The following is a 57,671-nucleotide window of genomic DNA, read 5'->3' as shown; positions in this document are numbered from 1 at the left end:
ATAGTCGTTGGTGTAAGAATGGGCGGAATGGGCGTGGCAATAGGGTCGAAGATCGGTGAAACTATTGCCGCTATGGCAATGGATAGTTAATTTTCCTGAAATACTTGCATCGGGGATTTCTTCTCCCTATATTTATTTTTTATTTCCACGATACGGCATTCGGTAGGTAACCTAAATCTTCTCACCCAAGACCAACGTATACTACTGAACATAATTTTTTGACGGTAATAGGTACCTTTTGTCTATTAAAAGGGTACTATTTGTTTCTATTTTAACGAGTAGATTTAGATATGTTGTTTAAATATATAGATTTGAAGCCGCTGGTTAAAAATGCCAACGTAAGTTAAAATATATTTGAGAAAGCGTATTTTTTACATTTATTCGTATATTGATCCGCCAAAATTTTTATAACCACGTTTTGAACGTTATGCAAACAAAATCCTTACACATTTTCGATTACCTGGTGTTCCTGGTATATTTTGTTATAGTGGCCGGATATGGTTACTATATCTATCACAAAAAGAAAAAGGCGACAACCGATTCGAAAGACTTTTTCCTGGCGGAAGGCTCTCTTACATGGTGGGCTATTGGTGCATCCCTGATTGCTTCCAATATCTCGGCAGAGCAATTTATCGGAATGTCGGGCAGTGGCTTCAACATTGGCCTGGCAATTTCTACCTACGAATGGATGGCAGCTGCTACATTGATAGTGGTAGCAGTATTTTTCCTGCCTATCTATTTAAAGAACAAGATCTATACAATGCCCCAGTTCCTGGAACGCAGGTATAATCAAACGGTAAGTACTATTATGGCGGTCTTCTGGTTGCTGCTGTATATAGTGGTGAACCTGACTTCCATCCTTTACCTGGGGGCTTTGGCTGTGTCAACTATTTCAGGTATCAACTTCTTCGTGTGTATGGGTGCGCTGGCGTTCTTCGCTATACTCATTACCCTGGGAGGTATGAAAGTGATCGGGTATACAGACGTTATCCAGGTGTTTTTCCTGATCCTGGGCGGTTTGGCTACTACTTACCTCGCATTGCAACTGGTATCTTCCCATTTCGGTACCAACGGCGTACTGAAAGGTTTCTCGCTGTTGACTCAACATGCAAGCGACCATTTCCACATGATCCTGTACAAGGAAAATCCTAAATACCTGGATCTTCCCGGCCTGAGCGTCTTGATTGGCGGTATGTGGATCGTGAACCTGAACTATTGGGGTTGTAACCAGTACATCACTCAACGGGCCCTGGGCGCCGATCTTAAAACTGCGCGCAACGGTTTGCTGTTCGCAGGCTTCCTGAAATTGCTGATGCCTATCATCGTGGTATTGCCGGGTATTGCCGCTTATGTGCTGTATACGCAGAACCATGGCGACTTCGGTACTGCAATGACCCAGGGTGGTTCACTGAACCCCGACAATGCTTACCCTGTTCTGTTAAACCTGCTGCCAGCCGGTCTGAAAGGCCTGGCCTTCGCAGCGTTAACTGCAGCAGTAGTAGCATCCCTGGCAGGTAAGGCCAACAGTATCTCTACCATCTTCACACTGGATATCTATAAAAAGATATATAATAAAGAAGCCGATGAGAAGAAGATAGTAAGCATCGGGCGCACTACCGTGGTAATTACAATGATCATCGCAATGGTGATCTCTAACTTCCTCGGCATCGATAAAAAAGGAGGCTTCCAGTTCATCCAGGAATATACAGGTTTCGTATCTCCGGGCGTTTTCGCCATGTTTGCACTGGGCTTCTTCTGGAAACGGACTACCTCCAATGCAGCGCTGTTTGCAATGATCGGCGGTTTGCTGATGTCGTTCATCCTGAAATTCTTACCTGGTTGGGTTAACCTGGAACCGCTGTACCAGATCGGTTTCAGCGCCCTGAACCCGGACAGCGGCTTGTATGAAATTCCGTTCATCGACAGGATGGGCTTTGTATTCATCATTTGCGTACTGGGTATGGTGATTATTTCGGTAGCTGACAAGAAAAGCATCAACAATCCTAAAGGACTGGCTATCGATGCAGGCATGTTCAAGCCAAATGTTGGATTTACCGTGGGGGCAACGCTGATCGTGGGTATACTGATCGCGCTGTACACCGTGTTCTGGTAACAGAACAATATTACGCTGGCCGCGGGGTATCCTGTTTCCTGTATATCCGCAACAACAGGATGCCCGGGGCCAATTCAGATTGCTAATTTTTCACGTTATATGTACTTTATAGGTTATGATATTGGCTCTTCTTCCGTAAAGGCGGCATTGCTAAATGCCGATACAGGGATAGGAGTGGCTAGCGCCACCAGCCCTGAAAAAGAAATGGCCATTGAAGTGCCGCACCCCGATTGGGCGGAGCAGCAACCAGAGAACTGGTGGAAGGAAGTAGTTAATGCAACAGCCATGCTACTCAGCAAATACCCCGTAGATCCTGCACAGATCAAAGGTATCGGGATTGCTTACCAGATGCACGGACTGGTATGTGTTGACAAGGATCAACAGGTACTCAGGCCCGCCATTATCTGGTGCGACAGTCGCGCTGTTGAAATTGGGAACAAAGCATTCAGGGAACTGGGAGAAGATTATTGTCTCAGCAACCTCCTGAATTCTCCCGGCAACTTTACAGCTTCCAAACTTCGCTGGATCAAGGAAAACGAACCGGCCGTCTACGAACGGATCCATAAAGTGATGCTGCCTGGCGATTATATTGCCATGAAACTCACAGGAGAAGCCTGTACAACGGTATCCGGGCTTTCTGAAGGCACGTTCTGGAACTTCAGTAAAAAGGAAGTTGATAAAGCTTTGCTGGCCAACTACGGGATAGATGAAAGCCTGTTGTCTGCCATTGTACCTACATTTGGCGTCCAGGGTTACCTGACCCCCGCCGCCGCTGCACTGCTTAAACTGGCGCCCGGTACTCCTGTTACCTACAGGGCCGGCGATCAGCCAAACAACGCTTTCTCACTTAATGTACTTAACCCTGGCGAAGCTGCTACCACAGCAGGAACTTCAGGGGTAGTTTACGCCGTACACGACAAAAATGACTTCGACCCTCAAAGCCGCGTGAATACTTTCGTGCATGTGAATAACGATGCCGGGCAAACGAGAAATGGGGTGCTGATGTGTTTGAACGGAACTGGTATTGCAAATAGCTGGTTGAAAAATATGGTAGGAGACATCACCTATCCTGAAATGAACGACCTGGCCGCAACCGCGCCGATAGGAGCTGGCGGGCTGCAGGTCTATCCTTTCGGAAATGGTGCGGAAAGGATCCTTGAAAATAAAACTTTAGGCGCCCAGGTGAAAAACCTGGACTTTAACAGGCATAACAGGGCTTCCATGATGAGAGCCGTTCAGGAAGGAATTGTATTCGGACTGAATTACGGCGTAGAGATCATGACCCGGATGAACTTAAAGATCCAGCGGGTAAGGGCCGGTAATGCAAACATGTTCCTCAGTCCTTTGTTCAGGCAGGCATTTGCCAATACGGCCAATGTAGTGATTGAACTTTACAATACGGACGGGGCGCAGGGCGCTGCAAGAGGCGCTGCTATCGGCGCCGGCTATGTGAAAGAAACCGAGGCATTTAAAGGCATGGAATGTCTTTCCGTCATAGAACCAGAAACTTCGATTCATCAACAATATCAGGAGGTTTATGAAAACTGGGTGACCGGTCTTCGTAACCAACTCCGGTAGCGGAAACAGATTATTAGCATTTTAAACCCACATTTTGTTATGAGTATTACATTAGGAAACAAAGAGTACTTCAAAGGGATTGACGAAATAAAATATGAGGGTCCCCAATCAGATAATCCACTGGCCTATAAGTGGTACGACGAAAATCGCATTATCGCAGGAAAATCAATGAAAGACCTTTTCAGGTTTGCGGTATCGTACTGGCATACATTCTGCGGAACCGGCGGAGATCCGTTCGGTCCGGGTACCAAACATTTCCCGTGGCTGACAGCAACCGATGCTATTCAGAGCGCAAAAGATAAAATGGATGCGGCTTTCGAATTCATCACCAAAATGAACCTCCCTTACTACTGCTTCCATGATGTGGACCTGGTAGATGAAGGCGCTAACGTAGCCGAATATGAAAGCCGTATGCAGCAGATCGTTGCTTACGCAAAAGAAAAACAGGCTGCAAGCGGCGTTAAACTGTTATGGGGCACCGCCAATGTTTTCAGCAACCCGCGTTACATGAACGGCGCTGCCACCAACCCTGACTTTGCCGCTGTTGCTTATGCCGGTACCCAGGTAAAAAATTCCCTGGATGCTACCATAGCTTTAGGCGGTGAAAACTATGTGTTCTGGGGCGGCCGTGAAGGTTATATGACCCTGCTGAACACAGATATGAAACGCGAACAGGAGCACCTGGCGCGCTTCCTCTCTATGGCCCGCGATTACGCCCGCAAACAAGGCTTTAAAGGTACTTTCTTCATTGAACCTAAACCTTGCGAGCCTACAAAACATCAATACGATTATGACTCTGCAACCGTGATCGGTTTCCTGCGTCATTACGGACTGGATAAAGATTTTAAACTGAACATCGAAGTAAACCATGCTACCCTGGCTGGTCATACCTTCCAGCACGAACTGCAGGTAGCTGCCGATGCAGGAATGCTGGGAAGCATCGACGCTAACCGCGGCGATGCCCAGAACGGATGGGATACCGACCAGTTCCCTACCAACCTGAACGACCTGGTAGAAAGCATGCTGGTGATCCTCGAAGCTGGCGGTTTAGCCGGCGGCGGCGTGAACTTCGACGCTAAAACCCGCCGTAACTCTACAGACCTGGAAGACATCTTCCTGGCGCATATCGGCGGTATCGATACTTTTGCAAGAGCAGCAGTGATTGCAGAAAAAGTATTGAATAACACACCTTATAAAAAATTCCGCAAAGAGCGTTACGCATCTTTCGACAGCGGCAAAGGCCAGGAATTTGAAGCTGGCAAACTGACGCTGGAAGATCTTCGCAATTTCGCTGCTGAAAACGGAGAACCTAAACAGATCAGCGGCAAACAGGAATGGCTGGAGAACCTGATCAACGCAAGTATATAATTTAACAGGATGACGAATGGAGATTACTTCATTCGTCATCTTTTTTATACTTTTCCATTTCAAAAAATAGGACAATGAAATTTAGCATCCATTCTTTCCAGGAGGCAGGATTTGATATCATCGCACTCCAGGATACGGAAACAGGCACACAGGTCGAGATCATTCCTGCATTCGGAGCATTACTGCATGCTTTTAAAGTACAACAGCCCGGAGGAGGCACATTAAACCTGATAGACAGTTATAAGGATCTGGCCGATCTGAAAGAGAATCTGCGTACCAGCTTCAAAAGCGTGAAACTCAGCCCCTATGCCTGTAGGATGAAAGATGCTACCTACGTATGGGAAGGAAAAACTTACCAGATCCAGAAAAACCTGCATCCCGGCAAAGCGATCCACGGTTTGCTGTACGATCTTCCATTTGTTGTTTCCCACCAGGAAACTACTAACAGCCACGCAGCTGTAACGTTAACGCATAAATACGATCCGGCCACTGATAGCGGCTACCCGTTTGCATTTGAATGCCTGACAACCATCAGTCTTTCTGCCGGCAACGAATTAAGATTGCATACGGTGATCCTGAACAAAAGCAATAGCGCCATCCCGGTTGTTGACGGCTGGCATCCGTATTTCACCACCGGAACCCCGGTAGATGAATGGATACTCACGTTTGCGTCAAAAGAAATGGTAGAATTCAACAACGAATTGCTGCCTACCGGTAAATTATTGCCGTTTACAGAATTTGTGAATGGTAAACAACTGAAAGGTGTAGAACTGGATAACTCCTTCATCCTGGATCAAAGTAAAAGCCAGCCGCTGGCGAACATCTACGATCCGAAGAAAAATATCAACATCGATTTTTACCCGGGAGAGCATTATCCGATCCTGCAGATATATATACCGCCTCACCGTACCAGCATGGCTGTGGAAAACCTTAGCGGGGCTCCCGACGCCTTCAATAACGGGATTGGCCTGGTTCAGCTGGCTGTGAATGAGAGCCGGGTATTCGACACCCGCATCAGGATCACAGTTGGCATGGCATAGTGTTTGGCCACCTTCCTTTAATTGTTCACCCATAAAAACTACTGTTATGGATAATTTATCAATTAAAGGAAAATGGAATGAGTTAAAAGGATCGCTGAAGGAGAAATATGCAGAACTGACAGATGATGACCTGTTATACGAAGAAGGACAAGAAGATAAGCTGATTGGTAAACTTCAACAGAAACTGGGTAAATCCAGGGAAGAAGTGATTGACCTGTTAAAATCAGCATAGTAAAGGCAAACCTGAAATTTTAATAAGCAAAGATCCTCTCATTCAACGGGAGGATTTTTTGTTTTCTTACAAAGGGATTTCCTTAATTTGCATGGGAGCAGGTTGATAAACAATGTCTTTACTGATATGTTTTAGAAAGGTAGAAGGGTTCAGCAGTTAAACAATTCTTTATGAAGGCTATTATTCGTTCCATTATTCTGGCTGTTATTGGCAGTTTGGCATTTGTTTCCCTGGCAGAGGCCCAGGTTACCGTAACGGGCGTGATCTCTGACAGTAACCGGCTGGTATTGCCCTATGCGGGTGTAGTTAACCTCACTACCGGCAAACGCGCATTTTCAGACCAGGGCGGTTTTTATAAAATAGCCGCAGGGCTTAACGACAAAATAGTTATCACGTTTGTAGGTTACCTGCCCGATACCATCGTGGCAACACAGTCTTCAGGTACGCAGACCATTAATGTAATACTGGAACCGGAAAGCCGCTTCCTGAGAGAAGTAGAAGTAACTACGCAATACACGCCTTATCAACTCGACTCAATTGCCCGCCGGGAACAATACGGTTACCTGCTGAACCTGCCGAACAAGCCGCTCGCCGGAGGCAATACGCCGGAAGGCGCGGGTGTAGTGTTTAGTCCCATCACCCGTTTTTCAAAGAAAGAACGCCAGAAAAGGCAGTTCAAGGAAAATTACGAGAAGATGGAAAGAGAGAAATATATCGACTCCCGTTTTACTCCGGTACTGGTTAGCCGGGTAACAGGATTGAAAGGGGATTCTTTGTTGATGTTTATGAAAGATAATTACCCGGATTATGGAACAATGCGGGCTATCGGGAATAACGATCTGCTGTATTGGATCACCGATAGATACAAGGCCTGGATAAAAAAATAGTTTACAGCGCACAGTAAACGAACAAAGCGAAGACGATGTTTTACAACACGTTCTTCGCTTTGTTGTTTTCGCCCGTATGGGAACAAAAAGGGCGGAGATGAAACTCCGCCCCTAATATATAACACTTAAAATTACGTCCGTATTTCCTGTGTTAATTGTATACTTTGATCATGTATACGAAATCTTCCAGTTTCTTGATCTGGTCAACCCTGTTTAAACCATCAAGGTGATTTTTGTGGAGTTGATCTTTTTTGATCTGTTTATCTTTCGGCATTTCTTCCAGTAAACGTTTCAGGTGCGCTGATTTTACTGCGAAGGCAATACCGTCTGATGTGGTTTGTTTGCCGGTAACGATACCAACAATATCGCCCCTGCTGTCTAACAGCGGAGCGCCGCTGTTGCCCGGGTTCACAGGGATGGATACCTGGTAGGCGGTTGTATCGCCGTTGAAGCCGGTTTTAGCGCTGATATATCCTTTTCCGTAAACGATCTCGTCGCGCGGATAACCCATGGTAAATACTTCTTCACCCAGTTTCAGCCCCTGGGATTTAAGGGAATAGGGAAGAGGTTGACTTTTGAAGGTCGAATCCGCGATCTTCAGCACTGCCAGGTCGCTGGAAATATCTTCAAAGATATTAACCGCTTTATAGGCTTCGCCTTTATTGTTTTGAACATAAACGGAATCGGCGCCGGCTACTACATGATAGTTGGTAACAATATACCCGTTCCCGCTTACAGCAAAGCCGGTTCCTCCGTAGGTACCCGGGTTTAAAGGAGCCCGTTTTTTATTATTAATGTCGTTAATGAGGGCGTTCTGGGAACGTTGAATGTTATTCAACACTCTCCTTACATCCTCGTATTGAGCAGTGGATTTGCGTTTGGCATCGTGTTGCATTACGGCGATGGTCGACAGCGAAGTGACCAGCGCAATGCAGGCTGCTGCGGCAAGGTTGGTAATAGTTCTGCGTCTGATCTTGAGGCGTTTGGCCTTTTGGTTTTCGGCTTCTGCCTGTTCAGTAAGTACAGGAATATTCAACTTTTCATGAATCCGGTTCATTTTAAGTTGAAGGGATTTACGTTGACCGTATGATTCCAATTGGTCCAATAGCAACCTGTGTTCAGCAACTTGTTGATCTATCAAGGGGTTGGTACGGCGCAGTTCATCGAAAGCAATGCTCTCTGCCTGGCTCATCTCCCCCGTCAGGTAACGCTCAATTTCATGCAATAAGATCATATCATCTTTCATGGCTGCCGTTGCTTATAGTGTTTTGTATCTGTCAAAAAATAACTTCTTCAGCCTCATCAGACATTTATATTTCTGGTTCTTCGCATTTTCGGCGTTTGTGTAACCGAATTTCTCCGCTATCTCCTGCATGGATCTTTTATGCAGATAATAATCTTCCAGGATAGTCTGACAGGGTTGCCCCATATTCTGAAGGGCGCTTTCCATAATCTGGAATTCCTGGTCTTTTGCCTGGTGTGTTTCAAGTTCATCAGCAACCGGGATGATCTCCTCCAGTTCGTTGGACAGGCTATACATATTATATGTACGCTGTACTTTTTTCAACCACAGGTGGCGGCAAACGGAATAAAGGAACGTTTTCAGCCTGCTGCTTAATGAAAAATCATCTTTTTGTACTTTTTCATACAGAATGATGATCGCTTCCTGGAAAATATCTTTGGCATCGTCTTCGGAGCCGTTGTGGTTGAGAATCATTCTTAATACCACAGGAAAATTCTCTGAGTATATGATTTCCAACGACTTATCATCTCCCTCCGCCAATCCTAGCAGTAATTCCCTATCTTTTGTTATGTCTTGATGCTGCTTCACTCTTAATACGGTTATTAGGCATTTGGTAACCCAAAGTACCGAAAAAAAAATTTTTAAAAGTATGGGTTACCTTTTCATTCTTCCGGGTATAAAGGGTAAATCATTCAAAAAACAACTAAAATAATTGTATCATGAAGAACGTAATTAAAATCGGTTTCTTTGCTGTAGCTTTCGGTCTGTTCGCAGTTGCTTGCGGCGGTGGTGCTAAAACTGAATCTACTGATTCTACTGCTACTGCTCCAGCTATCGATAGCGCTGCACAACAAGTTGCTCCTCCAGCTGATACTCTGGCTAAAGTAGATACTTCTGCTGCTGCTGCTCCAGCTGCTGACTCTGCTGCTCACCACTAATTCTAACGAGTAGAAATTATAGAGAACCGCTTCTACATGGTAGAGGCGGTTTTTTTATGCCCGGTACTTGAAAGATTGCTTATTTTTGAAATTTATTCAATAAATAAGCCTTATTATTTAAAGTTATGTATTTTTTCAAGGAACCCCTTGCATAATTAAAATCGTGCCGTACTTTTGTTCTATATCAAACAAGCATATGAATAAGCAAACGACTTTTGGTTTTTTTGGCTTTTATTATTTCTGGTACCAGGAATAGGAAGGTCGTTTGTATAAAGATAAAAGAACTACAAAAAGGCCTTCCGAAACCGGAAGGCCTTTTTTAATATCATTAATTAACAAAGTATGTTACAGCCAGCTACCAGTAATTACTTCTTTTACTACTTCTCTTACTTCTTTTATGCGAAGAAGCAGGGGACTCGTTTGCAATAATATACTTCGAAATAAAAGTAAAAAGCAGAAGGGTCCCGGATCGGGGCCCTTTTTGTTTCTAACAGTAAGTTGCTACAGCAACTATAAATGAACAAATTCAATCACATTTCTAATGAAAATTGCCATACAAGGGTTTGAAGGATGTTTTCACCAGGTTGCAGCCCAGGGGTTTTTCGGTAAAAATATCGAAATAGAATGCTGCGCTTCCTTCGCTGAACTGGTAAAAAAAGTAAAACAACAACCCACTGTGGATGCAGGTATCATGGCCATCGAGAACTCTATTGCCGGCAGCATCTTACCTAACTACAGCCTGATCAAAAATTCAGGACTGCATATCACCGGCGAGATCTACCTCCAGATCAACCAGCACCTGATGGTTTTACCGGGCCAGACGTTAGACGATATCAGGGAAGTTCACTCGCACCCTATGGCCTTGCTGCAATGCATGGACTTCCTCGAAAAACATCCCCATATCAAACTTGTCGAAACAGAAGACACCGCCCTCAGCGCCAAACATGTCAGGCAAAAAAAGCTTAAAAGCACCGCCGCCATCGCCGGCAAACTGGCCGCCGAAATATTTGAACTCGATATAATTGCGCCTAATATCCATACCAATAAAAATAATTATACCCGCTTCCTCGCTGTTTCTAAAACGCCGGCAGCCACCCCCGATGATGCCAACAAAGCATCTGTCTATTTCCAGACAACTCACGACCGGGGCAGCCTCGCCAAAGTGCTTACACAAATAGCCGATTCTGGTATCAATCTTTCCAAACTGCAATCTTTTCCTATCCCGGCCAAAGAATGGAACTATTATTTCCACGCCGACATGGAATTCGAAAACAACGCGGCTTTTCAAAAAGCGCTGGAAAGAATCACTCCTTTAACCGATCATCTGAAGGTTTTAGGGATCTATAAAAAAGGAAAAACTCACTAATAATAATTTGTATGCAGATACAGGTTGCAAAAAGGTTACAAGGAACGGAAGAATACTACTTCAGTAAAAAACTCCGGGAAATCGACGAAATGAATAAGAACGGTACCAAAGTGATCAACCTTGGTATCGGAAGCCCCGATCTACCTCCACACCCTTCCGTAGTAGCAGCATTGAACGAATATGCCGCACTACCCAACACGCATGCGTACCAGGGCTATAAAGGCATCCCGGCGCTGCGCAAAGCAATGGCCGATTGGTACCAACGCTTCTACCAGGTTACCTTAAATCCTGATACCGAAGTATTGCCGCTCATCGGGTCTAAAGAAGGCATCATGCATATTTGCATGACCTACCTGCAGGAAGGAGACGAAGCGCTGATCCCGAATCCCGGTTATCCAACCTATCGCTCTGCCGTAAACCTGAGCGGTGCAACCGTTGTAGATTACGACCTGACAGCCGAAAACAACTGGCTGCCCGATTTAGACGCCCTGGCAAAGAAAGACCTGTCAAACGTGAAACTGATGTGGGTGAACTACCCGCACATGCCTACCGGCGCTAAAACAAATAAAGATTTTGCTAAAAAGCTGATCGCTTTCGCAAAAGAACACCAGATCCTGATCTGTCATGATAATCCGTACAGCTTTATCCTGAACGAACATCCCGAAAGCCTGTTACAGGTGGAAGGAGCTAAAGATGTGGTGCTGGAGCTGAACTCGCTCAGCAAATCTTCCAATATGGCCGGATGGCGTATAGGCATGCTCGTAGGAGACGCCAACCGCGTCAATGAAGTATTACGCTTTAAAAGCAATATGGATTCTGGTATGTTCCAGCCTATGCAGATGGCCGCTGTTAAAGCACTGGAACTGGGCAAAGACTGGTACGACCAGCTGAATTCTATTTACAGCGCCCGCCGTTCCAAAGTATTTGAACTGCTCGACCTGCTGAACTGCCAGTACAGCACCGACCAGGTAGGCATGTTTGTTTGGGCCAAAATTCCTGCAACAGCCGAAAGCGGTTACGCCCTGGCGGATGAAGTATTGCAGAAAGCGCGCGTATTTATCACTCCCGGCGGCATTTTCGGTAGTAACGGTAACGGCTATATCAGGGTTAGCCTTTGCCAGGATGCTGCTGTTTTTTCAGATGCTATTGAGCGGATTAAAACCAGTGTAAAATGATTGCTGCAATAATAGGAACAGGTTTAATAGGAGGCTCGCTGGCTATTACATTAAAAGAGAAGCGCGTAGCCGACAAAGTATTGGGCGTTGATCAAAGCGCTGCCAACCTCCAAAGGGCGGTAGAGCTGAACATCGTGGACGAAGCCGTATCCCTGGATGACGCAATGGACCGCGCTGATCTGATCGTGCTGGCAATCCCCGTGGATGCTGTGCTCAAAACTTTGCCCGGGATCATGGACAAAGTAAAGCCTCACCAGGTGATCATGGATGTTGGATCTACCAAAGAAAAAATATTGGAACTCGTTGCCGGTCATCCCAACAGGGGACGCTTCGTTGCTGCCCACCCGATGGCCGGCACCGAGTATTCCGGCCCCGACGCTGCTGTAAGAAATCTCTTCACACATAAAACAATGGTGCTTTGCGATGTGAAGAACAGTGACGAAGATGCGCTGGAACTGGTGGAAAATATGGTAGATAGCCTGCAGATGCGCACCGTGTATATGAACGGAGAAGAACATGACCTGCATACAGCTTACGTATCGCATATCTCCCATATCACTTCTTTCGCGCTGGCTTTAACGGTGTTGAAGAAAGAAAAAGAGTCGGGCCGCATATTCGAACTGGCAAGCGGTGGTTTCGAATCTACCGTGCGCCTGGCAAAAAGCTCTCCCGATATGTGGGTGCCCATCTTCAAACATAACAGGAATAATGTACTGGATGTACTGGACGAACATATCAGCCAGCTTCAGCAAATGAAAACATTGCTGGAAGCAGAAGACTACGATACCTTCTACAAACTCATTCAGAAATCCAATAAAATCAGAAAGATCCTTAAATAATTCAAATTCTAATAATCTCCTTAACTTCAATATTATGGTACAGACAATGGAACAAATCTTATCAAAAACTAAATTCTCTGATCCGTCTTCCGATAAAAAGCCGTTGATCATTTCAGGCCCTTGCAGCGCTGAAACAGAAGAGCAGGTATTAGCCACTGCATTAGCATTGCAGAAAACAGGCAAAGTGGATGTACTCCGCGCAGGTATCTGGAAACCGCGTACCCGCCCGGGTTCTTTCGAAGGTATTGGCACTAAAGGTTTGCCATGGCTGCAGAAAGCGCGTGAACTGACTGGTTTACCCGTAGCAGTGGAAGTTGCAACAGCTAAACAGGTAGAAGATGCGCTACACTTTGGTGTCGACATCCTCTGGGTTGGTGCACGTACTACCGTGAATCCTTTCTCTGTGCAGGAAGTGGCAGACGCGCTGAAAGGCGTAGATACTACAGTTTTGATTAAGAATCCTATCAACCCGGACCTGGAACTCTGGATCGGTGCTGTTGAAAGAATTCAGAAAGCCGGTATTTCCAAAGTAGGTCTGATCCATCGCGGTTTCTCCAGCTACGGCAATACTCAATACCGTAACGCTCCAATGTGGCACCTGGCTATCGAACTGAAACGCCGTATGCCCGAACTGCCTATGATCTGCGATCCTAGCCATATCTCCGGTCGTCGTGATATCCTGCAGGAAGTTTCACAGGAAGCAATTGACCTGGATTACGATGGCCTGATGCTGGAAACGCACGTTGATCCTGATAACGCATGGAGCGACGCCAAACAGCAGATCACTCCTGAAAAATTAGGCGCCCTGCTGGATGGTATTGTTTGGAGAAGAGAACATACAGATAAAAAAGAAGTAAACACAGCGCTGGAAAAATTACGTGCTCAGATCAACCAGGTAGATGATGAGATCATGCTGCTGCTGGGCAATCGTATGAAGATCGCAGAAAAGATAGGTATGTACAAGAAAGAGAACAACATCACTATCCTGCAAACTAACCGCTGGAACGAGATCCTGGAACGTAACATCGCTAAAGGAGAGAAATTAGGTCTGACAAAAGAATTCATCCTGAAGTATTTCGATGCAGTGCACCTGGAATCAATCAACCGTCAGAACAAAGTGATGAACGAAGAAAAATAGTCATCATATTTCATTACCAGCAGCAACAGGTTACTGTACCGCCGGCTGCTGGTAATTCTATTGTTTATTTTTTTACGAATGGCTTAAAGCAAAAGCTGCATGCTAAAACAAGTACATCAGTTTCAACAACAGGCAACAACCTATTTTTTAGGAGAACAATTAGCAAATTTAGGCAATCATGTAGATCGCAACAGAGCGGTGTTGGTGATCGATGAGAATGTAGAAAGACATCATGGTCATGTGCTGCACGATTGGAAAAAGATCGTTGTAGCTTCTGGAGAAGAAGTGAAGAACATGACCACGGTAGAAAAGATAATAGATGGCCTGATAGGTTATGAAGCTGATCGTAAAACAACCCTGGTAGGAATAGGCGGAGGAATGCTCACAGATGTGGCCGGGTTTGCGGCCAGCATCTACATGCGGGGAATTCCTTTCGGATTTGTACCAACCACGTTGTTAGCGCAGGTAGATGCTTCTATTGGCGGAAAGAACGGAGTAAGCCATGGTAAACAAAAGAACTTGTTGGGAGTGATCCGCCAGCCGGCTTTCATTCTTTTCGATTATACGTTACCGTTATCTATGCCGTCGGAAGAATGGCATAATGGCTTTGCAGAGATCATCAAATATGCCTGTATTATGGATGCGGCATTATTCGATTACCTGGAAGCCAATATTTCTAAAGCGCTGGCAAAAGATGTTAGTGTGCTGCAATACCTGGTGGAAAAATCGGTAGCGGCAAAAACTAAAGTTGTGCTGGAAGATGAACTGGAAACAGGTATGCGGCGCTGGCTGAACTTCGGCCATACATTAGGGCATGCAGTGGAAAAACTGGAACATATCGCACATGGCAAAGCAGTAGCTATCGGCATGGTAGCGGCTACCAGGTTCTCCGAAAAACTGTTGAACCTCCCTAATGCCTCCACCCTTCGTTTGATCAAACTGATCAACGATTATCAACTTCCTGTTGCATTTACTTCAGATAAAGAAGCTGTTTTTGATATCTTCAAACTGGATAAGAAGCGCGAAAAGGATGTGATCCATTTCGTATTGCTGGAAGAGATAGGCAAGGCTACCACAATGCCTGTTCCTATCACTGAGCTTAAACAGTTGCTCCAGGACCTCTAAACATTCAATCATCAATTTAAAGGCAGACGAAATTTACATATGCAAGTTACTGTATCACCAGCCGTCATTAAAGGTACTGTTACGGCCAATCCTTCTAAAAGTGCAATGCAACGCGCTGTTGCTGCTGCCTTACTGGCACGTGGAACCAGCATTATCCGTAACCCGGGCCTGAGCAACGACTGTCTGGCTGCTTTGGAAGTCGCAGAAAACCTGGGCGCCAAGATCAAAAGAGAAGCCGATCATTTTGAAATCACCAGCAACGGTGTAAAGCCTTTTTATGATGAGATCAACTGCGGCGAATCTGGTTTAGGTATCCGTATGTTCACTCCAATCGCTGCATTATCCGATATTGCTATCACCATCGAAGGGCATGGCAGCCTGAAAACCAGGCCAATGAACTTCTTCGAGGAAGTGCTTCCTCAACTCGGTGTAAAATGCGTTACTAACGGCGGTAAATTACCGCTGCAGATCCAGGGTCCGTTAACACCTAAGAACATTACTATCGACGGGTCGCTCAGTTCCCAGTTCCTCACCGGTTTACTTATGGCTTACGGCGCGGTGGCAGACGATGCTACCATCACCGTAACCGATCTGAAAAGCAAACCTTACATTGCGCTCACCCTCCAGCTAATGGAACATTTTGGCGTACATGTAGAAGAAAAGAACTTTGAAACTTTTTACTTCAGAAAAAAACAGGCTTACAAAGCCGTGGAATATACGGTGGAAGGAGATTGGAGCGGTGCGGCATTTCTGCTGGTAGCTGCTGCGGTAGCAGGTAAAGCAGAAGTTCAGCATCTCAACACTGCTTCCGCGCAATCAGACAAAGCGATCATCGATGCGCTGAAGAAAGCCGGCGCCGGTATGCTGGAAGGAGTATTCACCGTTAACATTGAAAAAGGAGGACTGAATCCTTTTGAATTTGACGCTACCGACTGCCCTGATCTTTTCCCGCCACTGGTAGCATTGGCTGCCAACTGCAAAGGCATTACCACCATTAAAGGCGTAAGCCGCCTGGCTCATAAAGAAAGCGACAGAGGACTTACCTTGCAGGAAGAATTTGGCAAAATGGGCATCCGGATAGACCTCCAAGGCGATATTATGCTCGTACATGGCGGTACCGGTATAAAAGGCGCACAGGTACATTCGCATAACGATCACCGTATCGCAATGGCCTGCGCTGTGGCTGCCCTCACCGCCGACGGTCCTGTAACGATAGACAATGCCGAAGCTATCAATAAATCTTATCCCGAATTTTTCGATCACCTTGAACTGATAGGTGGAAAGGTTGCGGTGAACGTTTAGTATTTATCACTTTAAATCATTTTGTGCGTGAACAGTTTTGGTAGACTATTCAGGGTTACAGTTTTTGGAGAATCTCATGGCGCCAGTGTTGGCGTAAATATAGACGGCGTACCCGCAGGCGTACCGTTAAAACAGGAAGACTTCCTGGCCGACCTGGAACGCCGTAAAGGCGGCGCCAGGGGCACTACTCCCCGTAAAGAAGAAGACCTGCCCTTCCTGAAGTCCGGCGTCTTCAACGATCATACAACCGGTGCGCCGATCACTATTCTTTTTGAGAATAACAATACCCGGAGCACCGACTATGAGAAACTGCGGGAATTTCCAAGGCCCGGCCATGCCGACTTTGTAGCAACCGAAAAATTCGGCGGCTTTGAAGATTACAGAGGCGGCGGACATTTCAGCGGCCGTTTAACCCTGAACCTCGTTGCAGCCGGTGTTATAGCCAAAAAGATCCTGGGCGACGACATACAGGTAAAAGCTACTATTAAAGAAGTAGGCGGAAATCCTGATCCGGAAGCGGGCCTGGAAGCTGCAATTGCAGCCAAAGACTCCGTAGGCGGATTAGTGGAATGCACGGTAGATGGTCTTCCTATTGGTCTCGGCGAACCGTTCTTCGACTCGCTGGAATCGAACCTCGCACATGCCGTATTTGCCATTCCTGCCGTAAAAGGCATCGAGTTTGGCGCTGGTTTCGCTGCCGCAAAAATGAAAGGTCTTGAACACAACGATCCGATCATTGATAAAACCGGCAAAACAGCTACCAACCACGCCGGCGGAGTAGTAGGAGGTATTACCAACGGCAACCAGCTGGTATTCCGTATCGCGGTAAAACCTACATCAAGCACGCCTAAAGAACAACAAACACTGAATATCAAAAGCGGCGAAGTAGAAACCTTCAGCGTTAAAGGCCGCCACGATCTTTGTATCGCCCTGCGCGTACCAGTCGTATTGGAAGCCGTAACAGCCATGGTACTGGCGGACTTCATGCTGCTTGAACAACGCCGCCCGCGGGTGGTTTCACGCAAAGGCGCAGAGGAGGCAAAAGAGGCGTAAGGATTTTTTTTAAGAAGATAAGGAAGCAAAGTTTTTTTGTCCTGAAGCGAATATAAGAAAGCAAAGTTTTTTTATCCTGAAGTGAATATAAGAAAGCAAAGAGGCGATGACTATGTTATATAACACAATCATCGCCTCTTTGCTTTCTTAATTTTCTTAATAAACTTCTTCTCTTTGCTTCCTTATCTTCTTAAAAAAAATCCTTACGCCTCTTTTGCCTCCTCTGCGCCTTTGCGTGAAACTACTGCTCGATCGCCAGCAATTCCACATCGAAGATCAGCGTGCTGCCCGGGCCGATCTTTGGACCAGCGCCACGATCGCCGTATGCCAGGTCAGACGGGATGAACAGTCTCCATTTGGAGCCTACCGGCATCAACTGCAGGGCTTCCGTCCAGCCTTTGATCACGCCGCTCACAGGGAAGGAGATAGGTTGGCCCCTTTCTACAGAACTGTCAAATACAGTTCCATCGATGAGCGTACCATGGTAATGCGTTTTAACTTTATCGTTGATCGTTGGCTTAGGACCATTACCGGCTTGCAGGATCTGGTACTGCAATCCATCAGGTAAGGTTACTACGCCTTCTTTGGTTTTATTGGCTGCCAGGAATTTCAATCCTTCTTCTTTATTTTTCGCTGCTTTTTCAGCTTTCAGTTGCTGCAGGTAATTACTGATACTCATATCGCATTCTTCTTTTGACAATACTAAAGGTTGTTTTTTTAACACATCCTGTATCGCTTTAACCAACACAGCAGTGTTAACATGTTCCAGGTCCTGGGCTTTCAGGTTTTCAGCGATATTAACGCCGATACCATAGCTGACAGAATCTACCCGGTTTTTTAATGCAGGCGCTTTTGCCACAGGTTTGGCTACCGGCTTTTTGGCAGGCGCTTTAGTCTGACTGAAACCGTGGACGGATAAGCATCCCAGTACACCAATTAACAGGTATTTTTTGTACATAATAGTTTGTTAAGGGCTTTAAAGATGGATGCAAGTTAATTAATATTAGTGTTCCAAATCCAGGCTTGTTAATAATCTGAACATTCCCGCCTTCCATGTGTTTACCTGGGTATCAGGTCTATTAATTCATATGAAGAACCGCTTTCTGATTTTATTATTCATATTGATCGGATGGAAACTCAGCGCACAAGACACCACAGACCTGTGGCTGAAAGCAAAGCGCAATCCTAACCTGGGCAGGCATAAATACCTGGAACTGAAACTGCATACCGGCGTTCACCTCTACGAAGGCGATGAGCTAACTAACATACTGGATCATGGCTATAACGCGCTGGAATTAAGAATGGGATGGATGTCGACAGGGAAACAGGAATGGCAGCGGGTATTCAACTATCCAAGCTATGGACTGGGTTTCTACACAGGCGATATCGGCAACGCTACAATCCTTGGAAAGCCCAGCGGGGTATATGGATTTTTCTTTGTACCCGTGCATCGCCGTCCTAAAAACCATTACGAGATAGGGCTATCATTGGGATTAACGTACGACCTGAATCCCTATAATCCACAGACCAATCCGCTCAATGACGCGATCAGTTCCAAGTTCGATCTGTATTTTAATCTTTCGTTTGCAGGCGTACGGCGCCTGTCGCAGGCCCTGGACCTCTTATATGGCATAGACCTGACGCATTTTTCCAATGGCCGCACCCATATGCCCAACCTGGGGCTAAACATGGCGGGGCCGCATATAGGCATACGTTATCATTACAACACGATCAAATCCATCGTTAAGCAACAGATCGACAGCTCTTTTACTGTGCCCGTCCGGCCAACATTCATCACCACGCCTGTTGGTCCTGTTAAACATTCTCATGAACTGGATCTCTATGCTGCCATTGGGTTTGTGCAGTTATCGAAAGACGAGAATGTAGATGCTACCTATTGCACTGCTTCGCTGGTCCTGGACTATTTCTATCGTCTTAGCCATACAAGCAGTATAGGTATTGGGGTAGATGGATTTTATGATGGTTCTTTAGGTTACCTCTACGCGAAGAAATATGGCAATGTGAAAGCAACAGACAAAATGTTGATGGGTTTTCACCTGGCTTATATGCTGCACATTCAGAAGTTTGCTCTGGTCGCAGAGCCGGGCGTTAACCCGGTACGCCGCGATAATGAAAAGAGCCTCTTCTTTGCCCGCCTGGCTCTCAGGTATCATATAGCAAAATATGGGTTCGTACAAATTGGTTTAAAAACGGTCGACGGTTTCGTGGCAGATTGGGTAGAGTGGGGTGGCGGGGGAAGGTTGTTCGTAAAATAAATAAGGAGGCAAAGATGCTTGCCTCCTTGGAAAATATTTCTTTCTGTTTGCCTACCTGGCATCGCTGCGGGAAACAGGCAGCAGGATGTTAGAGGCGTTATAGATACGGATGTTGGCTTTGATGAAATCTTTTTCCGTGGCCTTGTAAATATCCAGGAATTGTTGCGGGTTCCTGTCTACCAGCGGGAACCAGGTACTTTGCACCTGTACCATGATACGGTGGCCTTTCCTGAATGTATGCGCTACATCCGGCATTGTGAATTTCACCTGGGTTGGTTGGTTAGGTACAAAGGCTTCCGGTTTTTCGAAGCTGTTACGGAATTTGCCTCTCATCACTTCTCCACGTACCAGCATCTGGTAACCGCCCATCGGGTAGGTAGAGGAAGGAACCCTGCGATGCTCGCTGGGCGCATCTTCTTCATACCTGAAATCGTTAGGGAATACATCGATCACTTTCACGATGAAGTCTGCATCGGTGGTGCTGGTGCTGGCAAGCAGGTCGGCCACTACAGGGCCTGCCAGGGTAATATCTTCTGTCAGTTCTTCACTTTCAAATACTGCAACATCGGGCCGGCGGGCAGCAAAACGCTGGTCATCTGTCATATAGTTGATAGTACGGTTGAAATGTACATCGCTGGTATATGGAACAGGTTTGGCAGGGTCGCTGGTATATTCGGCAAAACCGTTGGCGGTTGTTGGTTTGTTGAAGGAGAGTTTGCCATTTTCCTGCAGGTACACAGGAGTTGGCGTCATATCAGCAGGCGGCCATTTAGGCAATTCCTTCCATTTGTTCTCTCCGGTAAAGAAGATAGTGGCTTCAGCAATGGCAGGAGGATTTCCTTTGCCTTTCAGGTAATAGTTGAAGAAAGGGATTTCTATGTTGCTGGCGTAGTAAGCAGATGTATTGCTGCCGAAACGTACATTGCCCAGGTGCGTACCGTCGTTAGACGCCCATTGGCCATGATACCAGGGACCCATCACGATACGGTTATTGGTCGCGGGGCTTTTTTCTTCTATCGCTTTATAGGTATTCCAGGCGCCGAAGCAGTCTTCTGCGTCAAACACGCCGCCAACTATGAGCATGGCTGGTTTTACGTTATAAACGAAGTTGCGGACGTTCCGCGCCTGCCACCAGCTGTCGTAAGTCGGGTGGGCATACATTTCCTGCCAGAAGGGAACGCTGTCGCCTACGATCTTTGCAAAGTTGGATAACGGCCCTGTTTCCAGGTAGTATTTGTAGTTGTCGTGGGTATAATAGGAGATGCCTGCAGGACTTTCTGTAGTTGGTTTTGGATGCGGATGATCGAAAACAGTATAGAAAGAAAAAGCATCGCTGATAAAGAAAGCGCCGTTGTGATGGAAGTCGTCTCCCAGGAACCAGTCGGTAACTGGCGCCTGCGGACTTACTGCCTTTAAGGCCGGGTGATTGCTCAACGCCGCCATAGTGCTGTAAAAGCCGGGATAGGAGATGCCGAACACGCCTACGTTGCCGTTATTTCCGTCCAGGTTTTTGACCAGCCAGTCGATGGTATCGTAGGTATCGCTGGCTTCATCAATATCTTTTTTCCCTTTCTTGGGATTAAACGGACGGACGTTCACAAATTTTCCCTCACTCATATAAGTACCTCTTACATCCTGGGTAACCATGATATACCCTTCTTTCAGGTAGTTGATGTAATGGTTCTTGTACCATGCCCTGTAGTTATCTGCTCCGTATGGCGCGCAGGAGTAGGGCGTACGGGTCATGAGGATGGGATGTTTGGTTGATTTGTCTTTCGGCAGGTAAATAGAAGTGAATAGTTTAACGCCATCGCGCATTGTGATATACACTTCCTTCTTGGTGTAGTTTTCCCGCATCCAGAGTGAATCCTGGTTCACGGCCTTTGTTACCGCTGGCAATACCAACAGTATTGAGCAGGCGAGCAGCAGCCATTTTCTCATAAACAAATGATTTTAGATTTAGATTTGATGGGGACTAAAGTAAATAAAAAAAATACTTCAGCCCATTAAAGTGTGGGGAATGGTTATTTGCCAAGTTTTTCCCTCTCCTTTTTCGGTAAGCCGGCCACTACCAGGTCGTACGATGCTTTTATCCATTCCAGCAACAATTTGTTGGGGATGCCGGAATGTACATACACGGTATTCCAGTGTTTTTTATTCATGTGGTAACCCGGTTCAACTCCTTCGTACCGTTCCCTCAATTCTATGGCCGTTTCGGGATCGCATTTAAGGTTAATGGTTTCAAAATCTTCAATGCCGCTAAGGGCAAACATCTTCCCGCATACTTTATATACCAGTGTTTCTTCACCAAATGGAAATTCTTCTGTAACGCCGGGCAGGGAGAGGCAATATTCCTGGAATTGGGAAAGGGTCATGATCGCTGATTTGTTGTTCTGCAAAAATCAGCATTTGAATCAAAATAAAAAAGCGATGGAGCATAACTCCATCGCCTGCCGTTATAATGATTGATGATATTATAATTTATTTATGCTGATGATCACCCTGGAATACCTCGCGTAGGTGATCTCCACTTCCTGGCCTGCCCTGTACCCGTCCAAAGCTCCGCGCATCCAGTAATACAGGCGTTTTTTCTGATTTTGCGCAAGCATGATATTGGTTTGCGAATCGTTGTTTTCTATATACACCGCTTCCATAGGCGCCTGTAAAGTTGCTTTCTGTAAAGCTGTCAAGTCCTTCTTTATAGCCCAATATCGTATATCCGTTAACTTTATAAGCGAGAAAATTAACGCGATAACAAAAGACATTAACCATATCCAGAACCAGAGGTTTTTATAAGATAACATCGAATCATCCGCATCACCCATATTATTATGTGTATAAAGGTAAACCTGGGGAATCGTGGCAACAACCAATGTAACAGCAAATCCTATCAACCCGAATTTTATTAATTGTTGTTTATTCTTTTTCAGCGCATCCTGTAGCAGGAAATGCTCCTCAGTTGTAATAAAGGTGTAATCAGACATAGTTAGTGATGGTTTTTCAGATGGCTAATATATAGAAAAACAATCAATTAATTAAAATTATATATGTGAAAAATTTTACAATGATTTTGTTTTCAGCTTTTTTGAATGAATATGTCATTTTAATGTTAAGATATTATTATATTTAACATGTATTAACCTACAATTAATTTTATCAAGTGAAACAGGCGTGCTAATTTGCGCGGGAAATTAATCACTCCTTGTTTTAACCCCTTCATCAAAACAATGCTTGTGAAGAAAATCATTTTATTGGCCTGCGCCCTGCTCTCATCAGGCTTTATTGCCAGCGCACAGGATACCACCCAGCAAATAACGGAAGGAAGGAAAAATGACCCGCAACAGGAGAACAAACCCTACGTGATACTTATTTCCATTGATGGATTCAGGTATGATTATGCAGAGAAATACGGCGCCGTTAACCTGCTGCAATTATCAGGAAAAGGTGTCAGGGCTACCGCCATGCAGCCATCTTTCCCAACCCTCACTTTCCCTAATCATTACAGCATCGCAACCGGCTTGTATCCCTCGCATCACGGATTGGTGGATAACCAGTTCTTCGACAGGAAAAGGAATGCTGTCTATAAAGTAGGCAACAGGAAAGCAGTGGAAGACGGCACCTGGTATTATGGCACTCCTTTGTGGGTGCTCGCAGAAAAACAGAAAATGCTGAGCGCCAGCTTTTACTGGGTAGGTTCAGAAAGCGCAATTCAAAATATAAGACCCACTTATTATTATTACTACCAGGAAAAGATCGGCATAGATCAGCGCATTCAACAGGTAGTAAATTGGTTGTCGCTGCCGGCAGCGCAACGTCCACACTTTATTTCATTCTACTTCCCCGAAGTAGATCATATGGGGCATAGCTACGGACCCGATTCCGACAGCGTCAGGAGCGCAGTTCAGTTTGTAGACAGAAGCATAGGCAAAATGGTGCAGGAAGTAAATAAACTGAATTTGCCTGTGAACTTTATCGTAGTTGCAGATCATGGAATGATGCAGGCAGATACCGTTAATACGCTTCAGCTACCGGAATCGCCGTTGCTCAAGGATCTTGTTATTGCCCCGGGTAACGAAAAGATGATGCTGTATGGCAGGAACAAAGAAGAGATCCGGGCCGCATACGAATTTCTGAAGCAGCACGAAAACCATTTTACTGTATACCTGAAAGAGGAAACGCCTGCCAGATGGCATTACGGCCAGGAAGATACCCACAATCGCATTGGCGATATCATTGTGCTGGCGGAGGCTAATTATGCTTTCGGAACACAAGGCAAAAGAATGCACATTGGCCATCATGGTTACGATAATAACCTCACCAATATGAACGCTATCTTTATGGCCTGGGGACCCGCATTCAAAGAAGAAACCCGCATTCCTACTTTTGAAAACGTGAATGTATACCCGCTCGTTGCCAGGCTGCTGGGGCTTTCTATCACCGAGCCCATAGACGGGCAGCTGGAAGTTCTGGCGCCTGTTTTAAAATAATAACAAGGCCGGATCAGCAGTAATCCATGTTACTTTTGATCCGGCCTCCATTAGTTATTCTTCAGCTGTATTGCTGCGCTTCTTCTCTGCCTGGATAACCTTGCGATTGGCCAGGTCGTACCGCTGCCCGGCGCTCAGGTAGAAGAAAGGCCCTGACGAAGCCGTATAGTCTTCCTTGTTATCCGCCGTAATATGTTTGTTATCACTTCTCACGATAGTGTTATGATCATAGATTACGACATATGATTTTCCTACCACTTCCAGCGTATCACGGCGCACCACCACTGCGGTGGCTTCGTCTAATCCCAAACCTATCAGTTGCGGCGATTTCCTGATAAAATCCACCAGGTCAAATTCCCTGTTCCTTTTCAGTAAATGTTGATCAATGGCCGAATTTTTCAGGAAGCCTAATCCCTGGGTATGATCTCCTACAAGTATTTCAGGCCCTTTCGTATCTCCCCGCCAGAGAAATGAACCCTGTATGGAAGCTCCTGCAGAACTGCCGGCAATTACGCCGCCCCGCTCCAGCACTTCCTGGAAAGCCCGGTGGGTTAGGGTGTTCAGGTAAGAATCAGCGATCCTCCATTGCCGCCCGCCTACAAAGTACACGCCCGTAGCGGTTTTTAGCGGCGCGATGAATTTTTCGCTGTTGGCTTCTTTCAGGTCCGAGGTATGCAGTAACGTAACCTGCCGGATGCCTGTTTCCTTTTTTACGATCTCCACATCCTTCTGATCAAAAGCCGCAGAATCGCCCGATGCCGTTGTTACTACCACGATCCTGGCTTTCTCTTTGCCGCCGGCCAGTTCCGTGAATTTTTCCCACACTGCGGCGGTGCTGCCCACATTGCCGCCAATGATCAGTAACGAACCATTCTCAGGCCCATGGCGGGTAGTGCCTTTCTGTATCTTAACCGGGGGTTGTTGTGCTGCTGCCTGCATGCCTGTCAGCAGGAGCAGGACTAATAAATGTTTTTTCATGAGGTGTTGTTATGTTGATGAATTAATAGCCAGGGTTTTGATTTTCTCCGCCTAAGTTGTCCGGATCATTCAATACGGCGCTGGCAGGGATTGGGAATATCCAGTATCGCTGATCTGTCAACTGTTTGTTGTAAGGCCCGAACACCGCTGCTGCACGGCCTGTTCTTACAACATCCACAAACCGGTGTCCTTCAAATGCCAGCTCAAATCTTCTTTCGTTTTCTATAGCCAGCAGTATTTCGTTGGCGGAAGTAGCCGGCGTGAGCTCGAACAGCGGTACGCCGGCACGGCTGCGGATCGCATTCAGATCAGCTACTGCTCCGTTCAGATCAGGCGTCGTTTGTTTTACACGCGCTTCGGCGCGGATCAGGTATTGCTCTGCGATACGCAGGATGAAAATGGAACTGGTACCATCCTGCTTCCCGTATTCCACTACTTCCCAGGAACCGTCGGGCAACTGCTTGATCAGACTACTGCGGCTGCCGCCTTTATCAGGGTCCAGCAACAGCGCGGTGAAATCGCGGGCCGGCACGTAATCCCTGCGGCCTCCTTCGGCCGCCGACAGCCAATTGGTATAAAACGTATTCTTATCTGCCGTACTGAATGCCAGTTCAAAAATGGATTCGGTAGTATTCTTCCCGGTGAAGAAAGATGAAAAAGGTTTTACCAGTGCAAAGTTGTTGTTGCTAAGTAGTTTAGACGCATACTCCGCTGCTTTGTCCCACTGGTCCCTGTACAAATAATACCGGGCTTTCAGCGCGTATACGCTGAAGCGGTTGGCGATATTCCGGTTCACGGTTTCTGGCAGCAGTGTTTCCGCTTGCTCCAGGTCTGCCAGCACCTGTGCATAGGTCTGCTCTTTAGTGCTGCGTTTAATGCCGGTATATTTCAAAGGGTCAAGTACGATCTGTACGCCCCCATAGGTTTTTACAAGATCGAAATAGGCCAGCGCCCTGAGAAAGTATGCCTGGCCAAGGATCAGGTTTTTCTGGCCGGCCGAAAACAATGCATCTGCCAGGGTTGGTACTTTGGTAATAACAAAGTTTGCGCGGTTGATGGCGGTATAGATGGAGGTAAAGCCACCGCCTGTTCCGGCAGCGGTTTTAGTAGCCACTACTATATTCTGGTTGTTGTAGTTAACAACGTTATCGCCGGCCAGGTCCAGCGCTATGATCTGGGAACTGGCATATCCCTGCAGGCCATCGTATACGCCGATGAGTGCAGCCTGCGCTGATTTCCCGTCTATGATCGCTTCCTCGTCGGAGATGCTGGTCTGCGGATCGGTGTTCAGCGTTTTGGAGCAGGATGCTGTCAGTATCGCGAGTGCGGTTATAACTATTATATTAAATCGTTTCATGGTTCATGCTATTAAAGGGTAAGACGAATGCCCGCGGTGATAGTTCTTGGTTGCGGCGTGGTATTGAAATCCAGACCCTGTACAATGCCATTGGTATCGCCTGCGCTGTTGGCTTCGGGGTCAGGCCCGGTATAACCGGTGATGAGGAACAGGTTGCTGGCAGTTACATATACATTGGCCTGGCTGATGCGCCAGCGCGATAACAGGCGGCTTGGCAGCGTATATCCCAGGGTCACATCTTTCAGGCGGATGTAAGAGGCATCTTCCATATACCGGCTGGTAGCGCTGTTGTAGTTGTTGCTGCCATCGGGATTGGGAAGGGAAGTAGGGCGGGGCAATACTCCTTCGTCCCCGGGCTTTTTCCAGTAGTTGAGCGAACTTTTCTGGATAGAACGGGTAACGCCACGGGTACCGCCCGACTCAAGGAAATAGCGGGTATAGTTGTATAATTTATTGCCGTACTTGTAAAAGATATTCACATCCAGGCTAAAGCCTTTATAGCTGAAGGCGTTTCTCAGGCTGCCTTCCGCTTTTGGCCAGATATCGCCTACTATCTTTTTATCATCCTGTGTGATCTTGCCATCCGGTACGCCTTTAGGCCCGCTGATATCTTCGATCTTAACATTCCCTGTTTCTTTGTCTACGCCTAACTCATTCCAGAGATAAAGCGAATAAAGCGAATGTCCCTGCTCGATCCGGTACATGCCGTAACTGCCGTCTGTAATGGGCGCTACGAGTTTTTCTACCCTGTTCTTATTCCTGGAAACGGTGAAAATTGTTTTCCAGGTGAAGTGATCGTTGGCGATGTTAAGACTGTTGACCAGTAACTCCACGCCCCGGTTGCTCATGGCGCCAACGTTGCTGGTGATAGAACTGTAGCCGGATATAACCGGTATGGCGGCTGGCAGCAACAGGTCGCTGGTATATTTATCGTAGTAATCTGCTTCCAGCGTGATCCGTCCATCCAGCAGACTACCGCCAACGCCTATATTAAATTGCCTGGTTGTTTCCCATTTAAGATCAGGGTTGGCAGGTTGATTCGGCCCTGTTCCTGGTTGGTCCAGGTAATTGCGCCCGCCATTCCATAAACCGCGCGAGGCAAAGTCGCCGATGTATTGGTTGCCCGTTAAACCCACGCTGGCCTTTAGTTTCAGGTCGCTCACCAGGGCATTGGAAGGGTAGAAGGATTCGCGACTGATATTCCAGCCGGCTCCTACGGCGGGGAAATAACCCCAGCGGTGATCTCGGCCAAAGCGGGAAGAAGCGTCTGCACGGATATTCACATCCAGGCTGTATTTGTCTTTAAACAGGTAGTTGGCGCCTGTAAAGAAAGACACCAACCTGGAAGTGGTGCCGGAAGAAGATCCTGTTTGCACCGCCGCCGACGTGATACGTTTGAACTGGTTGCTCGGGAATCCTGTTCCGGTCAGGGATACGCTTTCCTGCCAGTCGAGCTGCAAGGTGTTTCCAAGCACCACAGACAGGTCATGATCTTTACCGAAAGTTTTGTTATAGTTGAATAACTGTTCTGCAAGAATGGTTTCCCTGGTTGTTGTTACGTCGTTGGCTTCGCCCGCCGGTTGACCATACACCAGGTTCGTGTTGTAATAGGCTTTTTCATGATAGTTGGAATAGTCGCTGCTGAAGGTGGATTTAAATGTAAGTCCGGGCAGCAGGTTCACAGATGCAAACACGCTGTTCAGGCTCCGCAATGCATATGCGTGGTTGTCGGAGTTGTTAAGTATAGCATATACGTTATCAAACACCCCAACTTTATAGTAACTGCCATCCGTATTATACAGGGGATAGAAAACAGGCGTATGCAACGCCGCCTGGAAAAGACCGGCAGGGCCATCGCCCACTCTCACAACGGTTCTCGGTACATAGGAAACGCTATTGCTTGTTCCTACTTTGATGCGGTCTGAAATGCCGTGATCCAGGTTTACCCTGAACGAATAACGGGTGAAGTCCTGCAGGCGCAGGGTAGATTGCGCTTTTTCATAGTCGCCTCCCAGGTAGAAATTCGTTTTGCTGTCTCCACCGGTCACGGCTACACTATATTTCTGGTTTTGAGCTGTTCTGAAGATCGGCGATAGCCTGTCGTAGGTTTGCTGTTCTTCGGGCGTACCATAGGCCGGAAAACCGGCAACCTCCTGGCTTTTAGGTCTGAAAGGCAGTTTATCTGCCGGAATGCCGTCATTGGCGGAGGCCACATTTACAAGCGCCGCATGTTCAGGTCCTGTAACCAGGTCCCATACTTTAGGCGTGGTAGCCCATCCCTGCTGCGCACTAACGTTAACGCGGGTACGTGAATTTTTATTCCCCCGCTTGGTCGTGATAAGGATCACTCCATTAGCGCCCCTGGCGCCGTAAATAGCAGTTGCGTTGGCATCTTTCAGTACAGTAATGCTGGCTATATCTTCCGGGTTGATCTCCGCCAGCGGGTTGGGTTGTTGTCCGCCCAATCCCCTTCCAAGATTTTGCATATCGCCGGTGTTCATGAATATTCCATCCACCACGTACAAAGGATTGTTACCGGCGGTAATGGAAGTAGCGCCCCGCAAACGTACCAGCACCGAGGTGCCCGGAACGCCCGAGTTGGCCGAGATCATCAGCCCCGGTACTTCGCCCTGGATCTTTTCCACAACGCTGGTAACAGGCGCTTTGGAAAATTCTTCCGCTTTGATGCTGGTAATAGCGCCATTACGGGCATTGGTGCGGGTACGGGTATATCCCACCACCGTCAGTTCACTTAGCTTGCTGTTGGCGGCTTCCAGTAGCACGGTTACAGGAGCCTCGCCGGGTATGGTTACCTCCCGTGCGTTATATCCAACATAGCTGATAATGGCGGTAACCGGGAATACCTGTCCTGTCAGGAATTTGAAGCCTCCCTTTTCATCTGTCAACACCTGGTGCGTGGTGTTTTTCAGGCGTACAGTGGCGCTTACCAGCGGCTCCCGGGTAGTGGCGTCTACTACCGTCCCGGATATCGAAATATTCTGGTGTTGTGCAGATGCATTGTAGACAGGTAAAATAAAAGAAAGAAAAATGATTAAGCGGCCGGTCCATGCCGCTGCTGACTTTCGGTTCATGCAATAAGATTTTGATCCCGGTATGGTACCGGATCACGTAAAGAAATTAATGGACATAACAATCCTGCGGCCCCGACGGGCCGGATTAATGGCTGATAGCTCCTGTGATTTGATACTGTTGGTCCTTGGTGGGAGGAGTGGTAGTAAAAGATAAAAGTTTATACAATCAGCAGAGCGTCATATGGCTGCAACAGTTCGCGTAAAGCATTCGCATACAAAAAATAATTAGGTGATTAATACTGAATTGGTCTGCGCTGTAATAGTCTACTGTATTTGTAGGGTAAAACTAGTAAATAGTTTTAGAAAATGAAAGAAAACTCTTTTAAAAAATAATTACGCCGGCTGTAAAGTATTGACACTGCTGGATTTGAGCGGGTGAACTGACAGTTATTTATCGTATAAGCGGTTGAGTTAGTAGGGTGGATGATAAGAATTTTGACCTGGTTTCAAAAATAAAACATCTGATGTTTAATAAAACATCATACCTTTGTGATGATTAATGATATTTTATGGAAAAAGCATCCAAACTATCAGACAGGGTCATCAGCGCCATTCAGAAAGATATTTCCCAGGGCAAATACAAGCCAGGGCAGAAGATCCCGGCGGAGCCGGAACTGATGGTACAGTATGCGGTAGGCCGGAGCACCATCCGCGAAGCCATTAAAACGCTGGCCATGTCGGGCGTTCTGAGGGTACAGCAGGGGGCGGGCACCTTTGTAAACGAAACAGTATCTGCCGAGTCGCTGGACCAGCGGCTGAGGCGCGCCGATTTTGAAGAGATCAACCAGGTCAGGCGCATGCTCGATTTCGAGATCGTAAAGCTGGCTGCTGCTAACCGCACAGCAGACGATATACAGCAAATGCAAACGCAGCTGGATCTCCGCAAACAGGCCATCCTGGCGCAGGCCTACCAGCCATGTATGGAGGCGGATATCGGGTTTCATATGGCGATTGCCCGGGCCTGCGGAAACCAGGTAATGGCAGATCTCTACCAGTCCTTTACCTCCGTTATCCGGAACTTTTTCGCAAAAAGAGATACGCAAAGTATCAGCCATTTCGCTATCAGTCATCATTTGCACGAGCAGCTGTTCAAGGCTATAAAAAGCGGCAACCAGCGCCTTGCCAGGCAGGTGATGGAAGATATCCTCGACAATAACTATTAATCTGTTTTATATGAGTATCCTGATTTTCAGCCTCATTTTACTGGTGGGCGCCTATGCAGCGGGTCTGCTGGGTTCTCTTACCGGGCTTGGAGGCGGTGTTGTGGTAATTCCCCTGTTAACCCTGGTATTTCATGTAGATATCCGTTACGCCATCGGCGCGGCGCTCCTGGCTTCGATCGCCAATTCATCGGGCGCCGCTACCGCCTATATCAAAGAAGGGATCACGAATGTCCGTTTAGGGATGTTCCTGGAAATAGCCACTACGGCCGGCGCCGTGGGAGGTGCGCTGATAGCGGTTTTTACGCCTGTGAACACCATCGCTATCCTGTTTGGCCTAGTGCTAATCTTTTCTGCGCTGATGACCATCCGCAAGAAAAACGAACATGCGGAGCAAACAGGCAGCAAATGGTCTTACGTGTTGAAGTTGAACAGTACTTATCCTACCGCTAACGGGGAAGTGGCTTATAAACTGAAGAATATAGGCGGAGGCTTTTCTATTATGTTGCTGGCCGGCGTGTTATCGGGCCTCCTGGGTATAGGTTCCGGCGCGCTGAAGGTATTGGCGATGGATGGCGCAATGCGTATACCCTTCAAGGTTAGTACCACTACCAGCAATTTCATGATCGGCGTAACTGCTGCAGCCAGCGCCGTGGTATACCTGCAACGCGGGTATATCGATCCGGGCATCGCTTTCCCGGTAGTACTCGGCGTTCTTGGCGGCGCCTTTACAGGCGCGCGTTTGCTTACTATTATGAATCCCCGTACACTGCGTATCATTTTTTGTATTGCCATCTCTTTTGTGGCCCTGGAAATGATCTACAACGGATTTAATCACCAGTTTTAATGCCATATGAAACAGTTGAAGAATTTGATGGAAGACAGGGATATAGCCCTTTTCATAGGTCGTTTCCTTCGGGTGGGAGTGCTTACGGCCAGCGCAATTGCCCTGCTTGGCGGCTTCTGGTACCTCGTACAGAGCGGAGCTGCCGATATGCCTGATTATAGCCGCTTCGCCGGCGAGGGACCGGGCTACACCACTTTCCGTGGTATCTTCAAAGGAGTGGCGGAAGGCAACGCAACAGAGATCATCCAGTTAGGGGTGCTGGTATTGCTGGCTACGCCCATATTCAGGGTGTTCTTTTCCTTACTGGCATTTGCCCTCGAAAAGGACTGGTTGTATGTAGTTATTACCACGATAGTGCTGGGAATTATCCTTTTCAGTATGTTCGGCGGCTTGAAGATATAGGCATAAAAGAACGGCTTCCTGGTTGGGAAGCCGTTCTTATATCTGGTTAAAGAAATTAAGCAACTGATTCTTCGTATGCACTTACCGGTTCGCAGGTGCAGATCAGGTTCCTGTCGCCGAAGGTATTGTTGATACGGCTTACAGAAGGCCAGAACTTGTTCGCTTTCACATATTCCAGCGGGAACGCAGCCTGCTGACGGGTATAGCTGAAATTCCATTCGTTGGCAGTGATCACCTGTTGCGTATGCGGCGCATTTTTCAGCAGGTTGTTCTGTTTATCAACATTGCCTTGTTCAATCTCGCGGATCTCTTCACGGATCGATAATAACGCATCGCAGAAACGATCCAGCTCTCCTTTATCTTCACTTTCTGTAGGTTCGATCATGATAGTACCGGCTACAGGGAAGCTCATGGTAGGAGCGTGGAAACCGTAGTCCATCAGGCGTTTGGCCACATCTTCCGCTTCAATGCCGGCAGATGCTTTGAACGGACGCAGGTCTACGATGAACTCGTGCGCACAGGTTCCGTTTACGCCGGTATAAAGGATATCGTATGCTTTTTCCAGTCTCGCCTTCATGTAGTTGGCGTTCAGGATTGCAAACTGGGAAGCCTGTTTAACGCCGTTTGCGCCAAGCATACGGATATAAGCGTAAGAGATAAGCAGGATGCTCGCAGAGCCAAACGGAGCTGCTGATACTGCATTCGCCGCTTTGCCGCCGCTTAAGCTAACGTGACCAGGTAAGAACGGAGTCAGGTGTTTTGCCACGCAGATAGGGCCCATGCCTGGTCCGCCACCGCCGTGAGGAATAGCAAATGTTTTGTGCAGGTTCAGGTGACAAACATCGGCGCCGATCAGGCCCGGTGCAGTCAAACCTACCTGTGCATTCATATTTGCACCATCCATGTATACTTGTCCGCCATGTTCATGTATAACATCGCAGATCTCTTTTACGCTTTCTTCATAAACGCCATAAGTAGAAGGGTAGGTGATCATGATACCTGCCAGGTCTTTGCTGTAGGCAGCTGCTTTTGCTTTCAGGTCTGCTACATCGATGTAGCCGTTTTCCAGCGCTTTTACTACTACTACCTTGAACCCGGCCATTACTGCCGATGCAGGGTTGGTACCGTGAGCGCTGATAGGGATCAGCATCACATTGCGGTGTCCTTCATTCCTGCTCTTATGATATTCGCGGATCACGAGCAACCCTGCATATTCGCCCTGTGCGCCGCTGTTAGGTTGCAGGCTGCAGGAGTCGAAACCGGTGATGGTGCTCAGGTATTCGCCTAATTCTTTGATCATTTGCAGGTAACCGCCGGCCTGGTTGGCAGGTGCAAACGGGTGCATTTTGCTCCAGTGCGCCCAGCTCAATGGGATCATTTCGGTAGCTGCATTCAGTTTCATAGTGCAGGAACCTAAAGAGATCATGGAAGTGTTCAGCGAAAGGTCTTTATTCTCCAGCGACTTCAGGTATCTCATCATCAGCGATTCGCTATGATGGCTGTTAAACACCGGGTGGGTCAGGTAAGGAGAAGTGCGTTGCAGGTCTGCCGGGATACCGGTAGTACCGGCTGATACTGTTGTTGCATCTGTAGTGCCTGCGTCGAACAGGTGCAGGATATCGTTGATATCTGTGATGGTAGTGGTTTCATCGATGGAGATACCAACATTGCCATTGGCGAAGTAGCGGAAGTTGATGCCTGCTGCTTCGGCTGCATCTTTAATATCAGCTTTTCCTTCGATCACGATAGTCTCGAAGTAGCTGTCTGCAACCAGTTTAATGCCTTTTGCCTGTAATTTGGTACCCAGGGTATGAGTTAATAAAGCTACGCGGGTAGCGATATTTTTCAGTCCTTTAGGTCCGTGGTATACTGCGTACATAGCTGCCATATTTGCCAGCAATGCTTGTGCAGTACAGATATTTGAAGTAGCTTTTTCGCGTTTGATGTGCTGTTCGCGCGTTTGCAGCGCCATACGAAGCGCTCTTCCGCCCTGTGCATCGATGCTTACACCGATGATACGGCCTGGGATAGCGCGTTTGAATTCGTCTTTTACTGCAAAGAAAGCAGCGTGAGGGCCTCCGAAGCCCAAAGGAACGCCGAAACGTTGTGCAGAACCGAAGGCTGCATCAGCGTTCATTTCGCCCGGGGTAACAAGGAGGGTAAGTGCCAGCAGGTCTGTAGCCATACCTACGTATGCGCCTACAGCATGTACTTTTTCGATGAATGCGCGGTAATCTGCAACTCCGCCTACGTTGTTGGGATATTGAACCAGTGCGCCGAAGTAGCTTTCATCGAAAGTGGCTGCCTGGTAGTTGCCCGTTACTATTTCAATATGTAAAGGTGTAGCGCGGGTCTGCAATACATCCAGCGTTTGCGGGTATACATGCTCGTCTACAAAGAATTTAGGTCTGCTTACATGATCATGGTCTTTGTTCAATGCGTTGAAGAACATGGTCATTGCTTCTGCGGCTGCTGTAGCTTCGTCCAGCAACGACGCATTGGCAATAGGTAAACCTGTCAGGTCGCTCACCATTGTCTGGTAGTTCAGCAGGCTCTCTAAACGGCCCTGTGAAATTTCCGCCTGGTAAGGAGTGTATTGGGTATACCATCCCGGGTTCTCGAACACATTACGAAGAATAACACTGGGTGTGATCGTGTCGAAGTAGCCCTGACCGATGTAATTCCTATACACCTTGTTTTTGAGCGATACTTCTTTCAGGTGGCGGAGATAATCACTTTCGCTCATCGCTGCCGGTATAGCCAGCGGTGATTGCATACGGATGCTGCCAGGAACTGTTTTACTAATTAGTTGGTCCAGGTCTGAGATACCGATAGTTTCCAACATCTGGCTGGTTTCGCCTTCATTCGGCCCGATGTGACGGTGCACGAATTCATTCTGTTGAATATCAAAAAGATTCATGATGTAAGCAGGTAGTTTGAAATAGATGCGCAAAGCTATGCAGATTTTAAGCAACGGCCAAACAATCAACCACAGCAAGCCTAAACGGTGATAAATAGCCACCTCTTTAACGATGTTTGTGTCATACTTTTGTCCAGCAACTAATTACCTATCTTTGGAGTCAAATGAGCACAATGCACGACGACTGGCAACAAAAAGCCCGCGATAAACAAAAAGAAAACAAACAGTTCCTTACAAAATTGCAATCCCGCCGTGGAAAAGGGGTAGAAAAGCTGTTGCCTCAACTGCATGAGGAAGCGTTCGAAAAGATCGACTGCCTGCAATGCGGCAATTGCTGCAAATCCATCAGTCCCCGCTTCAAAGCTCCGGATATCCGCCGGATCTCCAAATACCTGGGAATGAAAGAAGGAGATTTCATAAATACCTACCTCCGTATAGACAGCGACGAAGATTATGTGGTGAAATTCTCTCCCTGCCCCTTCCTGGGAGCCGACAACTATTGCAGCATCTACGATGTAAGACCCGGCGACTGCAGCAACTATCCATACACTGATAGCTACGACTTCTTCAAACGCCCAAAGATCACATACGAAAATAGCACCATCTGTCCTGCCGTCTTCTACATCCTGGAAAAACTCAAATCCCAGATGGGGTTGTAGTTTCACGCAAAGGCGCTAAGAAGGCAAAGGGACATAAGTTTTTTTTAAGGGGCGTAAGTTTTTATTTAAGAGGCGTAAGTAAGATAGTTTTAAGGAACATAAGTAAGTAAGGCAGTAAGATATTAAAAGAGGGAAGATTGATAAATAGCTGATTTATTGCTATTTATCAATCTTCCCTCTTAAATTTTGTTTATAAAATTCCTTACTTACACTCCTTAAAAAAACTTACGCCCCTTAAAAAAAACTTATGTCCCTTTGCCTTCTTAGCGCCTTTGCGTGAACCTTTGCGTGAACCTAAGGTTTGAGGTCGAGCTTCCGCATGGCCGGGGAGATGATGTATGTGGTGATCACCACTCCGAGGGTCACGCATCCGCCGAAGACGACAGAGGGTACCAGGCCCATGACCCGGGCCATGAAACCGCTTTCGAAGGCGCCCAGCTCGTTGGATGAGCCAACGAACATAGAGCTTACGCTGGCAACCCGGCCACGCATGTCGTCCGGTGTTTTGAGCTGCAGGATGGTCTGCCGGATAATAACGCTTACCCCATCCAGCGCCCCGCTCAGCAACAGTATGAACATGGATAATATGAAGCTGGTGGATAACCCGAATATGATAATGGTGATCCCGAACCCGAATACTGCCGCCAGCAGCTTGATGCCCGGCCTGTTCACCAGCGGTTTATGGGCCAGGATGAACATGGTGATCAATGCGCCCACAGCGGGTGCAGACCGGAGCAGGCCATAGCCTAAAGATCCGACATGCAATACATCCGTGGCGAACGCCGGCAGCATGGCTACCGCCCCGCCAAACAGAACGGCAAACATATCGAGGGCCATCGCTCCCAATACTACTTTCGTATTCCAGACGAAGCGCATTCCCTTGGTTAGCCCCTCGAAAAAGCTCTCGCCCTGCGACTTGTAATAAATTGGTTTCGGCTGGATCTTGATAAGGCTGTATAGAGGAGCCAGGAACACGGCCACAACACAGAGCATAGACCAGTGTACCCCGATCCAGTGGATCAGCAGGCCGCCCAGCGCAGGCCCCAACACCCCGCCGATCTGCCAGGCCGAGCTGCTCCAGGTAGAAGCGTTGGCATACAGTTCCCGAGGCACCAGCAACGATAAAAGACTAAAAGTAGAAGGACTGGTAAAAGCCCTGACAATGCCCCCGAGAAATACGAGGCAATAGATGAAATTTAATACCCAGGCTGTGGAAATGCCTTCAACGGCTTTATCCCAGGTCAGGATAAACAGGGCGGTACTGATAAAAAGATAAGCGATCACACATTTCAGCAACATTCCCCGCTTTTCCCGCTTATCGACAAGGTGTCCGGCAAACGGTGCTAACAAAACCGCCGGGATCACCTCTGCCAACCCGATCAATCCCAATGAAAAAGGGTCTTTGGATAACGCATAAACCTTCCATTCGATAATGGCAAACTGCATGGCCAGCGCAAAGACAAAAGCAAACCTGATAACCAGATAATAATTAAATTCAGCGTACCTTAACGAGGCGTAAGCATCATTTCTTTTCGATTCCGAAGTGTCCACCCTTGAAAATTTTGAAGTGAAGGTACAAAAGCATCAAAAAATAATCACCTGTTTCTTCATCTCACGAAATCGTTTTCGCCAACATTTATCAGCTTTTTTCCGTTATCTAACAAGCCCCCGCTCCGTTTGGCCCAATTTTTTGTTAAAAGGAATAATATTCTTAATCAACGGTAGTTTTTATTTTATATTTGATTTGATAACGTTTAAGTACAATTGAGATACATATGAGACTGAAAGTGATTATACCCGTCCTCCTGATCAGCATTTCAGCAGGGGTGCTGGCCTTCAGCAAACAGGGACACAAGGAAGACCCGCCTGCCCGTTACGAGGTGATCATGAACCTTGTTGGCCAGATGCTGAAAGAAGGACATTACCAACCCAAACCTATTGACGATAAGTTTTCCAAGGAAGTTTTCAATAAATATCTGCGTAGCCTCGATACAGAAAAGAAATTCTTTTTGAAATCAGACGTGGTGAAACTGGAACCCCTCTCTTCTCACATTGATGATGAACTGATGGGCGCTCCTGTAGATTGCTTCCGCAGTATAAACGCGTTGATAAAACAAAGAGTGGCCGAAGCTGCAGCCATCTACCCTGAAATCCTGGCTAAACCTTTCGATTTCTCTGTAAACGAAACTGTAACCCTGGACCCTGACAAGATCGATTTTCCCGCCGACGAAGCCGCCCGGAAAGAATCCTGGCGCAAGGTGCTGAAATACCGTACGCTCGAAAAACTGACAGACCTGCAGGAACAAAGAGAAAAAGACAAGGGTAAAGACAGCCTCAAATCCAAAACAGATGCTGAACTGGAAGTAGAAGCCCGTCAGAAAGTAAAACAACTGTACGATCGCTACTTCGAAAGACTAAAAAACAGGCAAAACGATAACGACCGTTTCAACCTGTATGTGAACGCTATTACTACCACAATGGATCCGCATACCGACTATTTCCCGCCAGATGAGAAAAGGGCTTTTGAAGAGCAGATGGCAGGTAAATTCTATGGTATCGGCGCCCAACTGAAAGAAGAAGGCGATAAGATCAAAGTGGTAAGCATCGTAACAGGCAGTCCTAGCTGGAAACAGGGGCAACTGAAAGCCAATGATGTGATCCAGAAAGTAGGACAGGGAAACAGCGAACCCGTAGATATCACCGGCTACCCGGTTGAAGACGCCGTGAAACTGATCCGCGGTAAAAAAGGAACGCCGGTTACCCTCACCGTAAAAAGCGTAGACGGAACAACCAAGGCGATCACCATCGTCAGAGACGAAATCGTTACCGAGGAAACTTTTGCGAAATCTGCTATCATCAACGGGCAGCATAAGATCGGGTATATCTACCTGCCTGAGTTCTACGCCGACTTCAACGACCGCAACGGCGCCCGCAGTGCCGACGACGTAGCCAAAGAAGTCGCTAAACTGAAAGCCGAAAAAGTAGATGGTATCATCCTCGATTTACGTTTCAACGGAGGCGGATCACTGCAGGACGTAGTACAAATGGCCGGCCTGTTCATCCCTGAAGGCCCTGTGGTACAGGTGCGTTCAAGAGGAGGAGAAGCCGTAGTGCTCAGAGACAGGGACAAAAATGTACAATACGACGGGCCGCTGGCTATCATGGTGAACGAATACAGCGCTTCTGCTTCTGAGATCATGGCCGCTGCCATGCAGGACTACAAACGCGCCGTGATCATAGGCAGTCCTCAAACCTTTGGTAAAGGTACCGTTCAGCGTCTTTTCAGCCTCGACGACTTCTACCCGGTTAAAGACGGCAGCAGCCTTGGTGCCCTGAAACTCACCCAACAGAAATTCTATCGCGCCAACGGCGGTTCTACCCAACTGAAAGGCGTGACTTCCGATATCGTATTGCCAGATCCTTACTATGAGGTTAGCGAACGTAAAGATTCTGATGCGCTGGTATGGGACGAAATTCCGAGAGCTGCGTTTACGCCCTGGTACAATCCTGTAAATACAGAAGTACTGAAAAAGAACAGCGAAAAAAGAATGGCTGCCAGCCCTGCTTTCAAGCTGCTGAACGAAAATCTCAGCACCCTGAAAAAGCTGGAAAAACAGGATAGCTATTCTCTCAATATCCAGACCTACAAAACCGAGCAAAAAACAAATACTGCTGCTTTGAAGAAATATGACGCAGTAAATGATAAAGTGAAAGAGCTCAGCATAGTGAACATCAAATCGGATATCGACAAACTCGGTAACGACACTACCAAACTCGCCAGGAACAAAGATTGGCTGAAAGCCAGGACCAAAGATATCTACCTGGACGAAGCGGTAAACGTGATGAACGACCTGATCGCCCAGTCACTGCCTAAAATGCAACGTAAAAATCAATAAGATCAAATAAAAACAGGAAGGCCGGCCAGGAACGCTCCTGGCCGGCCTTCCTGTTTTTATTATTTATATGATACGGGCCCGGCAGGCCACAGCTATCAATTCAGCCACATTCTTGGTATTGGTTTTCTTCAGCATGTTTTTACGGTGATTATTGACCGTATTCTCAGCGATATTCAGTTTCCAGGCAATCTGCTTGCTACTCAAGCCTTCCGCCATATATCCCAGCACCCTCAGTTCCTGCGACGACAGCTGGGAGTCTTCCTCGTAAGGGTAGTAATAATTCTCCTCGAGCAGTTGCCTTCCATTTTCCGTTCTTCTTTCAATAGTCTGGTAAATGATCCTGTCTTTCTTCAAAGGGGAAATATCTGTTACCATGCCGAGGCTGTAAATAGGCTGGCCGGTAACAGGGGAAGTCAGGTAACAGCCGCGCTGTAAAATAGGCACCATGTTGCCATTCTTATGCTTTATCCTGAAATTATAGGAGAAGATAAATTCATGGTGAATAGCCTGGGGCTGCGATTGGAGGAACCGGAGGTTCACAGGGAAGATTTTCTCGTTATATATCCTGAAATCGTCTGGCTGGTAAATGCTTTTCAGCATAGGGATACCGCCTTCAAGGAACTCCCGGGGATCGCGGTTGGTGATCTCCAGCGTCGAATTTGTCATGAGCAGGTACTGCGACTTGGTATAATCGATCAGGAAATAAAGCGGTGCAGTGTTAAGCATAGTATTACCTAACTGTTCAAACTTATCTAGTAGTTGAGATACTCCCTGTTGATCGATTTCTTCAGGAAGGAAACAGACCTGCTGTAAATGCTTTTCAAAGGTTTGGGCGACTTTCATAATCTGATCCAGGGAAACAATAAGTCAGGGAAAAGAAAGGCTGTGCCCAAAATTAATTTTTTTTTGTTACTGCAACAATAGCTAGAAATGGCTATTATTTGGGTAAAAACAATTAACGCATCAGTGTCAACGCCATTAACAATACCAGCACAACGGTTATTCCAAGCAGGGTAAAGTTGGCGTTGCGCAGGCTGTACTGCCGGCGGATCCAGAAGAGGACCCCTTCCAGGAATATCACAAACAACCAGATCAGCACCTCGGCTATCATCAGCAAAGCGGGGCCCATAGCCAGGTCGCCATGTGGCCTGCCCGATTCCCGCACTTTGGGTATAGCATAAAAATTAAAGAAGCAGAATGTAAGCGTTGGTATCAATACCAGGGCCGCGATGCGAACCAGGTAATGTCGTTTCAGGTTCATGGGGTACTGGATTTATCCAAAACTACTTCCAGGGCTTTCTTCACCATAGGATCGTCCTGGTTGATGGTTTCATAGAAACCTTCTGTTCTGAATAACTGGCGGGCCAGCATCGCTTTCAGGCGAACGCGGATCTCGTTTTCATCCTTGGCGCTCAGGCGATCCAGTCCGGGTATGCTGTCTTTCTTCGCGAAACTGAGGAATTCGTTCATTAATTCGCCGGTTGGCTGGAACCCTTTTACAAACGCCGCAGCGTCTTTATACGCCTTGAATGTTTCGCGGTGATTGGTATAATACTGGTATGCAAAATTGCCGAACGTATTACGTGTATATATAGCCGTTAGTGTGGGCGTAAACCTGGCCGTATCAAATGGAATAAAGAAGTCGGGTGTGATACCGCCGCCTCCGTATACCCGGCGGCCGCCGGCTGTTTTGTAAGGAACGGTGTCGTTGATCTTTATACTGTCTTTATTTACCAGCTCTCCATGGTTTAAACGTTCCATGATATCGTCGTTGTAATCATCATGGCCCTTGCCATAAGGCTTCTGTATGCTTCTGCCGGACGGGATGTAATAACGGGCAACGGTTAAACGCAGGGCGCCCCCATTGTCGAGATCATATTGCTCCTGTACTAGGCCTTTACCGAAGGTACGGCGACCGATGATCGCACCCCGGTCCCAGTCCTGGATTGCGCCGGCCAGAATTTCACTGGCGGATGCAGAACCTTCGTCTGTAAGGATTGCCAGTGCGCCTTTCTCGAATAACCCCGGGCGTTTGGTTTTATAATCGGCCCTCGGGAAATCTTTTCCTTTCGTGTAAACGATCAGTTTATTTTCATCCAGCAATTCGTCGGCTACCCTTACGGCTGCATCCAGGTATCCGCCCGGGTTCTGGCGCAGGTCAATGATCAGTTCTTTCATGCCTTGCTGCGTCAGCTGGCGCATGGCTTTCATAAACTCATCATATGTAGTGGCAGAAAAACGGCTGATCTTAATATAACCAACAGTAGGAGCAGCCATGTAAGCTGCATCTACGCTGTATAAAGGAATCACTCCGCGCTTGATAGGAATAGTGATGGTCTTTTGCTGGCGAAGCACCTGGGTGTTTACTATAGAACCGGCAGGGCCCCGTAATAATCTCCTGATCTTTTCGGCAGTAATGCTGTTGCCGGCTACCAGGGTATCGTTCACTTTCAGGATCTTATCGCCTGTCTGGACGCCTGCTGTTTCTGAAGGCCCTCCGCTTAATACGCTTACTACATTCACCGTATCGTTGGTAATATTAAACTCTACGCCTATTCCTTCAAAATTGCCATCCATATCTTCAGTGACCCGTTGTAATTCTTCCGGGGTGATATAAATGGAGTGAGGATCCAGTTTGGAAAGCAATCCTTCTATCGCTTCCTGTTGTAATTTATCGGTATTGAGAGTATCTACATATTTTGTTTTAATGAGATCCATTACTTCCTGGAGCGGACCTCGGGAGGGTTTTGTGAAAAATACGGTGGTGCCGTTGTTGCCTGATCCGGGCATTTTATGGCCAAGGAACATTCCGAGGGCCAGCACTACCGCAAAAAGAAGTGGAAGAAAAACATTCAGTTTCCTGTTTGACATATTCAGATTATTATCCCGCTAAATTTATATGACCAATCTGTTAAGCATGTTGTGTGAGTGGTCGGCCACAGACATGTACTTTCACTCTTAAATGAAGAGGTTTGCTTTTGTGGACCCCTTTTCTTTAAATTGTGGCAAAAATAGCATAATTCATTCTTTAATTATACAATTAACCGGGTATGAGCGCTGGAATAAAGCTGGTAGCGGATAGTGGGTCTACCAAAACGGAATGGGGAGTGTTGGGAGGAGGAGAACCTCTCGTCCTTCATACACAGGGAGTTAGCCCTTATTTCCAATCTGCGGAGCAGATCAGGGCAATTTTGGAAACGGAACTGGCGCCTCAGCTACCTGCAGGAGCGGAAGTAACCGAGGTATATTTTTACGGAACAGGCCTTTCGCAACCGAAGAACCTGGAACTGGTAACCACAGCTATCAATACAGTATGGCCTGCTGCCAGGGCGGAAGTGCATCACGACCTGATGGGCGCTGCCCGCGCGCTATGCGGGAAACAGCCGGGAGTTGCCTGCATACTGGGAACAGGTTCTAATTCCTGTTATTACGATGGAACCGAGATTGTCAGGAACAACCCTGGTCTTGGTTATATTTTGGGAGATGAAGGAAGCGGAGCTTACCTGGGAAGGAAAGTACTGCAATATTATCTCTACAACAGCTTCGATTCCGACCTGCATGCACGGTTCGAATATAAGTACCATACCAACAAAGACGAAATCCTGGAAAACGTTTACCGCAAGCCGTTGGCCAACCGCTACCTGGCGCAGTATGCTGCTTTTCTTTCAGAGAACAGGGGACATTTTATGGTGGAAAATATCCTGGAAGACGGATTGAATGATTTCTTCTTTAACCATATTTACAAATACAGGGAAAGCTGGACCAGCAGTCTGCATTTCACCGGGGGCATCGCCTATTCGTTCCGGGACATCATCCAGGAACTATGTGAACTGTATGAACTGTCGTTAGGCCAGATCTTGCGCAGCCCAATAACCGGGTTGCTGGAATACCATCGTTAATCATTTTTAAGAGATAAATATGTCATTTGTAAAAGTAACGGAACAGCCATCGCATTACCGCCATCTGGAAAAGATGAGCGTTCATGAGCTGTTGGTGAACATGAATAAAGAAGATCAGACTGTTCCGTTGGCAGTAGAGAAAGCCATTCCACAGATCGAAAAACTGGTGAACGCCGTATCCGACAAGATGCTGGCAGGCGGCCGCCTTTTTTATATGGGCGCCGGAACAAGCGGGCGTTTAGGAGTGGTGGATGCTTCCGAATGTCCGCCTACTTTTGGCGTGCCCCAGGGCCTGGTGATAGGGCTGATAGCCGGCGGTGATACTGCCATCCGCCAGGCGGTTGAATTTGCGGAAGACAGTCGCACCCAGGGATGGGAAGACCTGAAGGCACATAATATTACGGATAAGGACGTAGTGATAGGTATTGCAGCCAGTGGAACTACGCCTTATGTGATTGCCGCGCTGAACGAGTGCCGCAAACACGGTATTGTTACCGGCAGCATCAGTTGCAACCCGGATACGCCCTTGTCAGCAGCTGCCGATTTCCCGGTAGAGGTAGTGGTAGGGCCTGAGTTTGTAACAGGAAGCACCCGCCTGAAAAGCGGTACCGCGCAAAAACTGGTATTGAATATGATCAGTACCTCCGTGATGATCCAGTTGGGGAGGGTAGAAGACAATAAAATGGTGAATATGCAGCTGAGCAATGAGAAGCTGGTAGACAGGGGAGTGAAGATGTTGATGGAGCAGTTGTCGCTGACGGATTATGAAGCTGCCCAGGCTTTGCTGTTAAAAGCCGGAAGCGTAAAAAAAGCGGTAGCTGATTTTGCGAAAAAGTGATTTAAACAGACCTTTGTACAGGTATGCACGATATAGAACCATATTACAATTGGCGGCATTTATACACAGCCGAGGAAGATGAATACTCGCCTTTTTACGGGCGGGAGTATAGCGAGTTTGAATATTCGAATGCGGTGTATAATTATTATATACATCCGCAGTGGGACGAATTCGGTTCGCGCAACCTGTATATGAAGATCCTGTTCACTGACTACCAGTTTAACTTCGTCATTATAGAACTGCTTGGAGAATGGAACGATACCATTGATAATGATATCGAAACCATGAAGCGGAATATTATAGACGTACTGATCGCCCAGGGCATCCGCAAATTCATTTTAATTGCTGAGAATGTGATGAATTTTCATTCATCGGATGATTGTTATTATGAAGAGTGGTGGGAAGATATCAGGGATGAAGGCGGCTGGATAGTGGCGCTGGATATGCCTGTACAAACCCGGGACGAGTTCAGGCGGGCGAAGTTGGATCACTATGTACACCTGTTGGAAGACGATAAATGGCGAACATATCAACCTTCACATTTGTATAATATGGTGGATAATATTATGCTAAAACGTCTCGAATAAATTAAATTTTCAGTAAAAAATGAAAGATATTATGTGATTGATAGTTGATTGTCAATCAATAATGTGGACGTTTTTAGTTTAATGTGTTATAAAACCTGATAAATATCATTTGGTTTTTATTTTTCCTGCTTTAAATTTGCCCGACATTTCAAATCATCTTTATTACACTGGAAGCTTAGAATTTTACTTATGAAGTGGTCACAGTTCTTTAATACCTCTATCGGTAAGAAGTTATTGGTAGGTGCTACCGGCTTGTTTCTTTGCAGTTTCGTTTTAGTGCACCTGGCAGGTAACTTACAATTGTTGCAGGACGATAAGGGGAAGGCCTTTAACGAATATGCAGCATTCATGGGCCATAACGGCCTGATTCAATTTATTGCCTGGGGGCTGAAAATTGTGATCCTGTTACACGCATTCATTGCGATACAGCTCACTTTTAGCAACAGGGCAGCCCGTCCGGTGAAATACACGGTTCATGCGGGCAACCAAACTTCTTCCTGGTTCAGCCGCCAGATGGCTATCATGGGAAGCATCCTTTTTATCTTCATCGTTATTCACCTCGCACAGTTCTGGGCCAAATTCCATTACAGTGAGATGCCGATGCAAACTTATGAAGGAGTTGCGCATCCGCTGAAAGATCTCTACACCGTTACTTACGACGCTTTCCAAAACTTATGGGTTGTAATTATTTATGTGATCTCCATGATCGCGTTATCATTTCACCTGATCCATGGTTTTAAAAGTGCTTTTCAGACTTTCGGTTTGAACCACAAGAAGTACAATGGCCTGATCAATTTCATTGGTCTGTGGATCTTTGGTATAGCCATTCCTGTTGGTTTCGCTATTATCCCGATTGTAATTTATTTCAAAACATCTCTGTAAAGTAAGAATATATGTTGGATGCAAAAATTCCTCACGGCCCGATAGAATCAAAATGGGAAGAATATAAAGGGCATTGCAAACTGGTGAACCCTGCCAATAAACGTAACCTGGAAGTTATCATTATCGGTACAGGTCTGGCTGGTGCTTCCGCCGCTGCATCTCTTGGTGAACTGGGATATAAAGTAAAAGCATTCTGCTTTCAGGATAGCCCCCGCCGTGCACACAGTATTGCTGCTCAGGGTGGTATCAATGCTGCTAAAAACTATCAAAATGACGGCGACTCCGTTTACCGTCTGTTCTACGATACTGTTAAAGGTGGTGACTACCGCGCCCGCGAAGCCAACGTTTACCGCCTGGCTTCCGTAAGCGGAAACATCATCGACCAATGCGTGGCGCAAGGTGTTCCCTTTGCCCGCGAATATGGCGGATTACTGAGCAACCGTTCTTTTGGCGGTACTCAGGTTCAACGTACTTTTTACGCTGCCGGCCAAACAGGCCAACAGCTCCTCCTGGGCGCTTACTCTGCTCTCGAACGTCAGGTAGCCCTGGGTACTGTAACTATGTATAGTCGTCACGAAATGCTCGACATCGTAAAGATCGATGGAAAAGCTCGTGGTATCATCGCCCGCAACCTCATCACCGGCGAACTGGAACGCCACTTCGGGCATGCTGTTCTCATCTGTAGCGGTGGATACGGCAACGTATTCTACCTCTCTACCAACGCAATGGGGTCTAACGTCACTGCCGCCTGGAAAGCGACCCAAAACGGCGCTTTCTTCGCTAACCCTTGCTTCACCCAGATTCACCCTACCTGTATCCCGGTTTCCGGCGATCACCAGTCTAAACTGACCCTCATGTCGGAATCCCTCCGTAACGACGGTCGTATCTGGGTGCCAAAGAAAAAAGGCGATAACCGCAAAGCCAGCGATATCCCTGAAGATGAAAGAGATTATTACCTGGAAAGAAGATACCCTGCCTTCGGTAACCTCGTACCCCGCGACGTGGCTTCCCGCGCTGCCAAAGAAAGATGCGACGCCGGTTATGGCGTAGGTACTTCCAAACAGGCAGTATACCTGGATTTTGCCGCGGCATTCGAGCGTTACGGACATATCGAAGCCGGTAAACGCCAGATGCACAACGCTTCCAAAGAAGAGATCATCAAAATGGGTAAGGAAGTAGTGGTAGAAAAATATGGTAACCTCTTCGATATGTATGCGAAGATCACAGGAGAAGACCCATATGAAACGCCAATGCGTATCTATCCTGCTGTACACTATACCATGGGCGGTCTGTGGGTTGACTATGAACTGCAAACCACCGTACCTGGCCTGTACTCCCTGGGTGAAGCCAACTTCTCTGACCACGGCGCCAACAGGTTAGGTGCTTCTGCACTGATGCAGGGACTGGCCGACGGTTACTTCGTAATCCCTTACACTTTAGGTAACTACCTGGCAGATGAGATCCGCGTTAAAGCAATTCCTACTGATCACCCGGCGTTCGTAGCCGCTGAACAGAAAGTGAAAGATACGCTGAACAGGTTGATCAACATCAAAGGAACCAAATCAGTAGATCATTTCCATAAGAAACTGGGTAAGATCATGTGGGATAAATGCGGTATGGCGCGTAACGAACAAGGTCTGAAAGAAGCAATCGAAGAGATTAAAGCCCTGAGAGCCGAATTCTATAAAGATGTTCGTATCCCTGGCGGCCTGAATGAAATGAACCCTGAACTGGAAAAAGCCGGCCGCGTTGCAGACTTCCTGGAACTGGGCGAATTGATGTGTATCGACGCCCTGAACCGTCGCGAATCCTGCGGTGGTCACTTCAGAGAAGAATCTCAGACAGAAGATGGAGAAGCAAAACGTGATGATGAGAACTTTAGCTATGTAGCAGCATGGGAATACAAAGGCCCGAGCGACTATGTACTGCATAAAGAACCGCTGGTATTCGAAGAGGTGAAACCTTCTCAACGTAGCTATAAATAAGGTAATTGATGAGTTGCTGACAACTCACCAGGTTTATAATAATCAAATAATTGTCCAGGAACTATGGAACATTATAACATGAACCTCACATTAAAAGTGTGGAGGCAAAAAAACAAAAACGATCAGGGTGGATTTGAAACAATTCAGGCTAAGAACATTTCTTCTGAAATGTCTTTCCTTGAAATGTTCGATGTGGTAAACGAAGGACTGATCAGCGAAGGAAAAGATCCGATTGCATTCGACCACGATTGCCGCGAAGGTATCTGTGGTATGTGCTCTATGCATATCAACGGCCGTGCGCACGGTCCTTGGGCTGGTACTACCACATGCCAGCTGCACATGCGCGCATTTAAAGACGGCGATACCATCACCGTTGAGCCATGGAGAGCCGGCGCTTTCCCTGTGGTGAAAGACCTGGTGGTAGACCGTTCTGCTTTTGATCGCATCATCGAAGCAGGTGGTTATATATCCGTTAACACTGGTAACGCACAGGATGCGAACAACATCCCGGTAGAAAAACATAAAGCAGATATGGCTTTCGCTGCTGCTGCCTGCATCGGTTGCGGCGCCTGCGTTGCTGCCTGCAAAAACTCTTCAGCGATGCTGTTCGTTTCTGCCAAAGTTTCCCAGCTGGCCCTCTTACCTCAGGGCGAACCTGAAAAAGAAACCCGTGTATTGAACATGGTAGCGCAAATGGATAAAGAAGGTTTTGGTAGCTGTACCAACACCGGCGCCTGCGAAGCTGAATGCCCTAAAGAGATCTCTCTTACCAACATTGCCCGCCTGAACAGGCAGTTCATTGCGGCTGGCTTCGGCTCTGAAAAATAGTCTCACGCGGAGATTTCACGCAAAGAAGCAAAGAAGCAAAGTTCGCAAAGGATTTTTTTAAGATAATTAAGAAAGCAAAGGAGTTGAAGAGTGTATTATAGCACTATCTTCAACTCCTTTGCTTTCTTATTATCCTTAATAATTTCTTATGCTTCTCTGCTTCTTTGCTTCTTTGCGTGAAACCTCCGCGTGAAATCTCCGTGCGCCCACTTTGCGGGGAGCGGATTTTTTTGTATTATGTGTGGCTATGTCACCCTTAAAACACAAATAAAATGTCTGAATCTCGCAGGAAATTCATTAAAAACATAGGCAGCACCGCCGCTTTACTGGGCATAGGCCAGCTTTCCGCGTTAGCATCTGAAAAAGAAAAATACACCATACTTCAACCCGAAAAAAAGATATCCGCTAATGACAAGATCAGGATAGCAGGAATTGGAATGGGGATCATGGGATTTGGCGATGTGGAAACAGCGCTGAAAGTACCGGGAGTGGAACTGGTAGGGGTAGCCGACCTGTACGATGGCCACTTGACAAGATGTAAAGAAGTATTTGGCTCACATATTCAAACAACCCGCGATTACAGGGAACTCCTGAAACGAAAAGATATAGACGCTGTGATCATTGCAACTCCCGATCACTGGCACGATACCATCGCTATCGACGCCATGGAGGCAGGGAAAGCAGTATACTGCGAAAAACCTATGGTACAGCAGATAGCCGAAGGGCATAAGGTGATAGAAGCCCAGAAACGTACGAAAGCTGTATTCCAGGTGGGCAGCCAGCGGGTAAGCAGCGTGGCGCTTGCAGAAGCGCGCAAACGCTACCAGGCGGGGGCAATCGGCCAGCTGAACGTCGTAGAGGCCCGGATGGACCGCCATAGCGCCCTCGGCGCCTGGCAATACTCCATCCCGCCAGATGCTTCCCCTGCCACTGTCGATTTTGACACCTTCCTGAAAGATACCGCCAAAGTACCTTTCGACCCTAAACGCTTCTTCCGCTGGAGAAATTACCAGGCATACGGTACCGGCATCCCCGGCGACCTGTTCGTTCATCTCATCACCGGTCTGCATTACATCACCGGCTCCCTGGGCCCTGAATCCATTTACGCCAGCGGCAACCTCGTACAATGGAAAGATGGCAGAGACGTACCGGATGTGGTAGTGGCCATCTTCAACTACCCTGAAACCAAAGAACACCAGGCTTTCCAGATGACCTTAAGGGTAAACTTCGCCGATGGCAGCGGCGGAGGAGAATACACCCGCCTCATAGGCAACGAAGGAGTTATAGAAATGGGCTGGAACGATTTTAAAGTGATCAAACATAAACTCCCTGAAGCGCCGGGCTACGGAGGATGGGATACTTTCCGCACTTTCCCTGCCGCACAGCAGACGCAGTTTGTAAAGAACTACGATGCAAAATATCCTGCCAATACCCGCAACGGCGAACAATACACGAACAATTTTGCTGCTCCTAAAGGATACGACGACAGGCTCGATCATTTTACAAATTTCTTCGAGTCTATGCGCACCGGCAAACCTGTAATAGAAGATGCCGTATTTGGCCTCAGGGCTGCCGGTCCGGCGCTCCTGGCCAACGAAAGCTACTTCAGTAAAAAGATCATGCACTGGGACCCGGTAAAGATGCAAGTCATCTAACTTTAGTATACTTATTTAAAACTATCTCATATGCCTAAGAACTTCCAGGGTAATTTTTTGTTGCTTATGGGAACGATTGCGTTATTATCATGTAACGAAAAGAAGAAAGGAATGAACTCAGCGCAAGATATTCAGCCGCCTGTGGCTGAAAAGATCCCCAAAGAACTGACAATCCACGGCGATAAGCGGATTGACAACTATTACTGGCTGAACGATCCCGAAAATCCAAAGGTGATCGATTATCTCAAAGCTGAAAACGCCTACCTCGACACCATTATGGCGCCGGAGAAGAAACTGCGTTCAAAGCTGTTCGAAGAGATGAAAGCACGTATCAAGGAAACAGATCAGTCTGTTCCCTACCTCAAAAACGGTTACTACTATTACTCCCGTTACGAAGCAGGAAAAGAATATCCTATTTTCTGCCGTAAAAAGGGAAGCCTGGAAGCCGCCGAACAGGTGATCCTGAATGTCAACGAACTGGCTGCAGGACACGCCTACTGCCACGTTGCCGGCATTAACGTAAGTCCCGACGCCAAACTGCTGGCTTACGCCATCGATACGGTTAGCCGTCGCCGTTATACCATCAAGGTTAAGAACCTGGAAACGAACGAACTGCTTCCGGACAACATCCCGGATGCTACGCCGGCCAGCGCCTGGGCTGCCGATAATAAAACATTGTTCTACACGAAGAAGGATACAGTTACCTTAAGGTCTTGTAAAGTACTGCGTCATCAATTAGGCGACAGCAACGATAAAGAGATCTATAACGAAACAGATGAAACGTATGACGTAAGCGTCCGTAAAACAAAGTCAGGACAATATATCGTCATCGAAAGTGAAAGCACGCTTTCGTCTGAAAGCCGCATCGTGGATGCCAATAAACCCACCGAAGCCTTCAGGATATTCCAGCCAAGAACGAAGGATATGCTCTATTCCATCGAACACCGCGATGATAAGTTCTATATCGTAACCAACTGGGATGCGCTCAATTTTCGCCTGATGCAAACGCCTCTTGCACAAACAAGCCGGCAGAACTGGAAAGAACTGATACCTAATCGCAGTGACGTGTTGCTGCAGGGAATGGAGATCTTCAAAGATTTCATGGTACTGGCAGAACGGAAAGACGGACTTACCCGGCTAAGGGTCATAGACGAAAAGAAACACCAGGAAAAATTCATTCCTTTCTCTGAAACTACGTATACCGTTTCTATAGGAACTAACCGGGAAATGGACAGCAAAGAGCTGCGATACAACTATACTTCTTTAATTACCCCCAGTTCTGTGTACGACTACAACATGGAAACCGGTAATTCCGAATTAAAGCGGCAGGAGGAAGTATTGGGAGGTTATGATCCGAAAGACTATGCCACAGAGCGTTTGTTTGCTACAGCCAGCGATGGCACCAAGATCCCTATCTCAATTGTTTATAAGAAAACATTTGAAAAGAACGGGAAAAACCCGCTTTTGCTTTATGGATATGGCTCTTATGGTTACAGCATGGACGTGGAATTCGATTCGGATTTAGTTAGTTTGCTCGATAGGGGATTTGCCTACGCCATAGCGCATATCAGGGGAGGCCAGGAAATGGGCCGCCAATGGTATGAAGACGGGAAATTATTCAAGAAGAAGAATACCTTCACCGATTTTATTGCCTGTGCAGAATACCTTGTTCAGCAACATTATACAGATACCTCGCACCTGTATGCGATGGGAGGCAGCGCCGGCGGCTTGCTGATGGGCGCTGTAGTAAATATGAAGCCTAACCTCTTCCATGGCGTGATAGCCCAGGTACCGTTCGTAGACGTGGTAACTACCATGCTTGACGAGAGCATCCCGTTAACGACCGGCGAATTCGACGAATGGGGTAATCCAAAGAATAAGGATTCATATGATTACATGAAATCCTATTCGCCTTACGACAATGTGCAACGTGTTAATTATCCGAACATGCTGGTGACAACCGGTTTGCACGATTCGCAGGTACAATACTATGAACCTGCCAAGTGGGTAGCTAAATTAAGAGAGATGAAAACCGACCATAACCTGCTGTTGCTGCATACCAATATGGAGGCAGGCCATGGCGGGGCCAGCGGAAGGTACAAGGCCCTTGAAGAAGTGGCACTGGAATATTCATTCTTGCTGAAGCTGGAAGGAAAATAGGATCTATATAAAGAAAGCCTCCCCCTGTCAAACAGCGGGAGGCTTTTTTGTGCCCGATGCGTACGGGGCTTATCTCGTTTGCATTTTCCTGCTCTGAACACTTTTACCATAAAATATCTCGGCCATCTTGTCAAAGATCGCCGGATCATCTGTGGTAAAGAACTGTTGTTGCTTATGTTTGCTCAACCTGGTTTCCATTTCCGGGTGTCTCCGGAGATAGTCTTTCAGGCTATGCGCAACGATCTTGCCTTGTGAAAGTACGGTAATGCCCCCGGGCAGGTATTGTTTGATCTTTTTCATCAGCAGCGGGTAATGGGTGCAGCCCAGTACCAGGGTGTCGATGTTTTCTGCTTTTGAAAGGATCTTATCGATATATTCTTTTACAAAATAATCAGCCCCTTCGCTTTCATGTTCATTGTTTTCTATCAGCGGCACCCACATTGGGCAGGCCAGCTGGTGAACATTTACCTGGGGAAAGAACTTATGGATCTCCAGCGGGTACGACTCCGATGATACGGTACCGTTAGTGGCCAGTATCCCGATCTCACCGGTTTCTGTAATGGTGCCAACCATTTCGGAAGTAGGCCTGATAACGCCGAGCACCCTGTTGTCGGGGGCGATGTTGGGCAGGTCTTTCTGCTGGATGGTACGCAAAGCTTTGGCAGATGCGGTGTTGCAGGCCAGGATCACCAGCGGGCAGCCCATTCCGAAGAGTTTCTCCACGCATTCCAGCGTATAGGCATGAATGGTATCGAAACCCCGGTTGCCATAAGGCGCACGGGCATTGTCGCCAAGGTATATATAATCGTATTGCGGCAGCTCAGCGACTATTTCTTTTAACACGGTTAAGCCACCGTAGCCGGAATCGAAAACGCCTATAGGTCCCATTATTCGTTCTCTTTTTGCATTAAGCCGGAGCCGGTAAGATCGTAGATCCGCTGGATTTCGTGCAATACCCCTTCAAAGTCGATCTGCAGATCTTTCAGCATACCGTTCTTCAGGTCATATACCCAGCCATGGACAGTAGGATATCCTTTTGCAACGTAAGACTTCTGAACAGCAGCGGTTTTGATCACATTGATACATTGCTCCTGTACGTTCAGTTCTACCAGCCTGTTATATCTTTCGTGTTCATCTTTGATTGCGTTCAGTTCATCCATGTGCAAGCGGTAAACGTCGCGGATATTTCTTAACCATGGGTTAAGGATACCCAGGTCTTTCGCCTGCATGGCAGCTTTCACGCCTCCGCAGTTATAGTGGCCGCAAACAATGATGTGTTTTACTTCCAGGTGAACAACAGCATAATTGATCACTGACATAACGTTGAGGTCGGTATTCGGAACAAGGTTGGCAATGTTGCGATGCACAAATACTTCCCCGGCTTCAAGACCCATAATCTCGTTGGTCGGAACACGGCTGTCGCTGCACCCGATATACAGATAAGCGGGTGATTGAGTGTCCGCCATTTTTTCGAAAAACTCTGCGTCGGTACGTGTTTTGGCGGCAACCCATTGCCTGTTGTTCTCAAATATCTGGTTATAAGCAGTCATTGTGGTTAGATTGATTTAGTGCGCTAAAGATACATACGAAATGACTTATAATTTTGATGTAATCGCTGGTTGAAGATTTCGGCGGAGATTTATTTTATTGGGACGCGGATTTCCGCAATGGGGCAGGGCAGGGGTTATGCATATAATAGTCAATATATAAATTTATTGTTCTAAGGGCCTTACAGCCTTGTTATCTCTTCGTTTCGCAGCTTGGAAAGCCAATACAAAATCAGTACCTTTGCAGCTTCAAAATTTACACAGTAAGCATGATCAGTGTTAAAAACGTAACGCTCTCTTTTGGAAAGAGAGTATTGTTTGACGAAGTAAACCTCAATTTCACCAAGGGAAACTGTTATGGTGTGATTGGGGCTAATGGAGCGGGAAAGTCGACTTTCCTGAAGATATTATCCGGCGAAATCGAGCCCAACAAAGGGACAGTTGAGATCACGCCGGGCGAGCGTATGAGCGTGCTGAAGCAGAACCACTTTGAATTTGATGAAGTTACGGTATTGAATGCCGTACTGATGGGTAATAAAAAACTTTGGGAAATTGCCAAAGAAAGAGATGCTATCTACGCAAAAGAGGATTTTACCGAAGAGGATGGCATCCGCGCTGGCGAACTGGAAGGCGAATACGGCGAAATGGGTGGTTACACTGCTGAAAGCGATGCCGGCGTACTGCTGGGCGATCTCGGCGTTAAAGAAGAGTTGCACAATGTATTGATGAAAGACATTGCAGGTAGCATGAAAGTGCGTGTTTTGCTGGCGCAGGCTTTATTCGGAAACCCGGATATCCTGCTGCTGGACGAGCCGACGAACGACCTCGATGTTGAAACTATCGGCTGGCTGGAAAACTTCCTGGCCGACTATGAAAATATCGTGATCGTTGTATCCCACGACCGTCACTTCTTGGATGCCGTTTGTACGCACGTTGCCGATGTAGACCGCGCCAAGATCCAGATCTTCTCCGGTAACTATTCCTTCTGGTACGAGTCTTCTCAACTGATGGCCCGCCAGATCGCGGATAAGAACAAGAAGATGGAAGAGAAACGTAAAGACCTCCTCGACTTCATTGCCCGCTTTAGCGCCAACGCTTCCAAAAGTAAACAGGCTACTTCCCGTAAGAAAGCCCTTGAGAAACTGGTGATTGAAGATATCCAACCTTCCAACCGTAAATATCCTGGTATCATTTTCAAACAACAACGTGAAGTTGGTAACCAGATATTGAATGTGGAGAAACTGGAAAAATCAGTGGACGGACGCAAGTTGTTCACCGACGTTACTTTTTCTGTGAATAAAGGCGATAAGATCGCGTTCCTCTCTAAAGATCACCTGGCTTTAACCACTTTCTTTGAAGTGATCAACAACGAAGCACAGGCCGACGGCGGCAAGTATGAATGGGGTACTACCGTAACCAGCGCATACCTGCCAAACGATAATGCCGCTTACTTTACAGACAAGAACCTGAACCTGATGGATTGGCTGCGCCAGTACGTTCCGCCTCACGTAACCGATGTGGATGAGCCGTTCCTGCGTGGATTCCTGGGTAAGATGCTGTTCGGCGGAGATGAGATCATGAAGAAAACATCTGTGCTGAGCGGAGGAGAAAAAGTACGTTGCATGATCAGCCGCATGATGTTGCAGGATCCGAATGTACTGATCCTCGATGAGCCTACCAACCACCTCGACCTGGAATCTATCCAGGCTTTCAACGAAAGCATGATCAATTATAAAGGTATCGTATTGTTCACTACACATGACCATACCTTCATGCAGTCGGTTGCTAACCGGATCATCGAACTGACGCCTAAAGGAATTATCGACAGGATGATGACCTTCGATGAGTACCTGGCCGACGACAGGGTAAAAGCATTGAGAGAAGAAATGTATAACACAGGAGTACCTGCATAAGCAGGCTAACGTATAAAAGCAAGAGGGTGTATCGGTTTCCGGTACACCCTCTTTGCTTTATAATAAGGTAACGATAACAGTAAGATAATTACAGGTATTCTTCTATAACCTTTAATTTGTTTTTATCCAATGGCTTGGTGATGTATGCCATCAGTTCTGGTGTATGTTGTACTTTTTGCATATCACGAACATCCACAGAGGACGAACACATTATAATAGGGATTGTGTTTTTCAAAGTACTCTTAAGTCCCCTGTACGCTTCAATAAAGTCCCACCCATTCATTCTTTGCATATTCATATCAAGGATGATCAATGCGGGCAGTTGAGATTGAGGACCGCTGGACAGTTTTTCCAGTGCCTCTTCAGCACACAGGAAAGAGGTAACCGTTAGTTGGTCGCTTTGCTGCCTTAGCATCTTTGTGATAATGAAATGAAAAATTTCATCGTCATCAACGACGTACACAATTTTGTTCATGTCTTCCATGCTTCAGTTTTAGTTGGGCTTCATATCTGATCCTTAATAGCGGGAGAGCACCAGGAACAGGACTATAGAAGTAAAATCGCGCGTCGTTAATCCGCTTTGTTGCAAAAGAAGAATAATTCACTCACAGGGGTAGTGCATTACACTGTCTTCGTTCACGGGTTAATAATGGCAAATCGACTTTGTTGTCACATTCTAGTTCTAGTCTGGTATTGATCTGGGTACACTGTTTGGCCTCCGGCTATCATTGTGGTAGCAAAGAACGTTAATTTAATTTTATTTTTATATATATATTTTTATCAATAACTAATCGTTAACAAATTTTAACCGCTAAAAAACTATCAAGAAAAGTTCCGCACCGGGATTTCACGCAAAGGGGTTTCACGCAAAGACGCAAAGGAGCAAAGAAGCATAAGATTTTTTTTAAGGAAAATAAGAAAGCAAAGGAAGCGAAGAATGTTTTATAACATAATCTTCGCTTCCTTTGCTTTCTTATTTTCCTTAAAAAAAATCTTATGCTTCTTTGCTCCTTTGCGTCTTTGCGTGAAACCCCTTTGCGTGAAATCTAGAACAAACCGCCTTTTCTCAAGGTTACTTTACCCTCGCCGATTTTGTAACCGTTGTGGTAGATTTCGACAGCGTAGTCGCCTGGTTTGAAATCGGAATTCTGTTTCCAGTCCATAGTGACAGGTAATTTCTGACCGGTAACATAAGAAACAGTTTTCTTAGCGGTATATAATTTCTCGGTACCGTCTTCCAGTGTGAAACGTCCGGAGCCTAAAGCTTCCACTGCTAAAGGAGAACCGTCAGGAGCAGTGATCGCCACATAAATTTCTTTATCACCGGTTGGAGCAACCCTGTTATCATCCAGGTCAAAAGTTACTCTCATCATATCGGCGCGTTTGGCTTTGGTAGTTTCCACTTCTTTACCATTGCCTTTAACCCTGATTGGTTGCAGGTGGATATTGGAAGCATGCAATACAGAAGCCAGGTCCACTTTCTTATTCAGACTGTCTTTCACTACGGATACAGAATCGCGTTCTTTTCTTGCAATATCCCTTTCTCCGGCCAGCACGATCTTTTCACCTTCCAGTCGCTCAATGGTTTGCTGGTAACCCTCAATGTTGGATTTCAATTGTTCTATCAACCTGCGGGCTTCAGCCAGTTGGGCCTGGGTCGCATTTTTGTTACTGAGGATGCTGGAAATCCTGGCTTTCATGTCCTGGATCTCTTTATCCTTTGTTTTAACCAGGCTATCCATACGGCTGTTCTGTGAAACCAGGTCATCCAACCGCGCAGTAGCTGCGTTATACTCTTGTTGTAAATTATCCCTTGACGATGCGATAGAATCTATTTGAACGTTCTTTTGTGTGATTTGTTCGCTGGATTTATTTTTGTCGTATAACATATATATCCAGGTACCTG

General features: G+C 46.9%; 49 protein-coding genes (2 of these 49 running past the window's edge). 31 read left to right on the top strand and 18 right to left on the bottom strand.

The genetic code is table 11. The features are described 5' to 3' along the window. From BLV62_RS12090 to BLV62_RS12060, 7 genes are all read left to right on the top strand, one after another. Positions 1-90 carry the final stretch of an NAD(P)/FAD-dependent oxidoreductase gene (locus BLV62_RS12090; protein WP_089761959.1) on the top strand. The gene continues 1,047 nt to the left of window position 1, outside the view, so the window shows 90 of its 1,137 coding nt (coding positions 1,048-1,137); its start codon lies off the left edge, out of view; it ends in the stop codon at positions 88-90. A 337-nt stretch (positions 91-427) separates the two neighbouring features. Further along, entirely contained in the window at positions 428-2,113 is a 1,686-nt protein-coding gene (locus tag BLV62_RS12085; RefSeq protein ID WP_089761957.1) for a sodium/sugar symporter, read from the top strand. 99 nt (positions 2,114-2,212) lie between these two features. Further along, the gene (locus BLV62_RS12080) at positions 2,213-3,691 is read left to right on the top strand and encodes a xylulokinase (protein WP_089761955.1); all 1,479 of its coding nucleotides are present in this window, start codon (positions 2,213-2,215) and stop codon (positions 3,689-3,691) included. A 39-nt stretch (positions 3,692-3,730) separates the two neighbouring features. Next, positions 3,731-5,059 carry a xylose isomerase gene (xylA, locus tag BLV62_RS12075; protein ID WP_089761953.1) on the top strand — a complete coding sequence of 443 codons (1,329 nt, stop codon included), beginning with the start codon at positions 3,731-3,733 and terminating at the stop codon, positions 5,057-5,059. A gap of 74 nt (positions 5,060-5,133) precedes the next feature. Then, positions 5,134-6,099: an aldose 1-epimerase gene (locus tag BLV62_RS12070; RefSeq protein ID WP_089761951.1), complete on the top strand. Its 966-nt coding sequence runs from the start codon at positions 5,134-5,136 to the stop codon at positions 6,097-6,099. 46 nt (positions 6,100-6,145) lie between these two features. Beyond that, on the top strand, positions 6,146-6,331 hold the full coding sequence (locus BLV62_RS12065; protein WP_089761950.1) for a CsbD family protein: 186 nt from the start codon (positions 6,146-6,148) through the stop codon (positions 6,329-6,331). 170 nt (positions 6,332-6,501) lie between these two features. After that, complete coding sequence (locus BLV62_RS12060; protein ID WP_089761948.1) at positions 6,502-7,218, top strand: carboxypeptidase-like regulatory domain-containing protein; 717 nt, start codon at positions 6,502-6,504, stop codon at positions 7,216-7,218. Between the two features lie 151 nt (positions 7,219-7,369). On the opposite strand, the gene BLV62_RS12055 is transcribed toward BLV62_RS12060, so the two are convergent. Then, complete coding sequence (locus tag BLV62_RS12055) at positions 7,370-8,464, bottom strand: trypsin-like peptidase domain-containing protein (protein WP_089761946.1); 1,095 nt, start codon at positions 8,462-8,464, stop codon at positions 7,370-7,372. 12 nt (positions 8,465-8,476) lie between these two features. Beyond that, positions 8,477-9,049 (bottom strand): RNA polymerase sigma factor, encoded by a 573-nt coding sequence (locus BLV62_RS12050; RefSeq protein ID WP_089761944.1) that lies wholly within the window; start codon positions 9,047-9,049, stop codon positions 8,477-8,479. Positions 9,050-9,180: 131 nt separating this feature from the next. Between BLV62_RS12050 and BLV62_RS12045 the strand changes: the two genes are divergently transcribed. The 8 genes from BLV62_RS12045 (at position 9,181) to BLV62_RS12010 (ending at position 17,397) form a co-directional block, all read left to right on the top strand. Next, positions 9,181-9,399, top strand: coding sequence for a hypothetical protein (locus tag BLV62_RS12045; protein WP_089761942.1), 219 nt, complete (start codon positions 9,181-9,183; stop codon positions 9,397-9,399). A 541-nt stretch (positions 9,400-9,940) separates the two neighbouring features. Beyond that, positions 9,941-10,765: a prephenate dehydratase gene (locus BLV62_RS12040; protein WP_089761940.1), complete on the top strand. Its 825-nt coding sequence runs from the start codon at positions 9,941-9,943 to the stop codon at positions 10,763-10,765. Between the two features lie 11 nt (positions 10,766-10,776). After that, complete coding sequence (locus tag BLV62_RS12035) at positions 10,777-11,940, top strand: pyridoxal phosphate-dependent aminotransferase (RefSeq protein ID WP_089761938.1); 1,164 nt, start codon at positions 10,777-10,779, stop codon at positions 11,938-11,940. Further along, positions 11,937-12,779: a prephenate dehydrogenase gene (locus tag BLV62_RS12030; RefSeq protein ID WP_089761936.1), complete on the top strand. Its 843-nt coding sequence runs from the start codon at positions 11,937-11,939 to the stop codon at positions 12,777-12,779. Before BLV62_RS12035 ends, BLV62_RS12030 begins: the two co-directional genes overlap by 4 nt. Positions 12,780-12,825: 46 nt before the next feature. Then, a complete protein-coding gene (locus tag BLV62_RS12025) occupies positions 12,826-13,917 on the top strand; it encodes a chorismate mutase (RefSeq protein WP_089761934.1) in 1,092 nt (363 codons plus the stop codon). Positions 13,918-14,016: 99 nt separating this feature from the next. Next, positions 14,017-15,042 (top strand): 3-dehydroquinate synthase, encoded by a 1,026-nt coding sequence (gene aroB, locus BLV62_RS12020; protein WP_089761932.1) that lies wholly within the window; start codon positions 14,017-14,019, stop codon positions 15,040-15,042. Between the two features lie 39 nt (positions 15,043-15,081). Then, positions 15,082-16,344 carry a 3-phosphoshikimate 1-carboxyvinyltransferase gene (gene aroA, locus BLV62_RS12015; protein WP_089761930.1) on the top strand — a complete coding sequence of 421 codons (1,263 nt, stop codon included), beginning with the start codon at positions 15,082-15,084 and terminating at the stop codon, positions 16,342-16,344. 27 nt (positions 16,345-16,371) lie between these two features. Continuing rightward, the gene (locus BLV62_RS12010; RefSeq protein ID WP_089761929.1) at positions 16,372-17,397 is read left to right on the top strand and encodes a chorismate synthase; all 1,026 of its coding nucleotides are present in this window, start codon (positions 16,372-16,374) and stop codon (positions 17,395-17,397) included. Between the two features lie 241 nt (positions 17,398-17,638). On the opposite strand, the gene BLV62_RS12005 is transcribed toward BLV62_RS12010, so the two are convergent. Beyond that, positions 17,639-18,355 (bottom strand): FKBP-type peptidyl-prolyl cis-trans isomerase, encoded by a 717-nt coding sequence (locus BLV62_RS12005; protein ID WP_089761927.1) that lies wholly within the window; start codon positions 18,353-18,355, stop codon positions 17,639-17,641. 130 nt (positions 18,356-18,485) lie between these two features. Between BLV62_RS12005 and BLV62_RS12000 the strand changes: the two genes are divergently transcribed. Beyond that, positions 18,486-19,673: an acyloxyacyl hydrolase gene (locus BLV62_RS12000; protein ID WP_089761925.1), complete on the top strand. Its 1,188-nt coding sequence runs from the start codon at positions 18,486-18,488 to the stop codon at positions 19,671-19,673. Positions 19,674-19,724: 51 nt separating this feature from the next. Here BLV62_RS12000 and BLV62_RS11995 read toward each other — a convergent pair whose 3' ends face one another. From BLV62_RS11995 to BLV62_RS11985, 3 genes are all read right to left on the bottom strand, one after another. Next, positions 19,725-21,614, bottom strand: coding sequence for a CocE/NonD family hydrolase (locus BLV62_RS11995; RefSeq protein ID WP_089761924.1), 1,890 nt, complete (start codon positions 21,612-21,614; stop codon positions 19,725-19,727). An 83-nt stretch (positions 21,615-21,697) separates the two neighbouring features. After that, positions 21,698-22,072, bottom strand: coding sequence for an MmcQ/YjbR family DNA-binding protein (locus BLV62_RS11990; RefSeq protein ID WP_225889651.1), 375 nt, complete (start codon positions 22,070-22,072; stop codon positions 21,698-21,700). A gap of 75 nt (positions 22,073-22,147) precedes the next feature. Next, complete coding sequence (locus BLV62_RS11985) at positions 22,148-22,657, bottom strand: hypothetical protein (RefSeq protein ID WP_089761920.1); 510 nt, start codon at positions 22,655-22,657, stop codon at positions 22,148-22,150. Between the two features lie 249 nt (positions 22,658-22,906). On the opposite strand from BLV62_RS11985, the gene BLV62_RS11980 reads away from it, so the two are divergent. Beyond that, positions 22,907-24,160: an alkaline phosphatase family protein gene (locus BLV62_RS11980; protein WP_225889650.1), complete on the top strand. Its 1,254-nt coding sequence runs from the start codon at positions 22,907-22,909 to the stop codon at positions 24,158-24,160. 54 nt (positions 24,161-24,214) lie between these two features. Here BLV62_RS11980 and BLV62_RS11975 read toward each other — a convergent pair whose 3' ends face one another. From BLV62_RS11975 to BLV62_RS11965, 3 genes are read right to left on the bottom strand one after another with little or no spacing between them, the layout of a single operon-like run. Beyond that, positions 24,215-25,138 carry a cyanophycinase gene (locus tag BLV62_RS11975; RefSeq protein WP_089761917.1) on the bottom strand — a complete coding sequence of 308 codons (924 nt, stop codon included), beginning with the start codon at positions 25,136-25,138 and terminating at the stop codon, positions 24,215-24,217. A gap of 22 nt (positions 25,139-25,160) precedes the next feature. Beyond that, entirely contained in the window at positions 25,161-26,495 is a 1,335-nt protein-coding gene (locus BLV62_RS11970; protein WP_089761915.1) for a RagB/SusD family nutrient uptake outer membrane protein, read from the bottom strand. Positions 26,496-26,506: 11 nt separating this feature from the next. Next, positions 26,507-29,587 carry a SusC/RagA family TonB-linked outer membrane protein gene (locus BLV62_RS11965; RefSeq protein WP_089761913.1) on the bottom strand — a complete coding sequence of 1,027 codons (3,081 nt, stop codon included), beginning with the start codon at positions 29,585-29,587 and terminating at the stop codon, positions 26,507-26,509. Between the two features lie 509 nt (positions 29,588-30,096). On the opposite strand from BLV62_RS11965, the gene BLV62_RS11960 reads away from it, so the two are divergent. The 3 genes from BLV62_RS11960 to BLV62_RS11950 are packed head-to-tail and all read left to right on the top strand — an operon-like array spanning position 30,097 to position 31,996. Beyond that, a complete protein-coding gene (locus BLV62_RS11960; RefSeq protein WP_089761911.1) occupies positions 30,097-30,750 on the top strand; it encodes a FadR/GntR family transcriptional regulator in 654 nt (217 codons plus the stop codon). Between the two features lie 10 nt (positions 30,751-30,760). After that, a complete protein-coding gene (locus tag BLV62_RS11955) occupies positions 30,761-31,594 on the top strand; it encodes a sulfite exporter TauE/SafE family protein (protein ID WP_089761909.1) in 834 nt (277 codons plus the stop codon). Between the two features lie 6 nt (positions 31,595-31,600). Then, entirely contained in the window at positions 31,601-31,996 is a 396-nt protein-coding gene (locus BLV62_RS11950) for a DUF1634 domain-containing protein (protein ID WP_089761907.1), read from the top strand. A gap of 55 nt (positions 31,997-32,051) precedes the next feature. Here BLV62_RS11950 and gcvP read toward each other — a convergent pair whose 3' ends face one another. Further along, positions 32,052-34,916, bottom strand: coding sequence for an aminomethyl-transferring glycine dehydrogenase (gene gcvP, locus BLV62_RS11945; protein ID WP_089761905.1), 2,865 nt, complete (start codon positions 34,914-34,916; stop codon positions 32,052-32,054). A 164-nt stretch (positions 34,917-35,080) separates the two neighbouring features. Between gcvP and BLV62_RS11940 the strand changes: the two genes are divergently transcribed. Next, positions 35,081-35,575 carry a YkgJ family cysteine cluster protein gene (locus BLV62_RS11940; protein WP_089761903.1) on the top strand — a complete coding sequence of 165 codons (495 nt, stop codon included), beginning with the start codon at positions 35,081-35,083 and terminating at the stop codon, positions 35,573-35,575. Between the two features lie 294 nt (positions 35,576-35,869). Here the strand turns inward: BLV62_RS11940 and BLV62_RS11935 are convergent, their stop codons facing one another. Further along, complete coding sequence (locus BLV62_RS11935) at positions 35,870-37,126, bottom strand: MFS transporter (RefSeq protein WP_089761901.1); 1,257 nt, start codon at positions 37,124-37,126, stop codon at positions 35,870-35,872. 224 nt (positions 37,127-37,350) lie between these two features. Between BLV62_RS11935 and BLV62_RS11930 the strand changes: the two genes are divergently transcribed. Beyond that, positions 37,351-39,471: a carboxy terminal-processing peptidase gene (locus BLV62_RS11930; RefSeq protein ID WP_089761899.1), complete on the top strand. Its 2,121-nt coding sequence runs from the start codon at positions 37,351-37,353 to the stop codon at positions 39,469-39,471. A gap of 63 nt (positions 39,472-39,534) precedes the next feature. Here BLV62_RS11930 and BLV62_RS11925 read toward each other — a convergent pair whose 3' ends face one another. The 3 genes from BLV62_RS11925 to BLV62_RS11915 all read right to left on the bottom strand — a co-directional run bounded on the left by BLV62_RS11925 (position 39,535) and on the right by BLV62_RS11915 (position 42,342). Continuing rightward, the gene (locus BLV62_RS11925; protein ID WP_089761897.1) at positions 39,535-40,314 is read right to left on the bottom strand and encodes a LuxR C-terminal-related transcriptional regulator; all 780 of its coding nucleotides are present in this window, start codon (positions 40,312-40,314) and stop codon (positions 39,535-39,537) included. A 112-nt stretch (positions 40,315-40,426) separates the two neighbouring features. After that, the gene (locus BLV62_RS11920; protein WP_089761895.1) at positions 40,427-40,732 is read right to left on the bottom strand and encodes a hypothetical protein; all 306 of its coding nucleotides are present in this window, start codon (positions 40,730-40,732) and stop codon (positions 40,427-40,429) included. Beyond that, positions 40,729-42,342 (bottom strand): S41 family peptidase, encoded by a 1,614-nt coding sequence (locus BLV62_RS11915; protein WP_225889649.1) that lies wholly within the window; start codon positions 42,340-42,342, stop codon positions 40,729-40,731. The genes BLV62_RS11920 and BLV62_RS11915 overlap by 4 nt, the downstream gene beginning before the upstream one ends. A gap of 179 nt (positions 42,343-42,521) precedes the next feature. Here BLV62_RS11915 and BLV62_RS11910 point away from each other — a divergent pair, with 179 nt between their 5' ends. The 8 genes from BLV62_RS11910 (at position 42,522) to BLV62_RS11875 (ending at position 52,305) form a co-directional block, all read left to right on the top strand. Further along, complete coding sequence (locus tag BLV62_RS11910; RefSeq protein WP_089761891.1) at positions 42,522-43,370, top strand: acetate and sugar kinases/Hsc70/actin family protein; 849 nt, start codon at positions 42,522-42,524, stop codon at positions 43,368-43,370. Between the two features lie 19 nt (positions 43,371-43,389). Beyond that, a complete protein-coding gene (gene murQ, locus BLV62_RS11905; RefSeq protein ID WP_089761889.1) occupies positions 43,390-44,208 on the top strand; it encodes an N-acetylmuramic acid 6-phosphate etherase in 819 nt (272 codons plus the stop codon). Positions 44,209-44,231: 23 nt separating this feature from the next. After that, positions 44,232-44,795 carry a hypothetical protein gene (locus BLV62_RS11900; protein WP_089761887.1) on the top strand — a complete coding sequence of 188 codons (564 nt, stop codon included), beginning with the start codon at positions 44,232-44,234 and terminating at the stop codon, positions 44,793-44,795. 189 nt (positions 44,796-44,984) lie between these two features. Further along, complete coding sequence (locus BLV62_RS11895) at positions 44,985-45,677, top strand: succinate dehydrogenase cytochrome b subunit (protein ID WP_089761885.1); 693 nt, start codon at positions 44,985-44,987, stop codon at positions 45,675-45,677. Between the two features lie 11 nt (positions 45,678-45,688). Next, a complete protein-coding gene (locus tag BLV62_RS11890) occupies positions 45,689-47,662 on the top strand; it encodes a fumarate reductase/succinate dehydrogenase flavoprotein subunit (protein ID WP_089761883.1) in 1,974 nt (657 codons plus the stop codon). Between the two features lie 63 nt (positions 47,663-47,725). After that, a complete protein-coding gene (locus BLV62_RS11885; protein ID WP_089761881.1) occupies positions 47,726-48,490 on the top strand; it encodes a succinate dehydrogenase/fumarate reductase iron-sulfur subunit in 765 nt (254 codons plus the stop codon). A gap of 272 nt (positions 48,491-48,762) precedes the next feature. Further along, complete coding sequence (locus tag BLV62_RS11880; RefSeq protein WP_089761880.1) at positions 48,763-50,145, top strand: Gfo/Idh/MocA family protein; 1,383 nt, start codon at positions 48,763-48,765, stop codon at positions 50,143-50,145. A gap of 111 nt (positions 50,146-50,256) precedes the next feature. Then, a complete protein-coding gene (locus tag BLV62_RS11875) occupies positions 50,257-52,305 on the top strand; it encodes a S9 family peptidase (protein WP_211117901.1) in 2,049 nt (682 codons plus the stop codon). Between the two features lie 69 nt (positions 52,306-52,374). Here the strand turns inward: BLV62_RS11875 and murI are convergent, their stop codons facing one another. Both murI and BLV62_RS11865 read right to left on the bottom strand, forming a co-directional pair. Beyond that, positions 52,375-53,193, bottom strand: a complete 819-nt coding sequence (gene murI / locus BLV62_RS11870) for a glutamate racemase (RefSeq protein ID WP_089761876.1) — start codon at positions 53,191-53,193, stop codon at positions 52,375-52,377. Then, positions 53,193-53,855 (bottom strand): carbonic anhydrase, encoded by a 663-nt coding sequence (locus tag BLV62_RS11865; protein ID WP_089761874.1) that lies wholly within the window; start codon positions 53,853-53,855, stop codon positions 53,193-53,195. The genes murI and BLV62_RS11865 overlap by 1 nt, the downstream gene beginning before the upstream one ends. Before the next feature lie 266 nt (positions 53,856-54,121). Here BLV62_RS11865 and BLV62_RS11860 point away from each other — a divergent pair, with 266 nt between their 5' ends. Continuing rightward, entirely contained in the window at positions 54,122-55,765 is a 1,644-nt protein-coding gene (locus BLV62_RS11860; RefSeq protein WP_089761872.1) for an ABC-F family ATP-binding cassette domain-containing protein, read from the top strand. Between the two features lie 88 nt (positions 55,766-55,853). Here the strand turns inward: BLV62_RS11860 and BLV62_RS11855 are convergent, their stop codons facing one another. Continuing rightward, a complete protein-coding gene (locus BLV62_RS11855; protein WP_089761870.1) occupies positions 55,854-56,249 on the bottom strand; it encodes a response regulator in 396 nt (131 codons plus the stop codon). A 562-nt stretch (positions 56,250-56,811) separates the two neighbouring features. After that, positions 56,812-57,671: the 3' portion of a TrbJ/VirB5 family protein gene (locus BLV62_RS11850; RefSeq protein ID WP_089761868.1), read on the bottom strand. It continues 103 nt past the right edge of the window; 860 of the gene's 963 nt are visible here — the last part of the coding sequence; its start codon lies off the right edge, out of view; the stop codon is at positions 56,812-56,814.

Origin of the sequence: Chitinophaga terrae (ex Kim and Jung 2007), assembly GCF_900107795.1 — a bacterium.
In the GTDB taxonomy this organism is placed as follows: Bacteria; Bacteroidota; Bacteroidia; order Chitinophagales; family Chitinophagaceae; genus Chitinophaga; species Chitinophaga terrae.
This window is presented reverse-complemented; position numbering and strand designations above follow the sequence as displayed.

Excerpts from the sequence above, each read along its gene's own strand:
- BLV62_RS11930 (WP_089761899.1), top strand. The coding sequence starts at position 37,351 with ATGAGACTGAAAGTGATTATACCCGTCCTCCTGATCAGCATTTCAGCA.
- BLV62_RS12035 (WP_089761938.1), top strand. The coding sequence starts at position 10,777 with ATGCAGATACAGGTTGCAAAAAGGTTACAAGGAACGGAAGAATACTAC.
- BLV62_RS12045 (WP_089761942.1), top strand. The coding sequence starts at position 9,181 with ATGAAGAACGTAATTAAAATCGGTTTCTTTGCTGTAGCTTTCGGTCTG.
- BLV62_RS11860 (WP_089761872.1), top strand. The coding sequence starts at position 54,122 with ATGATCAGTGTTAAAAACGTAACGCTCTCTTTTGGAAAGAGAGTATTG.
- BLV62_RS12085 (WP_089761957.1), top strand. The coding sequence starts at position 428 with ATGCAAACAAAATCCTTACACATTTTCGATTACCTGGTGTTCCTGGTA.
- BLV62_RS12000 (WP_089761925.1), top strand. The coding sequence starts at position 18,486 with ATGAAGAACCGCTTTCTGATTTTATTATTCATATTGATCGGATGGAAA.
- BLV62_RS12065 (WP_089761950.1), top strand. The coding sequence starts at position 6,146 with ATGGATAATTTATCAATTAAAGGAAAATGGAATGAGTTAAAAGGATCG.
- murQ (WP_089761889.1), top strand. The coding sequence starts at position 43,390 with ATGTCATTTGTAAAAGTAACGGAACAGCCATCGCATTACCGCCATCTG.
- BLV62_RS12030 (WP_089761936.1), top strand. The coding sequence starts at position 11,937 with ATGATTGCTGCAATAATAGGAACAGGTTTAATAGGAGGCTCGCTGGCT.
- aroA (WP_089761930.1), top strand. The coding sequence starts at position 15,082 with ATGCAAGTTACTGTATCACCAGCCGTCATTAAAGGTACTGTTACGGCC.
- BLV62_RS11975 (WP_089761917.1), bottom strand. The coding sequence starts at position 25,138 with ATGAAAAAACATTTATTAGTCCTGCTCCTGCTGACAGGCATGCAGGCA.
- murI (WP_089761876.1), bottom strand. The coding sequence starts at position 53,193 with ATGGGACCTATAGGCGTTTTCGATTCCGGCTACGGTGGCTTAACCGTG.
- BLV62_RS11925 (WP_089761897.1), bottom strand. The coding sequence starts at position 40,314 with ATGAAAGTCGCCCAAACCTTTGAAAAGCATTTACAGCAGGTCTGTTTC.
- BLV62_RS11875 (WP_211117901.1), top strand. The coding sequence starts at position 50,257 with ATGAACTCAGCGCAAGATATTCAGCCGCCTGTGGCTGAAAAGATCCCC.
- BLV62_RS11985 (WP_089761920.1), bottom strand. The coding sequence starts at position 22,657 with ATGTCTGATTACACCTTTATTACAACTGAGGAGCATTTCCTGCTACAG.
- BLV62_RS11895 (WP_089761885.1), top strand. The coding sequence starts at position 44,985 with ATGAAGTGGTCACAGTTCTTTAATACCTCTATCGGTAAGAAGTTATTG.
- BLV62_RS11915 (WP_225889649.1), bottom strand. The coding sequence starts at position 42,342 with ATGTCAAACAGGAAACTGAATGTTTTTCTTCCACTTCTTTTTGCGGTA.
- BLV62_RS11920 (WP_089761895.1), bottom strand. The coding sequence starts at position 40,732 with ATGAACCTGAAACGACATTACCTGGTTCGCATCGCGGCCCTGGTATTG.
- BLV62_RS11900 (WP_089761887.1), top strand. The coding sequence starts at position 44,232 with ATGCACGATATAGAACCATATTACAATTGGCGGCATTTATACACAGCC.
- xylA (WP_089761953.1), top strand. The coding sequence starts at position 3,731 with ATGAGTATTACATTAGGAAACAAAGAGTACTTCAAAGGGATTGACGAA.
- aroB (WP_089761932.1), top strand. The coding sequence starts at position 14,017 with ATGCTAAAACAAGTACATCAGTTTCAACAACAGGCAACAACCTATTTT.
- BLV62_RS11970 (WP_089761915.1), bottom strand. The coding sequence starts at position 26,495 with ATGAAACGATTTAATATAATAGTTATAACCGCACTCGCGATACTGACA.
- BLV62_RS12070 (WP_089761951.1), top strand. The coding sequence starts at position 5,134 with ATGAAATTTAGCATCCATTCTTTCCAGGAGGCAGGATTTGATATCATC.
- gcvP (WP_089761905.1), bottom strand. The coding sequence starts at position 34,916 with ATGAATCTTTTTGATATTCAACAGAATGAATTCGTGCACCGTCACATC.
- BLV62_RS11890 (WP_089761883.1), top strand. The coding sequence starts at position 45,689 with ATGTTGGATGCAAAAATTCCTCACGGCCCGATAGAATCAAAATGGGAA.
- BLV62_RS12080 (WP_089761955.1), top strand. The coding sequence starts at position 2,213 with ATGTACTTTATAGGTTATGATATTGGCTCTTCTTCCGTAAAGGCGGCA.
- BLV62_RS12025 (WP_089761934.1), top strand. The coding sequence starts at position 12,826 with ATGGAACAAATCTTATCAAAAACTAAATTCTCTGATCCGTCTTCCGAT.
- BLV62_RS12005 (WP_089761927.1), bottom strand. The coding sequence starts at position 18,355 with ATGTACAAAAAATACCTGTTAATTGGTGTACTGGGATGCTTATCCGTC.
- BLV62_RS11955 (WP_089761909.1), top strand. The coding sequence starts at position 30,761 with ATGAGTATCCTGATTTTCAGCCTCATTTTACTGGTGGGCGCCTATGCA.
- BLV62_RS12060 (WP_089761948.1), top strand. The coding sequence starts at position 6,502 with ATGAAGGCTATTATTCGTTCCATTATTCTGGCTGTTATTGGCAGTTTG.
- BLV62_RS11910 (WP_089761891.1), top strand. The coding sequence starts at position 42,522 with ATGAGCGCTGGAATAAAGCTGGTAGCGGATAGTGGGTCTACCAAAACG.
- BLV62_RS11880 (WP_089761880.1), top strand. The coding sequence starts at position 48,763 with ATGTCTGAATCTCGCAGGAAATTCATTAAAAACATAGGCAGCACCGCC.
- BLV62_RS11950 (WP_089761907.1), top strand. The coding sequence starts at position 31,601 with ATGAAACAGTTGAAGAATTTGATGGAAGACAGGGATATAGCCCTTTTC.
- BLV62_RS11960 (WP_089761911.1), top strand. The coding sequence starts at position 30,097 with ATGGAAAAAGCATCCAAACTATCAGACAGGGTCATCAGCGCCATTCAG.
- BLV62_RS12055 (WP_089761946.1), bottom strand. The coding sequence starts at position 8,464 with ATGAAAGATGATATGATCTTATTGCATGAAATTGAGCGTTACCTGACG.
- BLV62_RS12040 (WP_089761940.1), top strand. The coding sequence starts at position 9,941 with ATGAAAATTGCCATACAAGGGTTTGAAGGATGTTTTCACCAGGTTGCA.
- BLV62_RS11940 (WP_089761903.1), top strand. The coding sequence starts at position 35,081 with ATGAGCACAATGCACGACGACTGGCAACAAAAAGCCCGCGATAAACAA.
- BLV62_RS11855 (WP_089761870.1), bottom strand. The coding sequence starts at position 56,249 with ATGGAAGACATGAACAAAATTGTGTACGTCGTTGATGACGATGAAATT.
- BLV62_RS11965 (WP_089761913.1), bottom strand. The coding sequence starts at position 29,587 with ATGAACCGAAAGTCAGCAGCGGCATGGACCGGCCGCTTAATCATTTTT.
- BLV62_RS11885 (WP_089761881.1), top strand. The coding sequence starts at position 47,726 with ATGGAACATTATAACATGAACCTCACATTAAAAGTGTGGAGGCAAAAA.
- BLV62_RS11995 (WP_089761924.1), bottom strand. The coding sequence starts at position 21,614 with ATGAGAAAATGGCTGCTGCTCGCCTGCTCAATACTGTTGGTATTGCCA.
- BLV62_RS11865 (WP_089761874.1), bottom strand. The coding sequence starts at position 53,855 with ATGACTGCTTATAACCAGATATTTGAGAACAACAGGCAATGGGTTGCC.